Here is a 57,671-nt window from a genome sequence, read left to right on the forward strand (position 1 = left end):
AATACAGCTTAAAAGCTGGCGCTAAGCCTAGTACAGCAACGACTTCTGTAAAGGAAGCTGTGGCTCCCGCGAAAGCAACAGCAAAGCCAGCTGTTAAAACGACCAAACCGGCGGTTGTTAAACCAGCTAAAACAACAAAGCCAAAGGCATCCAAATAACTTCGAATTTTAGTTTTCGTTTAATATCAGAATGAAGCAGCAAGTCTCTTTAACCAAGAGATTTGCTGCTTTTTTTAATATCAAAAAACAGCCCCGAATTATTATGAGTGTAAAAAGGTTTTGTTTTTGTCGAATATGTACTTAAGTCCTAAGTTATCGTTAAAAAAAGCTGCTTTTTTGTAAAAAAACGTAATTATATAGTACTTTTGTTCTAGTTATTTGTGATATAATGGTGAAAAAACCGGAAAATTGTTCCGAGGAGGACCATTATGACATGCAGCAATTGCAGCATCATATTACCTATAAAGGATCAAGGATTGCTTAGAATTAGGTATTCCAGGGTGTCGCTTACTCCAGCATTAGATGGTTTGGGTATGCTATCGGAACAAATGAAGCAGCAACATGAGCGTGAGGGCGGCATAGAGTTTCGCTATGAGAGCCGTTCAGAGTTGGAACAGCTGGTTAACGGACTGGCTCGTCTGCCGCAGGAATACTTGAACCATATACAAGTTGTGGTGACTGGCTTGCATCATGTCGAAGGATATGAGGACTGGCTTTTATTTAGTCAATTGCAAGCCAGACTGCAACATCCGGATATCGTGAGTATTATTAAGGATCAAAGTTTTTCCAGCCATATGCAGCCTATTGTTGACCACAAGCTGGATATTATCGGGTTTGAGTTTTTGCTGCGTCCGTCACATGCAGAGAGACCCTTTCAGCCTTTCCGACTGTTTGAAGTCGCCCGTGAAGCTGGCTTGCATGCTCATCTGGATCGCTCGGCTCGTTTTTCCGCTATTGAAAAAAGTGCAACATGCCTTCCGGCGGGGATTAAACGTTTTATTAACTTTCTCCCTTCCACCATTTATAATCCGGCTTATTGCTTGAATCACACCTTTGAGACGATTGATCGGTTATCCATGAGTACGAAGGATTTTGTATTTGAGGTCGTAGAAACGGAAGAGATAGACGACCTTAATTTTTTGCATCATATCTTTGAGCAGTATCGTAATCGAGGAGTTTCAGTTGCCCTGGACGATGTGGGGGCAGGCTATTCTACGACAGAGCTTATGAATTGCCTTCAGCCGGATTATGTCAAAATTGACCGTAGTATAATTGACGGCTGTCATAGTAACAGTAATCAGAAGCGGCAAATCACAGGAATTGTAGAATCGGCTTTTCGTTTTGGAGGCCAAGTGTTGGCTGAAGGAGTAGAGCAGATAGAGGATTTTGAATTTTGTCGTGAAGCAGGTGTGTCACTGGCTCAGGGTTATTTGTTTGGCAAGCCGGAGCCTGGTCCGCCCACCAATTTTATGCTTAGCAGCGTAATATAGTCAGGAACAAATTTAAGTAGATGTAGTTTATAAAAATTGGAGCTTAAATAAGGCTGTCGTATAAGCATTAATGTAAAAAACGCGAGTGCAGAGGTTATTTCACCCCTGCAACTCGCGTTTTTTGGTCATGCTTGCCCACCTGAACAAGCTCTGGCAAGCAAAGCCATCCAGTCTCCAATTTTACTTGGTAAGGGACGTTAAAAGCCCGGAAGCAGTTTACGACCGTTTTTTTTAAAAGTAAAGATTGACGTTTTGAAGACAATTGGATACAGTGTACTATATAGGAAACATTGTTTCCTTGGTGATACGATGTATCTATATTAGGTAAAAGGTTTAACAATACAGGGAGGACAACCAAAATGAAAGCAGTGCAACTGAAAAACGGTTTTGGCTTTGAAGAGTTAACCTTGACGGAACTTGACACACCGGTGCCGGGACGGCTGGAAGTTCTGATCCGCATAAGGGCAGCGTCCCTCAATTACCGTGATTTGGTAATTATTAACGGAGTCATGCCGATCGGCATTCAATTTCCCTTCATTCCGTTATCCGATGGAGCGGGTGAAATTGTAGCTGTGGGCGAAGGGGTGACAAAATTTCAGGTAGGACAAAGAGTAGCGGCAAATTTACAACAGAAATTCATTGGCGGGAGCACGAGAGCGGAGGTCTTAAAGGACAGTCTGGGAGGCCCGCTCAGTGGAGTGGCGGCTGAATATATCGTTCTGCATGAAGAGGGGGTCGTCGCCATTCCGGATCATCTATCTTGGGAGGAGGCTTCCACTTTGCCGATTGCGGCATTAACCGCATGGAGCATGCTGATGGAATCCGGTGGGCTGCGAGCGGGAGATACGGTGCTCTTGCAAGGAGCAGGCGGTGTTTCCATCTTTGGGCTTCAATTCTCTCTGATGGCGGGAGCACGGGTAATTATCACATCGAGCAGCAATGACAAGCTGGAACGGGCAAAGGCTCTCGGCGCATGGCAGACAATCAACTATTCGGAGGTTCCAAAGTGGGATAAGGTGGCTCTGGAGCTGACAGACGGCGGAGTCGACCATGTCCTGGATGTAGGGGGAGCGGCAACAATGGCGCAATCCATCAATGCACTTCGTACCGGAGGGACTGTGAGCATGGTCGGATTCTTATCGGGCTTGACCATTCCTGAGTTCGATGTCACTAGCATTTTGCAGAAGGCTGCAACGATTCGCGGTAGCCAGGTTGGTAACCGGGAACATTTCGAAAACATGAATCGTGCCATTTCCCGCCATCGTTTACATCCTGTCATCGACCGGGTATTCCCGCTCAGCCGAATCGGCGAAGCCTTCGCACTTTTGGCTGAAGGAAAACAGTATTTCGGTAAAATCGTCGTTCAAATATAAATGAGCATTTTGCATAAATCCCAAGAGCGATTTCAAATCAGTAATATATAGATCGAAACGGTTTAGTTCGTCTATATAGTGTACTTTCGAGCGTTGGGAATTGAATTATGCAAAATGCTGAAATATTATTCACATCACATAGGAGGCACTCTAATGCCCAGTAAACCTGATTTATCTGTCAAAGATTCTCAAGAAAGAAAGAATAAAAAACCGCGTAAGTGGGTACGCAGAACCGGATTATCGCTGCTGTCGGTAATCCTTCTGGGAGTGGTTATTTTTATGCTCATCCCTTCCCCTGTACAGCCTGCAAAATGGCTTGCACCTTCGGCCCCCTCTTTTGAACAAGCGGGTCCATGGCAACAAAACAACAAACTCAGCTCCGCAGAGCTTGTTACAGATGCCCCTAAGTTTCCGGAATTTATCACCTTTGACAAGGAAGGAAATTTATATACGGGAGACTCCGATGGGAAAATTTATAAGGTTGTCTTTGATACAAAGGGCAATCCGCAAAAGGCCCAGCTATATGCAGATACCAAAGGAACGCCCAATGGACTTATGTTTGATGCAAGTGGAAATCTGATCGTTACGGATGTTAAGAAGGGGCTGCTGTCGGTAGATCCATCCAGAAACGTGACGGTGTTGGCCAATCAAGTCGACGACACACCGATCTATTTGGCCAACGAGCTGGATATTGCCAAAGATGGTACCATTTATTTTTCTGACACCTCCAATTATGGCAGTGTAGTCTTCAAAGAAATCGCCGAGAACAAGCCGCATGGACGTTTGCTGAAATATAATCCGGCGACCAAGCAGACGACAGTTCTGTTGGAAGGTCTTTATTTTGCGAACGGGGTTGCCTTGTCTGCGGATGAAGATTTTGTACTTGTGGCAGAGTCGTATCACTACCAATTGACCCGATACTGGCTCAAAGGGCCGAAGAAAGGGACTTCGGATATTTTTGCGGATAATCTCGCCGGTTTTCCGGATAACATTACGCGTGATGATCAAGGCCATTTCTGGGTCGGTCTCTTCACGACACGTATTCCCTTTGTAGATCAGATGCATGGAAGCCCGTGGCTGGCTGGAATGATGGCCAAATTGCCTCAATCGCTGCTCAGCGGTGCAAGCGCACCTGTGAAGCATGGACTTGCTGTGGAGCTTAATCCGCAGGGTAAACTCATCGGAAGCTGGCATGATCCTGAAGGCTCGCTTTATGGGGTAACCACGGCTGTAAACCATGATGGATATTTATATATAGGTACAGCTCCTGGAGGCAGCCAGGGTGTTCATCGCGTGCTTTTAACCAAATAAGCTTGGGGAGGGTTTAACATGATATTGGATGAGTTGAAATTATCCTGGACAGCGAAGGAAAGCCTGGCCGGGAAAGTAGCTTTGGTAACAGGCGCAAGCAGCGGCATTGGGGCATCGATTGCAAAAAAACTGGCAAAGCGTGGCGCGTATGTAGCTGTATTGGCGCGCCGTCAGGAGCGATTGGATGAATTGGTTCGCGACTTGCACCAAGAGGAATTGTATGAGGTCATGGCAATACCTGCCGATATCCAAAAGGCTGAAGACATACAGCAGGCGGTCCACGCCATTCTTGAACGCTGGGGGCGGCTTGACATTATCGTTGCCAATGCCGGCTTCGGGTATCGAAGTCCGCTGGCAGAGGTGGAACTGGAACGCTGGGAGGAGCTTTACAAGACGAATGTGCACGGTCTTGTCCTGACACTGAAGTACGGACTTCAGCCAATGAGGGAACAGGCCAAGGGGGATGTTGTCATTGTCTCCTCTATTGCAGCGAAGGAAGTGGTTGCCGGAGGAGGACTATACAGCGCTACCAAGTACGGCGTTAGCGCCATAGCCTCTGCATTGCGTTTGGAGACCAGTACGCAAGGAATTCGTGTAACTGCGATTCACCCCGGGGCGGTGGCGACGGAGTTTTCGCAGGTGGCCGGATATCCCGAGCAGGAAATTCGGGCGTTTGCTTCGAGCGTTTTGCCGCTGCATCCCGATGATGTTGCAGAAGCTGCCCTTTATGCACTAGAGCAGCCGGAGCATGTCAATATTCCAGAGTTGACCATAATGCCTTCGAGGCAGGTCCAGCGGTTCAAATAGAGCGATATTTATTCTGACATAAACCGGGTGAGCATGAACCAAAAGGCGCGAGCTACAGGGGAGGAATAACCCTTGCACTCGCGCTTTTTTATACTAATGAAGAGGCGTGACTGTCCAATAAAGTTTAAAACCACTTTGGGACAGCTCCATTTACTATAGAGCAGACCATTTCCTGTGAACATTTTGGCCCCACGTTCGCTCATCCAGTCATCGTGAGCACAGCTATAGTGTAATGACGTACAGACCTAGCGGCGTAGTTGCGCTACCTGCAACCATGAAGCTGAGAGAATAGCTGGATCTGCCGGGGGGAACGCTGATATCAGCTAATCGGCATACCTTGGTATTATCTCGTAGCAAAGGGATACCATATACACGATCATCCACGCGTACAGCCCCGGCGAACGCGCCCCCACGTGGATTCGCGTAGATTCTGACGATACGTACCTCGTCACTGTCGTTAACGATGGGAATGGTCGCGTTGTATATGGTTCCGAATTGTCCGCGATTATCTAGCGCAGGCCCCAGCTCGCTGCGTGCCCCGGTAAACAGCAGATCGGCAGGAGCCTCACCGTTCAGCTTTTTGGTGGCACACGCCCGATAGTTTGCGCTCTGTCCCACCACGTACTCTGGCATCCGCGCATTCGTTTCGGAAAAGGACCACACCCCTCGTGGATGCGCCTGTGGTGGAGGTACGGGAGGAAGCGCATCCATATGAATCTGGCGCAGATCGGTCTGCGTGTCCTTGCTGATCACGGTGCGAATCACATAATCCAGCGTACCGTGGCCTTCAGCAAATTCTACGGTAAGGTCATAGATGAATCCGGCCAGCGATCCCTCGGGCAGCTCAAATTCCTCCAGCAGAGCGGTGCCTTTGCCGAATTTATGACGGTCTGCTGGCCTCACACGTTCCATCGTACCCGCCAAACAGCTTTTGGCAATAGACTGCCCGACATCAATAATCCAGTTGCCGTCCTCAGGCACAATCTTAAGAGCGCGTTCAATATGGCGTACTTCCAGTTTAGCAGCGCTCCTGTTCTCTACAGTGATGCCCAGTTTAACAGGGCTGTCGATTTTGTTATAATGCCAGCCGAAAATGCGATGTTTGACTGTTCGGGTTGTCGAGCGAACCATGTCATGCCACAGGGTGGCTTGCTCGGTAGGTACCGTCACATGGGTAAGCGTCTCCGGGTTATCGCTAAGCATCAGGCGGCGTGTTCCGCCCTCAGTGGCTGACTCCACATCCACATGGATGTTGGGCGGGATCACGGCAGTTTCCACAATCAGATCCTTTGGCTCCTTGGATCGATGGTTCATGTAAATTCCTCCTTTTATTCAAAAGTGGCACCGCTTTGGGTACATGTATATGGGCAGTTCATAAATATAGGTAACGCCAGATCCATTTATACAACCTGTTTTACAAAATATTTTTTTAAAATAAACCTCCGCAGATTATAGCGGTTCTGCTAATGCGTCGAAGCAAGCTTACAAGACTCTTGTTCCCAATCACCAACGATTCGCAGCCAGGTATTGCGTGTATGTTAAGAGCATAAGCTATTGGATGTACAGAGAAGCTACAGGAGGGAAACATGCCTAAAAAAATATGGTGGAAGGAAGCCGTTGTATATCAGATTTACCCGATCAGTTTTCAGGATTCTGACGGAGACGGTAAAGGGGACTTGCGAGGCATTTTGTCCAGGTTGGATTATTTGTGTGAACTGGGTATTGATGTTATCTGGATTTGTCCGGTATATAAATCGCCCAATCACGATAATGGATATGATATTAGCGATTATTATGCCATTATGGATGAGTTTGGAACAATGGAGGATTTTGACGAACTGCTTCACCAGGCGCATGAACGAGGTATCAAAATCATGATGGATTTGGTATTAAACCATACATCGGATGAGCATCCGTGGTTTACGGAGTCACGCTCGTCCAAGGATAATCCGAAGCGGGACTACTACATATGGCGAACAGGCAAAAATGGCGGATATCCGAACAACTGGGAATCGTATTTTTCTGGCTCAGTGTGGAAATATGACAAGCTTACAGACGAATATTACATGCATCTATATTCCGAGCATCAGCCGGATCTGAACTGGGAAAATGAAGAGATGGTGGGCGAGCTCTACCGCATGGTGGAATGGTGGCTGAAAAAGGGAGTCGATGGCTTCCGTTTTGACGCTATTGCCCATATTGTCAAAGCCGAAGGGCTGCCGGATGCCGATAATCCCGACAAACGAACCTTGGTACGGGCTTATCAGCTCTTTTCCAATCTGGAACAGGTACATGTGCTTCTACGGATGCTGAATGAAAAGGTGCTGGAATGTTATCCCTTAATGACAGTTGGCGAAACGTCTGGCTTAGGACCGGAACAGGCGCTTGATTATGTGGGAGACCAGCGGCATGAATTGAATATGGTCTTCCAGTTTGAACACATGTTTATTGATGCACAAGGGCTAGGGACGGAAAAATGGAAATCCAAGCCATGGACGCTGGTGGAGCTGAAAAAAATAATGAGCAGTTGGCAGACAGTGCTTCATCAGGAAGGATGGAATGCCAATTATCTCAACAATCATGATCAACCTCGGGCTCTCTCCAGATTTGCGAATGATGGACAATATCGTGTGGAATCCGCCAAAATGCTGGCAACCTTCACACATATGCTTGAGGGTACGCCTTATATTTATCAGGGTGAGGAAATTGGGATGACGAATATTGCATTCCCGTCGATTGATGATTATCGGGATGTGGAAACGTTAAACTATTATGAGCAGCAACGAAAGATTGGTGAGCCGGAGGAGCAGATTATGGCGGCAATCTGGCGAAAAAGCCGGGATAATGCACGCACTCCTATGCAGTGGGATGCTGGTCCTGCGGCCGGATTTACCGATGGAGAGCCGTGGATGAAGATTAACGATAACTACACACACATTAATGCAGAGGCTGAAAGAAATAATCCAGGCTCGATTTTCCACTATTATCGTAAGTTGATTGCTCTGCGCAAACAACATGAGGTCATAGTCTATGGCGAATACAAGCTTCTGTTGCCACTGGATACAGAGCTGTATGTATTCACTCGTATGTTGGGAAAAGAGCGTTTGCTGGTCATTTTGAATTTCTTTGACCGTGATCCGGTGTTCCACTGGCCCGAAGGTGAGGAGCTTCCTGCCGCCAAGGCGGAACTACTTCTCTCCAACTACGAACCGGTACAAGGGGAACAACTGCATGCCTTGAAGCTGCGGCCTTATGAAGCCAGAGTGTATAAGCTAACCATGCATTAGGCTTTGCTATCTTTAGAATGGTAAAAGGAAGGGAAGGCCCATAGAGCCTTCCCTTCCTTGGAGTAAACTAAAAAGCCCAATCCACACTGGCTACCATGGGCAGGTGTGGATCGGGCTCATTATGATATGGTCTCATTAAATGTAGTTACTTTTTAGTGATAATGTTTCACCTTAAGGTCGTCTAGACTTTTAAACTCATACCCTTGCTTGCGAGCCTCGTCTATGATAGAACCAAGTGCCTCGGCATTGTCCTTGGATACGGAATGGAGCAGAATGACCGCACCAGGGTGAAGCTGACGAATGACTTGACGATAGGCATAGTCCGTTCCTTGCTGAATATTTGTGTCCCAGTCCTTGTAAGCCACAGACCAGAACACGCTCGTATATCCAGCTTCTCGACAGGAAGCCAATGCTTTTTCACTAAAAATGCCGCGAGGCGGCCGGACGTATTTCATTTCTTTTTGCCCGGTTAGCTCTGCCGATGCATTTCGTACCCGATCTAGCTCAGACCGGATCTCTGTCGAAGAAATGGTGCTCATATCAGGATGGCTCCATGAATGGTTTCCGATAATATGACCCTCACTGGCCATGCGTCGCATCAAATCAGGCTGGTCTTTTACAAAATGCCCTGTCACAAAAAAGGCGGCTGGAACCTTTTTGGCCTTCAATACATCCAGCACTTTGGGAGTATACCCATTCTCATAGCCGTTGTCGAAAGTGAGAAATAATTCTTTTTTAGTCGTATCCCCCAGAAAGATGCCACCTTGCCTTTCGATTAGTTGCATAAAACCTTCTTGTGCGATGGAAGGCAGCTCCCCTCCCTTACTTTTTTTAAACCCAAAATGATAAGGCTGTCCGTCAACAGTCTGAGTAGCCCATGCGGGTTCTGCCGTAACTGTCAACATCCCTATAACTCCAACGCATAGCCACAAGGTGAATATTCGCTTCATCTATCTTCCTCCGCTTCCGTCCCGTTCGGGCAAGGTGTGTATGCTTCGGCATATTTCATACCATTTGCAATATCATGCTGATTTATGCAAGGACTGAACTAACCAAGACTCAAAACACATATTGACATGAATATTAAATCGAAGTAGTATACTTTATAAAACTTACTAGAATACTCGGATTTAATTCGATCGTTCATGCCAAAGAAAAGCAATCAGCTTAGAACATCTTACATACTTGTGAGAACGGAAGGAGTTAGGACTCATGATTGAACTTAGGAATGTATCCAAAACCTATGTGAGAAAAGGTCTAAGTATTGAAGCGTTAAAAAATATAAATATCAAAGTGGATAAAGGAGATATTTTCGGATTTATCGGATTCAGTGGCGCTGGGAAAAGTACGCTGATCCGTTTGGTCAATCGTCTGGAGAAAGTAACCAGCGGAGAGGTTCTTGTTGAGGGGGAACAGTTAAATACCTACTCGACCTCTGGGCTGCGGAAGGTAAGAAAGAAGATCGGAATGATTTTTCAGCATTTTAATCTGCTGGAATCGAAAACAGTGTTCGACAACATTGCAATTCCGTTGGTGCTGCTTAAGCGCAACAAACGGGAAATAGAGGGGCGTGTAAAGGAGCTTTTGGCGTTCATAGGATTGTCGGACAAGGCGAATAGCTACCCCAGCGAGCTTTCCGGCGGACAAAAGCAGCGTGTGGGGATTGCACGGGCGCTTGCGAGCAACCCGTCCATTTTGCTCTGTGATGAGGCAACCTCGGCACTTGATCCGCAGACCACACAGTCAATTCTCGACTTGCTTCGTAAAATCAATAAGGAATACAAGATCACCATTTTGATCATCACCCATGAAATGTCGGTGATTCAGCGGATTTGCAACAAGGTAGCCGTAATGGAAAAGGGGGAAATCATCGAGCAGGGCAATGTCCTGGAGGTATTCGGGCAGCCGCAGCACCCGACGACACAGAGCTTTGTACGCACGGTCATTCACGATACGGTACCCGAGAGTGTGCTGCAAACGTTCGAACAGCAAGAATCGCAGCGAATATACAAGCTGGAATTTATAGGGCAGGTTGCTTCTGATCCGGTGGTTCATGAATTGATTCGGCAGCATGATATCCACGTGAACATTTTGTTTGCCAACATGACGGAGATTCAAGAAACGACGATTGGCTATATGACGATTCAACTGCGCGGTGGACAGCATGCCGTTCAGCAGGCTGTTGATTTTCTCAAGAGCAAAGGAGTTCATATTCAGGAGGTAGAGAGTCTATGATGATTACAGGAACTACGATCACCTGGGATCAACTGTGGGAAGCTTTGTATGAATCCGTGCTCATGGTCAGCATATCATTATTCATTGGCGCCCTGATCGGTATCCCTATCGGTATTTTACTCGTCATCACCCGTCCAGGCGGAATTCTGGAGAACAAATGGCTGCACAATATTTTGAATCCAATCATTAACATTGTTCGTTCCTTACCGTTTATTATCTTGCTGATTGCGATCATTCCGTTAACCCGTCTGATTGTGAATACATCCATTGGGACCAGTGCGGCAATTGTCCCCTTGATTATATACATTGCGCCATATATCGGAAGGCTGGTCGAAAACTCGCTGTTGGAGGTAAATCCGGGGATACTGGAGGCAGCAGATGCGATGGGGGCGACCCCGTTTCAGGTCATTCGATACTTTTTGCTTCCTGAGGCATTCAGTTCTCTGATTTTGTCGTTAACGACAGCAGCCATTGGTCTGATTGGTGCTACTGCTATGGCTGGTGCGGTCGGCGGAGGTGGAATTGGCGATCTGGCGATCGCATATGGCTATCAACGTTTTGATACGCTGGTTATGCTGATTACCGTCATCATTCTAGTCTTGTTTGTACAAGGTGTTCAGTCCTTGGGGAACCTATTGTCCCGTAAAGCACGCAGGGGTTAAATTAGATGTTTTTCTTTTTCACCTATTGTCTGTTCATAGCTTGTAATTTTATAATCCATGCGTTCCAACACATTTTCCATATCTTTCATTTTTGCAATGAGCTGCTTGCGCTGCTCTATTAGGAGTTCTTTTCTAGCATTCATCGTTTCATCACCTTGCTGGAATAACCTAACATACTTAATCAAAATTTCAATGGGAAGTCCTACGCCTCGCATACATTTAATATATTCAACCCATCTGCAATCTTCTACCGTGTAATCCCTGATGCCACTTTTATTACGGTTCACACGCGGAATAAGTCCGATGCGTTCATAATAGCGGAGTGTATCCTGAGATAGTTCAAATTTTTTGCTTACTTCTGCGATCAACATGCAGACTTCACCTCCTGATTTCTGATCAAGAAACGCCCTATGTAAATGGATAGGGCGTTCTTGTCGTTGCTTATTTTGAAACTGTCATTTCATCCATATTTACTGAGCGCCAACTACCGGATGAGGAACATACGGCTCTTCCAGCAATGCGATTTCTTCAGGTGTTAACGTAATCGAAAGAGCAGCTACTGCATCTTCAAGATGAGACGTTTTCGTAGCACCGATAATCGGAGCTGTTACCGGTTCTTTCTGTAGCAACCAAGCAAGTGCGATTTGAACGCGAGGAACTCCACGTTTTTCTGCGATGGCCGCAACCTGCTCCACGATCAATTGATCGGTATCGGCAGTCGCATCGTATTTAGATTTCGCAACCTGATCGGTTTCGGAACGATGTGTTGTTTCCTGTACATCACGCGTCAATCTTCCACCTGCAAGCGGGCTGTATGGAATCACACCGATTTTTTCTTCCTTACAAAGCGGCAGCATCTCTCTCTCCTCTTCACGATATAAGAGATTTAAATGATTCTGCATTGATACAAATCGGGTCCACCCATTCTTTTCAGCGACATGTAACGCCTTTAGAAACTGCCATGCGTACATAGCAGAAGCACCAATATATCTTGCCTTCCCGGCCTTCACAACATCATGTAATGCTTCCATCGTCTCTTCAATAGGGGTATTGTAATCCCAGCGATGGATTTGGTACAGATCCACATAATCTGTCCCCAGTCGCTTAAGGCTCTTATCTATTTCACTCATGATAGCCTTTCGGGAAAGTCCCGCACCATTCGGGCCTTGATGCATACGGAAATGAACCTTTGTCGCGAGGACAATTTCATCTCGATTCGCATAATCCTTTAAAGCCCGTCCAACAATTTCTTCGCTAGTTCCATCTGAATATACATTCGCGGTATCAAAAAAATTAATACCTAGCTCCAGGGCATTTTTTATAATGGGACGACTGCGCTCTTCATCTAGTATCCATGGGTGAATCCACCGTTCTGCAACCCCAAAGCCCATACACCCAAGACAAAGCCGGGATACATCCAAGCCGGTATTTCCAAGTTTCACATAGTCCATTTGATTATACCTCGCTTTCCTAGATATTGTTTTCTTCAAATGTAGTCTACTCCAGCTACTTACACCGGATATTATTACATTTGGAGTTCACTCCAAGTCAAGCAATTTTGCTCCGGAATGATTCGTATAGGTCTAATTGTTCAGAATCGGTTCAGTGGGGTTTCGTATACTTCTCTTAGCATAGTTCCTTGGTTGCATAAATCGTAGAACTAAACATGACTAAAGCCTTTGATATAACAGGATATATGCCAATAAATAGTGTCTAGGAGTTGAAATGTTGAAACTTGTAAATCGAAATAAATGGATTGCATCTGCGATGGTATTGGGTATTGCTTCAGGTTCAATCGTATCTCTGCCTTGGGTGGGCGGCGTCCAGACTGCTTATGCAGCGACAGCAGATACGCAAAGCGAAACTGGATTTGTATCACAAGCTCGCACCTTGGGTTTGATGACAGGCGGTAATCAGGGCGATTTTATGGCACAAAAAAATTTGACCCGTGCAGAAGCGGCTAAAATTTTGTGCAGTCTGTTCCAGTTGGAAGTTAACAACCAGTCGCAAACTTCTTTTATGGATGTATCGTCCGATGCATGGGGCGCTCCCTATATTGAGGCTGTACGTGCAGCCGGGTATATGACAGGCAACGGGGAACTGTTCCGTCCGGGGGATGCCATTACCAAGGAAGAACTGATCGTATCGCTAGTACGTGCAATGGACTTACAGGATGCCGGCACAGCGAATGCACAGCAAAATGCAGTTCAAGTTGCCCGCTCTTATGGTCTGTTATCAGAGGATGCTTCTACAACGGATTTGAAAAATCCATTGAACCGGGAGAGTGGTGCGGAAGTATTCGTCAGCCTGCTGGATCATCCGGTAGGAGAAGTGAAATCAGAGGGCAATACTGTTCGCATCGGAAATATCCCGTACCAGTTGGAAGGATCTTTGCAAGGTTTGTTTGGTGAAAATAACAAAGCTGTATTAAAAGGGGCAAAATTCGACCTTAACCGTAATTTGCGTACACTCACAGGTGTGAATAAGCTGGAAATTAACGCAGACGGCGGCGTTTTTGACGGTAAAGGTGTATCTTTTGAAGGACGCCTGATCGTCAATGGCTCGGTAACCTTGAAGAACATGTCCTCCACAGGCGTATTGGAAATCAAAGGCTCAGGGACTCAGCCTGTATCGGCCCTTTTGGAAAATACGGCATGGTCTAGTGTGGAGCTGGGCTCCAAGGATGCCAAGCTGACAGCAACCGGGACGACGAAGATCGACAACCTGACGCTGAAAAATGATGCATCGATCGTGACCGAGGGAAATGCCGCGATTAGCCGCGTTTCGTTGCAACAGGGACTGGGCAAGCTGTTGGTTAGCGGCAGTATTGGTTTGCTGGATGCATCACAATATGTGGGCGTTCCTTTTATTACGCTGGCTAAGGGAGCTACAATCAACCGGCTTAACCTACCGGAACAAAAACAGCCGCAGGATGTTATCATTAACTATGATGCGATGAAAGTAGCTGTTAGTCTCGTGAATGGCACGACGAACTCGTCCTCTACTGGATCGGTTGTCACGGAAACAGAGAGCAAAGATAAGAAAAAACACAACAGTGACATTGTCAACGTAGACCGCAGTCAGCTGGAGGCAGAAGTCCATGCAGCCAAAGATCTGCTGGATCGTGCAGGTGAGGGTGGACCGGATCAGGCACTCTACCCGGCTACGGCCAAGGAAAGCCTGTCGGCAGCAATCCACCAGGCTACGCTGGTACTGAACAATACTACAGCTACACAGGCAGAGGTAGATCAAGCGCTCAGCACATTGAAACAGGAAGTTTCTGTGTACACAGATTCAGCCACAGAACCGATGATTGGAACACAGGAATTAGTTAGGCTGATTCAGGTAGCTTCGACTACCCTTGAGCAAAATCGAATGGTTAGCGACGAATTCCCAACTCTTTGGGATGATTCATTAAGTCAAGCAATTCAATTTGGCAATAATGTGTTAGAAGGGAATGCACCCCAAAATATAGTGGAGCGGGAAGTAGTAAGCCTGCGTCGAGTAATTAAAGTATACGAAGCATCGGTAAGACTCAGAGATGCCTATCTGCATTTTCTCGATGTAACGGATCATGTGGAGAATTTGAAAACAGACAAAGCGCGTTACAAGTCCTTAGTGAGAGAAGGATTAAATGTATATGTGAACCCATTAACTACAACGGAGCAGTTGGACGAATGGACACAAAAAATAGAAGGTGCCACAGAATCATTCTTGGCACTGCAAGCAGCGGACTTCTCAGTGCTTAAAAATACTTTACAAGAAGCACAGGTTATCTACGATCAGAGTGGCTCTCAAAATGCCGAACTGGGCAACCTCATTCAGGAATATACAGAGAAGATGCATACGGCTATGACGCAGCAGGACGTATTGACCTTGAACATGGAGCTGAGTCAAAGACTTGCGGAATTCACTGCGCCAGTACCTGCTACAACTCGGGAAAAACTGCAACAGCTGGTTCAAGACATTCATCTAAAACTGCTGTCCAACCCTATTGCTCGTAATTACTTAAATACGGAAATGCTTCCTTTAGAGCAACTAACAGAACAAGCCAACTTTGCACTCATGATGCCGTTTACTCCTGAGGAGCAATTGGTGATCTCTTATAATCAATTAAGTCAGGCTAAAGGGACCTATATTGAAAAATATAACGAGAAAAGGCTACAATTGAGAGCCGAAATCATTGAAATGCAGGCATCGATCAATGGAATTTTGGTGCAAAATTCAGGCTCATTAAGCGCTGAAGCCCAGCAAGCCTTGTCTTCTGCTTCAGAGCATGCCTCCATCTTCTTAGGTTTGCCTAGCTTTGAATTGCAAGACGTGGTTCCTGTATACGAGGAGTTGCAACGGGTACAGAGCCAGTATGCTGCACCAATAGCAGTGGATACCATGTTGTTAAATTTCAACATAAGTATAGCTAATAATGAAGTTCAGACGTTCGGCCGTCATTATACCCAACAAGATAACGAAGAACTTCAAGGGCGAATTAATCAGGCAAACCTTGTGCTTAATACTCCGGATATTACACAGCTTCAGGTAGACCAGGCTAACACAGATTTGATTACAGCACTTTCGAACTACCAATCCAAATGGATCGTAACTGATCTTGATATCAATGAGCTCAAGAACATTGCGAACAATCTGCTTACAGTAAATGGTACAGATCCTACGACGGTCTACTTTCACAGAGTAGTGGATGCATACAATCGTCTGGACCAGTATTACCCTATGCCGGAAATCAAGAAAAATTATATGAATCTGGAAGATGCGATTCAGGAGTATAAAGATTTTGTAGCCAGCCAGCAACAAAGCAGCGGAACAGGAAGTGGCGACAGCAGTGGAGGAACAACACCACCAAGCGACAACAGCGGAACAGGAAGCGGCGACAGCAGTGGAGGAGCAACGCCACCAAGCGATAGCAGCGGAACAGGAAGTGGCGACAGCAGCGGTGGAGCAACGCCGCCAAGCGATAGCAGCGGAACAGGAAGCGGTGACAGCAGTGGAGGAGCAACACCACCGAGCGATAGCAGCGGAACAGGAAGCGGCGACAGCAGCGGTGGAGCAACACCACCAAGCGACAACAGCGGAACAGGAAGCGGCGACAGCAGCGGTGGAGCAACGCCGCCAAGCGATAGCAGCGGAGGCGATTCAGGCTCGATTCCTGGCGGTGGTAATGATGAAGGCATGATTCCTTAATAAGGGAAATGCAGGAAGTACAAGGGTGTATAAAAGGGGACGATTCCACACAGATTTTTGTCTGCGGCGGGCGTCCCTTTTTGCATGGGGAGCGCTTCTAATACAGCTGGTTAGAATAACCGATACTAAAAGATAGACGATATTGAAAAGAGCGGGGGATTTATGAAAAAACAGGGGGTTTTATTTTTTATTATACTTCTGCTTGCGGTTGCGTTGCCGGTGTATCCGTTAGTGTCAGGTGTTTTATCCGGAAACAGTCATTGGAAAGCACACAACGGTGTTATTGATTTGCGTAATTGGGACCCTGAAAAGGAAGGCCCTGTACAGCTGGGAGGGGAGTGGGAATTTTACCCCAATCAGCTTGTGCAACCTTCATCCTTTCATGAGATGCAACAAGATAAGGATTGGGAAAATCATCAGAGTTCTTCAGAGTTGAGGCTGGAAACGAGTTCTTCTGCCAAGATTGTGGATGTGCCTGGTAGATGGAATCAGTGGATGCCTAAGGGACAGGCGACCGGATATGGAACCTATCATATCCGTGTGCTGTTGCCTGAAAAAGCGGAAAATCTGTACGGCATCTATATGCAAAACATTCGCAGCGCCAGTCAAGTATGGATTGACGGAGAAAACGTGGGAGCAAGTGGTATTCCCTCTGTTTCTGCCGACAAGGGCAAGCAGGGCAATGTTCCCTATGTTGGATTTGCAGCGATAGATGGACATTCGGCTGATATTACCGTGCATGTGGCTAATTATAGCTATTCCTCCGGTGGAATCATTTATCCACTGTTATTTGGGGATTACGAGAGTATTACGCATAGCCGGGAAATTGCAATGGCAGAGGACACCGTACTGATAGCAGGATTTTTTATTCCTACCGTATTTTTTATCATGCTATACCTTTTACGTAAAAAGGAGAAGGCATTGCTTTACTTAGGATGTTTTTGTATCGCGGCTTTATTTTATATTCTGACACATGGAGAAAAGCTGCTGGTTTGGGGAATACCGGACTTACCTTATGAATGGATACTGAAAATACAGTCGTTCTCGTCAACGCTGTTCTACTATTTTCTGATCCGCTATGTTCATCTTTCGACGCAGATTGTTATGAATCGGATCGTGCTGCGCCTCTATAATATTACAACCGCACTGATGCTGGGTATGGGACTATTTTTGCCTACATTGGTACTCTCATCCTTTGAAGCGTTTATTCTTCTTTTTGGTGTAGTCAGTGTGGGATATGTATTACTGATCTTGATTCGTGGGCTTCTTCAACGGACGGATGACGCTGCACTGCTAGTCATTAGTATTATGAGCATTCTTATGATTGTAGTGACTAGTTTTGTGTATATTCTGGGCTGGGGAGATGTGCGTGGGGTGACAGCCTATGAAATGCTCATATTCGTATTGGCTCAAACGCTCCTGCTGGCCAAACGTTTTGTGCATTCGTTTATGGAGGTTGAGAACCTGTCACGACGGTTGCTAACACTGGATGGGTTAAAAGATGAATTTCTGGCAAATACGTCACATGAACTGCGCACTCCTCTGCATGGAGTAATTAATATCGCTCAATCCATGCTAGACCGATACGGGACACAATTCAATGAGCCGCAAAAGCACAACTTGGCCTTGATTGCGAATATAGGACGCAGACTTTCGTATTTAATTAACGATATTCTGGATTTTTCTAATTTGAAAAATGGCAGATTAGCCTTAAATCGTCGGCCTGTCAATGTACAGGCAGCTGTGAATTCCGTGCTGGAGGTATTGGGTCATACGGTGGGTAAGAAAGAGATTCAATTCGTCAAAGAATGGCCCAATTCGTTGCCCAAGGTGGATGCGGATGAGGATCGGCTGATTCAGATTCTGTACAATTTGTTGGGCAATGCGGTGAAATTTACGGAGGAAGGCGAAATCGTAATCTCTGCCAAAGCGGGGAACCGTGAAATGGAAATCAGTGTGAAGGATACCGGGTCCGGTATTGCCCAGGAGCATCTTTCGCATATATTTGAACCTTTTAACCGAGGGGCGAATGCTGAGGATGATGGATACAGTGGAACAGGGCTTGGATTAGGCATAGTCCGTCGTCTGGTGGAGCTGCATGGGGGTCATATCCGGGTAGAATCTAGATTGGGCAAGGGTTCGACCTTTTATTTTACACTGCCCTTAGCGCAGACCGGAACGTTGGCACATGAAGCTCAAAAAGATGTTTCGTCTGCGGTTATATTGCAGCCTGGTGTGACGTCGGGTCGGAATGTGATTCCGCATGAAGAGGATGCACTGGAGCAAGTTCAGACTGTTCCTTACAAAGTGCTGGCTGTAGATGATGATGAGGTTAATCTTCGGGTGCTGGAGGAGCTATTATATACGACAGGTTGTAGCGTGGTGGCGGTGGATCATGCCGAGGAGGCACTTCACATACTGAATGGCCGTTCCCGATTTGACCTAGTCATTACGGATTGGATGATGCCGGAAATGTCCGGTATTGAGCTGTGCCGACGGATACGGGAACGGTATTCCCTGTCCGAGCTACCGGTGTTGCTGCTGACGGCACGCGACCTGCCCGGGGATATCCGCGCAGGTTTTATGGCGGGAGCTAATGATTTTCTACGTAAGCCTGTTGATGCTGAGGAATTAAAAGCACGTGTGCGCACGCTGTTGAACATGCGTCATTCGGCGGAGGAAGCGGTGCGTTCGGAAATGGCCTTTTTACAGGCACAAATCAAGCCGCATTTTCTGTACAATGCCTTGAATGTCATTGTTTCGACTGTAGCCGTAGACTCGGACAAAGCAGCGGAGCTACTCATGGAGCTGAGTCAGTATTTGCGGGGCAGTTTTGATTTTCAGAACAGGGAAAATACGGTGCCATTATCCAAGGAGTTGGAATTGGTAGAATCGTATGTGGCACTGGAAAAAGCACGATTTGAAGAACGTTTGCAGGTGACTGTAGAGGTAGGAAGGAACATCCGGTCGCTCATCCCGCCATTAAGTATTCAGCCCATCGTGGAAAATGCGATACGGCATGGTGTGATGCAACGGGCAACAGGTGGAACCGTGCGAGTGGTTGTGCAGGAGGATGGAACCGATTTTGTGGTCAGCGTGACCGATGACGGCGTAGGGATTCCGTCCGAGCGACTGGAACAGCTGCTGTCGGAGGATCATGTATCTTCCAGCGTGGGACTGCGTAATATCCATCGCCGTCTTATCCATATGTATGGAGAAGGATTGCGAATTGAAAGTAGTCCTATGCAAGGGACGACGGTAAGCTTCCGTGTGCCGGAAACGTTCTCGCCCCGGCATACCGATGAATAAAAAAAGTACAGTACATTTGTCGGAAAAGCTAAAGTCACGTCCGCAATGATACGATATATAAAATATAAGAAATTAAAAATCGTAAGGATAAAGCAGATAGCATGTAAATAGAGCAGCATGATAAATGGTTGCAGCAGGAAGGGAGTACGGACACAAATGAAGGCGATTTTGATTGATGATGAGAGGTCGGCATTAACCTACTTGGAACGGTTGCTGGAGGCGGACGGACGGTTAACGGTAATGGGCAAATATACGTCTGCACAAGCGGGGCTGGATCATCTGGCGGCAGAACGTGCGGATATTGTTTTTATAGATATCGGAATGCCAGAGATGAATGGTCTGGAGGCCGCCGAGTGGATTCAACAGCTGGATTCCCATATTCATATCGTCTTTGTGACCGCGTACTCGGAATATGCTATTGAAGCGTTCGAGCTGCAAGCACTGGATTACTTGTTAAAGCCTGTTCATGCCCGGCGGCTATCCAAAACGTTAGATCGGATTACAGCCACGCTGGCTGATCCCCGTTCTTCTAGTTTGGGAGCTTCAGCAGAGCAATCCCCCAAGGTACGTTGTTTTCAAAAACTTGAAATTTTGGAGGATGGACAGGAAGCCGTAGGTGCGAAACCATTCAAATGGCGCACATTAAAGTCACAGGAGCTATTTTCCTTTTTATTACACCATGAAGGGGAATGGGTGAGCAAAGAACAACTGCTGGATGCGCTGTGGCCTGAATATCATTTGGACAAGGCTGTTGTTCACCTGCACACATCCATTTACCAAATCCGCAAGGCGTTGAAAGAACGGATGCAAGATACGAAGCTGGAATATAATCTGGATCGCTACCGCTTGAACCGTAATGGCTGGATTACAGATGTGGAGCTATTCGAGCGGGGAATATCCGAATGGGCTGCATCCGGTAGCGGCGGTAAGCCGCGTATTGAGAGCCTGTTGGCACTATACCGTGGCAACTATCTGGAGGAGCACGATTACCCGTGGGCATATGCAAAAAGGGAGAAGCTGCGCAATATGTATCTGGCATGTGCTTCTGAGCTGGCGAGAGAAGAGCTTCGCGCAGGTCGTACCCGGCATTCTGTTCAGCGTTTGCTCAGCCTACAGCAACGGGAGCCGTACTCAGACGATATCTGCAGTCTGCTGCTGACAGCCTATGCCCAACTGGGCGATTATACCGCTGCGCAAAAGCATTATGAAAGCTTCGTCAGAATATTGGAAGATGAGTTGGGTATTGAACCGCAGCAGGTGACGCACCAGTTGTACGTGCAATTGAAAACACAGACGCTACCTGCGTAAACGGCTGTACTGGCTCAGGTCGTATGAATAGGCCAACCGGAGATTACTGGTTGGCCTATTCTATTGGAGATTCTACGAGGGAGGCAGCCGGGAGAATGTGATAGCGCTGCTTTTTAGTTTTCACAACCGTTTGCTGAAGCTTTAATACACTTTTCTCCTGGCGGAGGATAAATACCCCAATTCTTCACGGTATTTGGCTACCGTTCTGCGTGACAGCTCTAGTCCTTCCTTTGCCATCCGCTCTGTGATTGCCTGATCTGAAAATGGTTTTTGCTTCTCTTCACTGTCGATGATCTGCTTTATCCGCATTTTTGCGCTCTCTGATGAAGTAGCATCCCCGTCTTTCGATCCTAGGGCGGAGGTGAAGAAATATTTGAGTTCAAACAATCCACGGGGCGTCTGCATGTATTTATTACTGACCGCCCGGCTGATCGTGGATTCATGCAGGCCGGTTATTCCAGCAATCTCCTTTTGGGTCATCGATTTCAGATGATAAACGCCATGCTCAAAAAATTCCCGTTGCCTATCAACAATAGCCTGGGCCACACGCATCAGGGTCAGGCGGCGCTGCTCAAGGCTATGAATAAGCCATAATGCTGTATTCATCTTCTCACGAAGAAATCGTTTCTCTTCCTCCATCGCCGGCTTTCGAAGCATACTTTGGTAAAAAGGATTAATCCCGACGCGTGGGACTGTGATATCATTAACTGTCACAACGTAGTCGTTTTTGGATTTCTCCACTGAGATATCTGCTATATGATACTGGCGTTCATATGGAGCAAATGCCGCTCCCGGACAAGGATTCAGCTTGCGTATCTGATCGGTCATTTGTTGTACCATGTGAATGTCGATCCCTAGAGCATCCGCGATTTTTTGTATGCGGTTACATGAAAGATTGACCATGTGATGTCGCACGATTTCTTCCAGGTAAACATCATCATTCCCGGCATATCGCAGCTGCAGAAGAAGACATTCCTCCAGACTGCGGGCAGCGATTCCTGCCGGTTCAAAGCCTTGGATCAGGGCAAGTATATTTTCAACCTCATCGGTGGGGACGTCAAGTATTCCGGCAGCTGTATTTACATCCAGCTCAAGGTAGCCTTTTTCATTTAAATTCCCAATTAGAAACATGCCAATCATCTGTTGTAGTTTGGATAGCCCGCGGACCATCCCAAGCTGCGCTTTGAGATGTCTATATAAATTATCTGCGGGATTAGAGACAAAGTCCAGAAGGTCTACCGGATTATCATTTTTTCGTAGCGAATATTCTTCTTCTGTGTTGATTCTTTCGATGGACATATCGATCTCTGCCAAGTCAATGATCGGATTTTCATTTGCTTGCTCATTAAGATATGACATCAGATCGACCGAAGAATATTGAAGAATCGTGATGGCTTGTCGTAATTCTGGAGTCATAGCCAGCCTGAATGTTTGCTCTTGCTGTAATCCGTAGCGCATTATTTTATCTCAGCTCCTTACTGGGAAACAAAAATAACTTTTTATGCAGCTTATTCGTGAAGCTTATGCAATTATACTGCCAACCTTTGATCTTGGAAAAGAAGTAAATGGAATGGGCTGAATTTGAGTTTTGGATAGATTCAATAAAAAGGGTATCAGATTAATGATTAACTTGTCAGTTTATTTTCTTGTAGAGGATTATTTCTTTTTTTATATACTAATTAAATAAGAACTAGTCAGCATGGGGGAATACCGTGAAACGAATTGATGAGATCTTAGAGTATATTGCCAATGGGACAAAGAAACTGTCGGTAGAGGCCTTGCAGGACGGCGGTGGAATTACGGCTGCGGAAATAGCCGATCAACAGAATATGTTAAGAAATAATGTAAGCAAGGAGCTTAATAGCCTACTTCGCGCCGACTTGATTATTAAAATCAAGGGGAGACCCGTCAAGTTTTTGCACAAGCAGGTGATCGAGGAGACCTTTCGGGTTCAGCTTAAAGAGAAACAAATCCAAGTCAACAGTATTCATGAAATATTGCTGCCTGGAGAGCAAGTGGATCCGTTTCACGCCTTAATTGGTTTCATGGGGAGTATGAGGAACCAGGTTGAGCAGGGAAAAGCGGCAATATTATACCCGCCGAAGGGCCTACATACGCTGATTGTGGGACAGACTGGCGTTGGAAAAACAATGTTCGCTAGGTTGATGTATAATTATGGGAAATATATGAAGCGCTTTTCAGAGCAAGCACCGTTTATCGTATTTAACTGCGCTGATTATTACAATAACCCTCAGCTGCTACTTTCCCACATTTTTGGTCATGTAAAAGGAGCATTTACCGGGGCTGATCGGGAGAAAGAGGGACTGGTCGAGAAAGCGGATGGGGGCATTCTGTTTTTGGATGAGATTCATCGGCTGCCCCCAGAAGGCCAAGAAATGATATTTTATTTCATGGACACGAACAGTTACAACAAATTGGGCGAGTCGGAGCGCAAGCGGGAAGCGAATGTGCTGCTCATCGGCGCTACGACCGAAGATCCCGGTTCTTCCATGCTGAAAACCTTTATCAGACGGATACCGATTACGATCAACATTCCTTCCTTGCAAGAGCGAACTGTTGAAGAGAGGTTTTTGATCCTGAAGCATCTCTTTGCAAACGAAGCCCATCGTGTGAACAAGCCTATTAGGGTTGAATTGGAAACTGTAAAAGCACTGATTGGCAGCGTAACCTATGGAAATATCGGTCAGTTGAAATCGAACATTCAGCTTGTGTGTGCCAAAGGATTTTTGAACAGCATACATGAAAATAAGGAAGAGATTGAACTTGATTTTAAAATTTTGCCCGGAAATATCAAGGAAGGTCTATTTAATATGGGGAAGAACCGCAAGGAGATTGCCGAAATGGAGATGGTCAACTCCTCGCTGTATATTACTCCTGAAGGCAGCAAAGGAATGGATGAAGTAGACGCTTTTGAACTGCCGTTCAACTTGTACAAATTGATTGAAGACAAGATAGGGATGCTCAAAGAAGAAGGACTCGACGACAGTTTTATCAATAAGTTTATTACTACAGATGTCAATATTCACATCAAAAGCTTCTATAACCGATTTTATAACATCAAAGGGGGAAGGGAACGGATCCTTAAGATCGTAGGCAGAAATATCCTAGAGTTCGCTGAACAGGTGCAAGAGATGGCTCAAAAAGAATTGAACAGAAATTACAGCGACAGGTTTGTTTATGCCTTCAGTCTTCATTTAAGTGCTTTTTTAAAGCGAATCCGGGAGAAAAAATATGTCAGTAAACAAATCTATGAACCGATGAATGATCAGGATGAAGAATACAGACTGGCACTCATTATCAAGGATTTGATCGAGTCCAAGTTTGAAGTCAGCGTACCCGATGCCGAGACCACCTATGTGGCGATTCTTCTGAAATCGGTAGAAGAGGAGCACCAGGGAAATGTGGGAATCATCGTAGCTGCACATGGCAACAGTACGGCAAGCAGTGTCGTTAGCGTTGTCGACAGCCTGCTGGGGAGCTCAAATATTTGCGCAGTAGACATGCCTTTGGATGTTAGCCCCAGAGAAATCCTGGAAGTTATTGTGGAAAAAGTGAAGGACATTGACAATGGCAGAGGCGTATTGCTGCTGGTTGATATGGGCTCCTTGCTCAATCTTGAAGCAACCATTATGGAACGTGTCGGGATTAAGGTGAAGACTATCGATATGGTTTCAACCCCGCTTGTGTTGGAGGCTGTGCGAAAGGCCAGTATTTTTGATATGAATATAGAGGAAATTTATCAATCTTTGAAGGATTTTCGTGGATATAACACTGGAAATGCTGGAGTGAAAGCGGAAAAGACCAGTAATAAGGTAATCGTGACGGTCTGTTCTTCCGGCAAAGGTGCCGCCGCCAAGCTAAAGGAGTTTGTAGAGAAGGTTGTTTATGACTTAACCGAAGAGAAAATAGTTGTTGTACCGGCAAAGGTCAGGGAATTGGATAAAGTGGTGAAGGATTTACGGGCCAAGCATACGCTTCTTGCGGTGATTGGGGTTAAGCGGCCAAGCGAGCTCAATGTACCGTTTATCCCTTTGGAAAAACTGATCGAGGCAAGCGGTGAACAGGCATTAAGAGAATTGTTGCTCAACAATCAGTTGCCTGTTATGCATGAACACGGAAGCGTGATCGTAAGAGATCTATGTGAGGATACGCTAAAGGAGTTTATGACTTATTTGAATCCTCACAAAATTTTGGGGATTTTGATGAAATTTATCGAGCAGCTGGAACAGGAACTGGAGGCTGATTTCCATTATGCAAAGAAGGTTCAGCTTGCTGTTCATACGGCTCATGCGCTGGAACGAATGGTCATTGGAGAAGGGCTAGTGTATCAGGAGGATGTATCCTTGCTTGACCAACGATTAATCGATGTGGTGAACCGTTCCTGCAATATATTTGCCTCCAGTATTAACATTAAGCTGACTAATGATGAAAAATATTATATTTGCGAAATCCTAAGCGAAGTATATAACTGTATCCCCAAGTAGTGGCGCAAGTGTATAAAACGATGCTGGATGTGTATTAATCATGCGGATAAGGATAATAAGTAGTTGGTGAGAAAAGGCCAAATTCCCGGAGCAGCCGAGGGTTTGGTCTTTTTTTTGATAGTTAATCGCATCATACAGAATCTTGGCATGAGACTTGCATATAAGTATAGGCGAAGGATGCAAGGAGGGGGTGAAACAAATGATAGGTGTTATTGTTGGCACTCATGGAAAATTTTCTGAAGAGATCCTAAGATCCACGGAAATGATTTTTGGCCATCTGGAAAATGTGGTGGGTGTAACGTTTGAACCAGGTGAAAGTGTTAACGGACTTGTTGAGAAGTACAAAGCGGCCTTGGAAACAATTGATTGGACGGACGGATTGATTTTTCTCGTCGATTTGTTTGGTGGCAGTCCCTATAATGCGGCCAGTAGGATTGTGGCCAGGTATGAAAAAATGGACATTGTAACAGGGGTGAACCTGCCAATGATCGTAGACCTGCTGACTAATAGAGGGCTGGAGAACGTGGAGAATCTAAGTGATCTGGCCATCCGTGCGGGTCAGGATTCAATGAAGTCTTTTCGTGTCATCCGGGACATACAAACAGAGGAGGAATTATAGGTATGGAAATATCATTTGTTCGTATTGATGACCGTCTAATTCATGGTCAGGTGGCTACTGTGTGGGTGAAGGAAACGAAGTGTAACAAAATTATCGCCGTCAGCAATGAGGTCGCTGCGGATACGCTGCGCAAAACCTTATTGTTACAAGTGGCACCGCCGGGGATTAAAGCTTATGTTGTCACGATTGCGAAAGCGATTGAAGCTTATAACAATCCTAAATATAACGATTTCAAGACCTTGTTCCTATTTACCAATCCCACGGATGTACTGCGGGTTGTAGAAGGTGGGGTACCGTTTACATCGGTAAATGTAGGTGGAATGTGCTTCAAAGAAGGCAAAACACAAATTACCGGAGCAGTGTCCGTAGACAAGCAGGATGTAGAGGCATTTTATAAATTGCACGAAAAGGGGATAGAACTGGAGATTAGAAAAGTGGCCAGTGATCCTAAAATTAATTTGATTAACAAGCTCCAAAATGTCCAGTTTTAACAACACGTACGCATAAGAGAGGGGGTCAAACATGAGTGTTTTTGAAATCGTAATGGTCACGCTGGTTGCAGCCATTTGCGGAATGGGCAGTGTTTTGGATGAAGGACAGACTCATCGTCCTATAGTTGCGTGTACACTGATCGGTCTGGTCCTGGGAGATCTCAAAACCGGTATTATTCTAGGCGGTACGCTGGAATTGTTGGCTTTGGGCTGGATGAATGTCGGAGCGTCCATGGCTCCGGATGCGGCTTTGGCCAGTGTAGTCTCAACCATATTGGTTATTGTCGGGCACCAATCGATCGGTGCGGGAATTGCCGTTGCGATTCCGATTGCGGCTGGCGGACAAGTGTTAACTATCTTTGTTAGAACGATTACCGTGTTCTTTCAGCATCTGGCAGATAAATATGCCGAATCTTCAAATTTCAAAGGAATTGAATTATGTCACTTCATAGCCCTCCTTCTTCAGGGATTACGTGTCGCTTTGCCTGCCGTATTGGTGGCTATTGCAGCAGAAACCGGTCTAGTTACGACTTTGCTGGATGCCATCCCGGAGGTCATTACAAAAGGGCTGCAAATTGCAGGGGGATTCATCGTCGTTGTAGGATATGCCATGGTTATTAACATGATGGCAGCCAAATATCTGATGCCTTTCTTTTTCTTGGGCTTTGTCATCGCGGCATTTACAAGCATCAATCTGGTTGGCTTTGGAATCATGGGAGCGGTTCTGGCTCTGCTGTATATCCAGCTCAATCCTAAATATAGCCAGCTCAAAGATCAAGTGGGTGAAATTGAAGAGCTCTAAAGAAATTCTTAATGAAAGAGTGGGGTACTATGGAAGAAAAAAAGTTGACCAAAAGCGATTTAAACAAAATGTTTTTCCGTTCATGGTTCCTGCTGGGCTCGTTTAACTTTGAGCGTATGCAGTCGATTGGTTTTTGTGTCACCTTGATTCCGGCAATCAAGCGGTTATACAGCAAGAAGGAAGACCAAAAAGAAGCACTAAAGCGGCATTTGGAGTTTTTTAATACTCAACCGTTTATCTCTGCACCGATTATGGGGGTAACGGCCGCTATGGAGGAGCAGAAAGCCAATGGCCAGCCGATTGATAATGCTACCATAAGTGGTGTGAAAGTTGGCTTAATGGGACCTTTGGCTGGAGTAGGAGACCCTATTTTCTGGGGAACATTACGCCCCGTTCTGGCTGCATTAGGAGCTTCCATTGCGTTGTCCGGAAGCGTTATCGGGCCTGTCCTATTTTTCTTGCTTTTTAATGTTATTCGCCTGGCCACTAAGTGGTACGGACTGAAATACGGCTACAAAAAAGGGACGGAGATTGTGTCCGACATGTCCGGAAACCGACTGCAAAAGCTTACGGAATCGGCCTCCATCCTGGGACTATTTGTTATGGGCGCCCTCGTATCCAAATGGACTACTCTGAATATACCACTCGAAGTATCCCGATATACCCGTTCGGATGGAGTAGAGGTTGTTACGACGATACAGATGATTCTGGATCAATTGATACCTGGTCTGTTACCTCTCTTGCTGACTTTTTTATGCATGAGACTGCTCAAAAAGAAAGTAAATGCTATAGCTCTGATTTTTGCTTTATTCGCAATAGGAATTATTGGATACGCTCTTGGTGTATTGGCTTAAGCCAATTTGTAAAGTGATCCGGTCAAGCAGCCGTCTCTGACCGGCAACCTGCCGCTTAACTTGTAAACGCTTTAAATTTTACGGATTAAAATATTCAATTATCTACAAGCGAATCTGCTAGCGTTCAACGATAGTCATGAAAGGCTGCTGGCTTGTTGATAGCTGATATAAGCAATGATTCTATATCATTAATCATTACAGGCTCAATGATGGTTTTAAAGCCACATTGAGCCTGTAAAAGCAGGTTCCGCTCTTTTGCTGTTAGTATGTTCGTTGCAATTTCTTGGAGGAGCTTGCCAGCTCGGGTACTAACAGCCTCTTTTCTCTATGATCTGATATTCGCCGAGACCTGTTTTCTTCAGCGGCATATGCATATAGCATATCTCTCCACAGTTAGGTCATATTGAGAGGTTCATGAAGCCATGAAGACTTAAGGAGGCCACTGCATTGGGAAAAAGGAGACGAACTGGCTTTAAGGGCAAAAGAATTAGGGTGGACGTTAGACAATCTTCTTCAGCTCAAACAGGGCAAGGCGGCAACCCCATTTCTATCAATGCTTCAGACGTTGGGGTAGTAAGAACAGATGTTAAAAACAAATAATCGACTTGGATAGAAGCTCATATTTAACGTAAAAAGACCACCAGGAACAAGTTAACTATCTTGTTACTGGTGGTTTTGCTTTTTTTTGCCGTATTCGGCAGGTACTTTCATCAGCATCCGCGTCTACATAGCCTATGCCTTGCTTTGCGTCTTGTTGTCGACTTCTTTTGCAGAGTTGATTGATCGCACAGGCGTTGCCTTCAGCACAGCATATCCGTAAGGAGGAAGCTCGGCATGCAGTCCCTTCGGTCCTACGGACCACTGGCTTTCGCCAGAGGCTAATTGCCATTCCTGCTCAGGAATGTCCAATTCAAAAACGTGATCCTCATCGGAACGATTGAGCAGTACGAGCAGCACTTCTTCCCCGCTGCGGCGCTCGTAGGCAAGTGAGGCACCCTCCGGCTGTGCCTCCAGGAAAGTGATGCTTCCTTGGTCACGGAGGACCGGGTGCCCCTTACGAAGCGCAATCAGCTCGCGGTAAAAGTCGAACAGCTCGTGGTCCTGCTTATCGGCATCCCACTCCATGCACTGGCGGCAGCCTGGATCGGCATCTCCATCCAGGCCGATCTCATCGCCGTAAAAAATGCAGGGTGCGCCCATATACGTGAACTGGAACAAAGCAGCCAGCCGCATCAGTCGCTTGTCGCCCCCGCACAGCGTCAGTATGCGCGGTGTATCATGGCTATCCAGCAGATTGAAAGCAACCTCGGATGCTTGCTGTGGATAGCGGGCCAGCTGTCGTCCGATGGCGTAGGCAAAGCTTTGGGCATCGGTCACTTTTTTGACGAAAAAATCATTCACCGCGTAGGTGAACGGATAATTCATCGTTGCATCGAATTGGTCCCCCTGAAGCCATTCAGACGATTCATTCCACATTTCACCCAAAATGTACGCATCCGGATTGGCCTGCTTGACCGTAGTGCGGAATTCCCGCCAAAAGGCGTGGTCCACCTCGTCTGCCACATCCAACCGCCAACCATCGATGCCGATTTCTTCGATCCAGTGCTTTGCCACATCCAGCAGGTACTTTTTTACCTCAGGATGTTCGGTGTTCAGCTTGGGCATCATCGGTTCCAGCCCGAATGTATCGTACGTCGGTATGCCATCCACCACTTTCAGGGGAAAGCTATGTACATGGAACCAGTCCTTGTAAGGCGAGGCATCGCCTTTTTCCTGGACGTCGACGAACGGTTTAAAAGTACGCCCTGAATGGTTGAACACCGCATCAAGCAGTACCCGAATTCCTCGATCGTGGCAGGCATCGACCAGTTTTTTCAATGTCTTTTTGTCCCCGAAATGTGGGTCCACCTCCATATAATCCTCTGTATCATATTTATGATTGGTCGTCGCCTTGAAGACAGGAGTCATATATATGGCGTTAATTCCCAGCTCGTTCAGGTGGTCCAGGTGATCCAGAATCCCCTGTAGATCGCCACCGAAAAAATTGTCTCTTTGTGGGGTTCCACCCCATGTCTCTGCACCTTCTGGGCTGATGGAGGGGTCACCGTTCGCAAAGCGTTCCGGGAAAATCTGATAAAATACCGCATCCTTCACCCATGCGGGTGGCTTCAGAATATCAATCGGGTTCAAAAACGGATATTGGAACAGTTTATCTGCATTTTCGGGTTCTTGGGTAGTAAAGTCGTCCTCGTTCATCCAAATACGTTCCTCACCGTCTTCTAGCAAAAATCCATATTTCAGCCGACGGTGAGTAGGTTTTATACTGCACTCATAGTAATCAAACCTGCCATCAGTAGCGAATTTGGACATCGGGACAAGCTGTCGGGTGCGGTCCCAATCGTATTTATCTCCGGTGAGAGCATGAACGGTGTTCAGGTCATTTTTCTTCGCACGTAGCCGTAGAAATATCGTTTCATCATTATAACCAAAAGCCCAATTGCGTTTCGGGTGATGGTATATAGCTTCCAGCAGCATCGGGTAGGCCTCCTTTTTTCATAAGCATTCAAATTTGAAAATGTGAAGCGTATGTCGTATAAGATAGTTATTAACCTTTTTAAGTGGGTTATGTACCATAAATGCTATAATGCCCATTACATAAAAGAAAAACGATAAGTAGGTGCTCATGATGAAAACAAATGTGTTATACATCGAAGATGACCAGGATATCGGTGCTTGGACGCATCAGTATTTGGAAGAGCGGAATTACGCTGTAGTATGGCTTCGCAGCGGGGATGGGGCTGTGGAGGCAGCCCGTACGTGCCAACTCGTGATTTTGGATGTGATGTTACCTGGTCTGGATGGATTCACCATAGGGAAACGGCTCAAGAAAGAGTACCCGGAGCTTCCCATTCTCATGTTGTCTGCTCGTACCTCCATAGACGATAAACTGCAAGGACTGGATTTCGCCGACGATTATGTAACCAAGCCCTTTCACCCGGACGAGCTCATAGCACGTATGGAGATTTTGCTGCGCCGATCAGGAACCGTGCCTGAAGAATCCTTACAACTGGGGCATCTCTCTGTGTTCTCTCCTGATAACCGTATTGTGAACCGTGATACCGGGGAGGAAATTACACTGACAGGCAAGCAATATCACATTTTTGCTTATTTACTGCGGCATTTGGGCCAGATTATGACGAAAGAGCAAATGTATGAAGCGGTCTGGGGAGATCCATATATCGACGGAGACAAAACTTTAATGGTTCACATCCGACACCTGCGCGAAAAGCTGGAGATTGATCCTGCGACACCTCGCATCATTGAGACGATCCGTGGTGTAGGATATCGGGTGAAAGCATAATGAACAGGACGCGCAAGGGTTGGAGGAGGTTGCATCCCAGCTCTAAGCCGGATCAGGGAGGTCGGTTTCGCAGTTCACTGTTGTTCCGTTATCTGGTCATCATTGTGGTTGCTATGATGCTGTTGCCCATTGTGTTGCCTGCTACAGCCTTGATATATAGCGTGTTATTCAATTGGGGGGCGGGGTCCAAGCCTAAAAACGCTTACTATCCCTCTGCTACCCATACCGAAAATAGCTGGCATCGCGAAGCTGTAGCCTTGAAGGGAGCCACACCAGAGCAAATCTCAGTCCATCTGCGCAAAATACAACAAGATATGTTCCCTAAATCCCAAATATTTTGGGTGGATACCGCAGGGTTAACTAGGTTGGAGTTACCGACCCAACCTAACCTGCCAAAACAATGGAACGCTGCGCAGGCTATAGCTTTTATGAAGCAAGCAAGCTATGAGGGGCCGTTTACGGTAGTAGCCTTTATTGGCGGGGGCAAGAATGATGTAAATCAGGGCTATATGGTATTAAAAGTGCCTCGTTCGTTCTTTGAACAGCCACCTACTGATAGTAGTATGTTGATGTACTATTTCTTTTTTATTGTATTGATTTTGGGCGCTTTTATATCCGTATCTCTTCTGTTTTTTGGAGACATTCGGCGTAGACTGTTGCAGCTTCAGGCCGCCATGTCGCAGCGAGGAGAGGACGGCTTGCCTATTCTTGTTGCCACTGGACGCCCGGATGAAATCGGCAAGCTGGAAGAAGCATTTAATCAGATGGTCGAGCAGTTGGCAGAGAGTCGGGGACGTGAGCGTCAGGAGGAAGAGCTACGGAAGAGACTGGTCGCGGATCTGTCACACGATATTCGGACGCCGCTTACGGTCGTGCGTAGCCATCTGTATACACTAGATGGTGAAAATCTCAGCAGCAGAGGGAAACAGTCGATTACACTAATGGAAAACAAGCTAAAGGACCTTGGGAGTCTGATCGACAACTTGCTGACCTATAATCTCCTATCCAGTGGCAAATACACCATGAATAACACACCGCGTGATATCCTGCGACTGGTGCGTGAGTGTGCGGCCAGCTGGTACCCGGTGTGGGAAAAAGAAGGCTTTGAAGTGGATATCGACCTGCCTGAGCATAGTATGGTGTGGAATGTCGATGAGCAAGGCTTCCGCCGTTTGCTGGACAATCTCTTTCAAAATGTAGTTCGCCATGCTGCCTCAGGCCGATATATTGGTGTTCAAGTCCAGAAGGATAATGGGACAGAGGCATTGGTTATCACAGATAAAGGGCCTGGTATGGAGCAACAGTCCAGTGAAAAAGGAGCCGGGATTGGTTTAGCGATTACAGAACTGCTGGCTCGTGAAATGAATTTGGAGAGGGAGATTTTCAGTTCATCAGCCGGGACCCGAATCCGTTTTTTAAACAAAACTTAAACTCAGAGTTCCCTTGGCTTTAAACTTGGCACGTTACGATAGGTGTCGAGGTGAGGAACTTGAACGAATACATTATTGAAACGAACAGTCTCAGCAAAATATACAAAGGCCGCGCGGCGGTTAATCAGCTGGACCTGAAAATAGCTCGGGGAGATATTTACGGATTTCTGGGTCCAAATGGAGCAGGGAAAACGACAACGATCCGCATGCTGCTTGGACTTATTCGCCAAACTCGAGGAACGATCCGTATATTCGGCAAAGATATTCGCAGACATAAGCTTGATATTTTGCGTAAAGTCGGCTCGTTGGTGGAGTATCCTTCGTATTATGGTCATTTGAACGCCATTGAAAATCTGGAGGCCATTCGCCGTATTTTGAATGTACCCAAGCAAAACATTGCGGAAGTGTTAGAGGTCGTCCGACTGACCAAGCATGCCAAACGTCCAGTCAAAGGCTACTCGCTGGGCATGAAGCAGAGACTTGGTATTGCAGCAGCCCTGCTTGGGAATCCAGAAGTGCTCATTTTGGATGAGCCTACGAATGGTTTGGACCCGGAGGGTATTCAGGAAATGCGCACATTGATTCAGGCGATGCCCAAGCAACGGGGGATCACCGTACTGGTATCCAGCCATCTGTTGAGCGAGGTAGAGCATATGGCGAATACCGTAGGTATTATTCGTGAAGGAGAGCTGGTCTTTCAAAACACGATTCATAATCTCCGTCAGGAATCCGCGGGCGGAATTCGGATCGTCGTGTCGGAACCGGAAGCAGCCCAATTGATTGCGCGTGAGCAGGGCTACCATTCGGTGAAGGACGGATCGGCGCTGGAGTTCGAGAACATGAATGATGCGGCTGTTGCGCTGCTGGTCAGAAGATTGGTCGAAAATACGCATGCCGTATACCGTGTGGAGGAACGCCGCAAATCGCTGGAGGATATGTTCATGCAGGTGGTGGGCAAAGGAGGGGCTTCCTTATGATGCTGCGAGCACTCACGGCGGATCTGCTCAAAGCACGCAGAAAGGGAATCTGGTTCTTGGTGTTCCTCGGTCCCCTTGGGCTGGTGGCCATGCAGGCGCTCAACTTTGGACTTCGATATGACTATCTGATTCCGCGTAACAAGGGTCATCTGTGGGAAGTTTTGATGGATAACATCGCTCTTTTTGTACCCCTTGCGCTGGTGCTAGGAGCTACTATGGTGGCTTCCATGTTGGCGAATGTGGAGCATACATCTAACTCATGGAAGCAGTTGCTGGCCTTGCCGATTTCCAAATTCAGCGTCTATATGGCCAAGCTGACGTTGGCGATTGGGATGCTGTGTGTGTCCTGTCTACTCCTGACGGTAGGGACTTGGGTGTTGGGAATGATCCTTGGCTTCGGGGGAGAACCTGCACCCGTAGGAGAACTGCTACGACTCGGATTTTGGCCCTTAGGCGGCACGTTGCCTATGCTCGTATTATTGTTGTGGTTAACAGTCACATTCCATAATCAAGCGCTACCTGTAACACTGGGCATTACGTTAGGCATCGGCAGCTTGTTTGCTTCACAGCTGTCCGAATGGTTTCCATTGGCCTGGCCTCAATTCGCCTGGGTTGCACCTCAAGCGTGGATGTTTGCGTCCGTCGGGTGCGGAACGGGTATGCTTCTCAGCCTGCTGACAGCGGCCCATTTTAGCCGAAAGGATGTGGCGTAATGTTCGGAGGATATGCACGGTTACTTTCTGTTGAACGGTTGAAAATGGCGAAATCGCCCGTCTGGCTGCTCGCGCTCGTCAGCCCGGCGATTGCCGTCCTGATTGGTTTGCTGGCGAATCCGGGAGGGAACTGGCTGTTGCTGTTGTCAGCCATGCTTACAGTTCATGCGCTGCTGTTCCTGCCGATGCTGACGGCCGTGTTTGGGTCTCTGGTCTGCCGTTTCGAGCATGGGGGCGGCGGCTGGAAGCAGCTGATGTCATTGCCATTGTCCCGCACCAGTCTGTACGCAGCTAAGCTGACTATCATTATGGCCTTGGTCGGATTGACCCAGCTACTGTTCGGGGGAGCGTTGCTGAGTGTTGGAGCTGTGCAGGGGATGAACGGACCGATTCCTTGGGCTGTGATCGCTCAAAGTCTGCTCGCAGGCTGGGTAGCCTGCCTGCCGCTGGCTGCGTTGCAGTTGATGGTATCCTTCTTGTGGTCCAGCTTTGCCGCACCGCTTGCGTTGAATTTTGTGTTCACCGTGCCGAATATTCTGGTCGCCAATTCTCAAACCTACGGTCCGTACTATCCATGGACACAGCCTTTATTGGCGATGATGCCGAGTGGAAGAGACAACTTTGGGGCGTTCATGGTGCCAACTGATACACTATTGACGGTTATAATGGGCAGCTTTGTCGTATTTACGTTGGCGGGACTGACGGTATTTCGTTATAAAGAGATATAGGGCGAAATACGGGGATTGCAAAAACTCCTTATCCTCAATGAGGGTAAGGAGTTTTTTTCTGTGCTATTGGTTTACACTAAGTCTGAAATGGCACGGATATTATTGCTGATAAAGTGGCAAGAGGCGTCGAACTTCGCTTGTTCCTCTGGACTTAGTTCCAACTCGATGACCTCTTGAATTCCTCCGCTGCCGATAATCGCTGGAACGCCTGTGCAGACATGGGTGTGCCCGTACTCGCCGTCCAATACAGCAGAGACCGCTATAATTTTACCATCATCATTTAAAATGGAACGGGTAATGTATGCCAGAGCATTGGCAATACCAAAATAAGTGGCGCCTTTGCGGGTGAAGATTTCCCAGCCTGCATCCCTGGTTTTACGGGCAATGTCGTCCAGATCGACGTGGCTGAATCGTTCCTTATGCTGCCGTAAAATGTGTAAAAGCGGCTTACCGCCAATCGTTACGTGTGACCAGGCAACGAATTGGGATTCGCCATGCTCGCCAAGAGCATATCCTTGTACGCTGCGTGGATCTATGGAAAACACCTCAGAAAGCAACGTCTTGAGCCGGGACGAGTCGATAGAGGTGCCCGTGCCGATCACCTTGTTGCGCGGCAGACCGGATATACTTTGTACCATATACGTTACAATGTCGACAGGATTAGCGGCAATGACGAATATACCGTCGAAGCCACCCTCCATAATCGCTGTTACAATCTCTCTGGTGATAAGCACTGCGTCGTCCAGTACAGACAGGCGGTCTTGACCTGGTCTAGGGTTGGCTCCAGCCGTTATAATCACCACGTCCATATCCGTGCAGTCTGCATACGTGCCTGCACGTACCTTAGTGCGTGTGGACGTAAACTCCATACAATGGGACAGATCCAGTGCATGGGCCAAAGCCCGATCATACGTGCGGTCAATCATCATGATTTCATCACAAATGGACTGATTAACCATTGAGTAGGCACAGCTCGAACCGACCATTCCCGCGCCGACAATAGCTACTTTCCTTGCCTTCCCCTTCATCTATGTTGCCTCCTCGTTCCAGCGAACGTTAATATGCTACAAATTATGCCTGAAATCCATTTTACGTTACATAACATAACATATTGCTGATCTTTTGAAAATATCCATTTTTTTGTCTCCATTCCGGAAAATTAAAAATGAACTGTGAAAGAGGTGTCTTTCTGCGATTAATTGTAGAATGAACGTAAATTATCAATACTTTTACTGGAAGGTAGGAGAGTGCATTTCAATTTATATTTAAGGTGACCGCTGTATAAATTATAACATGAACTATGTTGATGGAAGGAATAGTGCCATAGGAATTATAAAAGTATGACATTTATGTGACGCTCTTTAAAGAGTCTTTAGTGTACATAGAACGAAGTATTCTCTGCAATGTCGTTTCTTGTATTTCTACAAAGATTCCGTTATGACAAAGGTTCTTAGCAGTCTGCAATATTAGAACATTTTTGCCAAAGGGTTTCCAATGGATTTCGCGAATTCTACATATACAAGCTTATTTCTTTCCATACCATCCGGGGAGGTAATGATTAAATGGAAGAAATCAAATCGACGACGGAAGCAGCAAAACAGTTGGGAATCGGGGCGAGTACCCTTCGTAAATATGCAGCGGCGCTGGAGGAGCAGGGGTATGTGTTTCAGCGTTCCGCGAATCAATCAAGAATGTTCAGTGCTGAGGATGTTGAGTGCTTGAAGGTGATGCGGAGGGCGTTGCGTGAGCAGCATATGACGATGGAGCAGGCGGTTCAGGTGGTGCTTGAGAGAGTGACCGCTCCCTTTCCAATGGAGGATGAGGAATTCCGCTTGCCACCCATCTCGGATGCTGAGTCACTGACCGCAACCTGGGAAGAAATAATGGCGGCGGCTGAAGGCAGGGAAGAGACGGTCATGCAGGCTCAAGTCGCTGCTACGGTTGAACTGACAGAGTTACAGGATGAAATGAATGCTCAGACACTGTCAGAAGAACCCATGCAGCTACAGTTGCAGGAAGAGTTCCAGACTTTGGCATCAACTATTGAGTATAGATTGAAGCAAGCGCCTGTATCTGTACAAACACAGGAGTCCGTAGAGCCACAAGAACTGGCGCAGATGCAGGACATGGTGCAAAACGCTTTGTTGGAAATGCGGAGCCGTTTGGAGGAACTGGAAGCAGAGCACAGCCGTTTGGTGGAAAAGAATATCAACTTGTCTAACCAACTGGAGGATCAAAAACGCTGGATGAAAGAAAAGATCGACGAGGAACGGGATCGGCAGTTAATTACGAATTTGCGTACCTACCAGGGCAGACAACGAAAATCGCGCAGTTCGTTGTTGTCCTGGCTTGGTCTGACACCACGCAGACGCAGAGAGGCATAACTAGCATCTTTTCTGATAAAGACCATCAGACCTTCCCGGTTCTGATGGTCTTTTAGCGTATAAAGAAGAAATAAGAGGAATCCTTAATTTTATGTAGAAATATCTTTTGATCTACTATATTAAAGGAAGGAGAAATTCAATGAAGAAACAAAAGGAAGATATGAAGCTAAGTAAAATAATGAGCAAAATGCTGCGACACAAACCCGAGGAATCCGGGCTAAAGTTAGACATTACAGACGGCTCTTGTACTGTGGAACACTTACTTCAAATCATTCAAAGCTTGCCAGGCTGGTCAGGTGTAAAGCAGACTGATATTGAGCGGATCGTGCGCAATTCAGATAAGCAGCGTTTTGAAATCCATAACGGTAGAATCAGAGCTAGATATGGACATAGCTATCAAAAGATAGAGTATACTCCCGGGAATCCACCAGATGTACTATACCATGGTACGAATAAGCAAGCATTGCCATTTATTATGGCGGATGGTTTAGATCCTGTTGGCAGAAAGTATGTACATTTATCTGAAAGCACTAACTTTGCAGCATTAGCAGGGAGCCGAAGAGGTGAATTGGTCATGCTCAAGGTAAACACGATTAAAGCAAGAGAAGAGGGAATCGCATTTTATTATGCAGGGCATGAGGTGTGGCTTGCTGAGTGGATTCCTTGGGACTTGTGCAGTATTGATGATGAAGAGAGCAACACTTGAGGGGTTCTATAATTTTGAGGTTAATACATAATGCTAGTCTCCAAAATAAACAGGCATTCGCCGTAAAAATGGGGGAATGCCCCCCTTACGCATTTGACCAGGTCTACATACAATGATCCTGTAAATGAGCGAAGGGAGTGTTGTAAATGAGTCATATGTGCGGAGTAGGCGGTATGGGTTGCGGCGTAGGCGCATGGACCTCTGTAGGAGCGATTCTGGTTCTGTTTATTTTGTTGGTGATCATCTCTAAAACCCTGTTTCTGTAATTTCGGTCTTGGCCGATTTCCTGTAAAATGCACGAATGCTGCTCTACGTGACGAAGGGCGCACAACAATAAAGCGAAGACCCTTGATGAGAAGGGTCTTCGCTTTACAAGTTTAAGGGCCTATGGCTTCGCTGCTGTAACTCCATTCGGTTTACCTTGTAACTCAAGACTGTAGGGACTTGGCTTGAAATTCCGCAATATCCTTGAATTCTTCTTCGAATTTACGTGAAATGCGAATATAAATCGGCAGTAAATCGCGATAAATATCCACGTGTTCTGCTACCGGTTTGTGCTGGTGAGTGGTACCAATCATACCAGACACAGCATCCAGCGAATCAATCCGTCCCAGTGCGTACAAGCCTAGAATAGCTGCACCCAGACATGAGCTTTCCAGACTTTCGGGAATAATGACTTCCTGATCAAATATATCTGCCATGAGCTGTCTCCATAGCTCCGAGCGTGCAAATCCACCCGTGGCGTGAATGACTGACGGTCTGTCGATGACTTCTTCCATGGCGAGCATGACGGTATACAAATTGAACAGCACACCCTCCAGAGCGGCGCGAATCATATGCTCTTTTTTGTGACGCAGGGACAGACCGAAGAAGGAGCCGCGAGCATTCGGGTCCCATAGGGGCGCACGTTCACCGGATAAGTACGGAAGAAAGAGCAGACCGTCGGAGCCAGGACGTACCTGTTCCGCAATTTGGGTCAGCACATGATATGGATCAAGTCCCAGTCGTTTGGCCGTTTCCACTTCGGAGGCTGCAAATTCATCCCGGATCCAGCGGAAGACTATACCTCCGTTGTTCACCGGGCCGCCGATGACCCACAGCTTTTCGGTCAAGGCATAACAGAAAAAGCGCCCTTTGGCATCCGTGAGCGGCTTATCAACTACGGTGCGGATGGCTCCGCTGGTGCCGATGGTAACAGCGACAACTCCAGGCTTGATCGCATTCACACCGAGGTTGGACAAGACACCGTCGCTGGCCCCGATCACAAAAGGAGTCGTCTTCAGTAGGCCCATGTCATGTGCATAGGTCTCATCCAGCCCTTTGAGCACATGAGTTGTCGGCACCAGCTCGGATAGCTGCTCCTTCGTCACACCTGCAATATGCAGCGCTTCCTCGTCCCAGTTCAACTGCTGCAAATTCATGAGTCCGGTTGCAGAGGCAATCGAGTGGTCCACGACATATTGGTGGAATAACCGGGCAAAAACGTACTCCTTAATGGAAATGAATTTGTACGTCTGGGTCGCAACATCTGGTAAATCCCGTGTAATCCACATTAGTTTTGTGAGCGGTGACATAGGATGAATAGGCGTTCCGGTACGTAAGTAAATATCGTGTCCGTTGTATTCATGTTTGAGCGCTTCGGCCCATTTGGCGCTACGGTTATCTGCCCAAGTGATAGAGGCGGTCAGAGGTTTTCCATTCTTATCCACCGCCAGTACACTGTGCATGGCCGAACTGAAGGAGACGAACAGCACATGCTCGGCTGACACTCCGCTTTGTTTCATGACCTCTTGCACCGTCGTCACAACAGCTTTGAAAATATCTTCCGGATCTTGTTCTGCCGCATCCGGCTCAGGTGTATGGAGCGGATAACCCACATGGTGCTGGGCGGCAATATTGCCGTTTTCTTCGAAAAGAACTGCTTTGGTACTGGTAGTACCGATATCGACGCCGATCATATATCGGGTGTCTGTCATATTCAATCTCCCCTTCACTTACCGTTATTAGCTCATTAACGTTAAGTTAACACACTCAGCAGCATAATCAAACCGAAAGCGACCAGGGAGAGGATGGTTTCCATAACGGTCCATGATTTTAGAGTCTGCGGAACCGTCATATTGAAAAATTCTTTAATCATCCAAAAACCGGCGTCATTCACATGAGACAAGATCAGCGACCCTGCTCCTGTAGCAAGGACGACCAGTTCGACATTCGCGCCGGGTGTAAGTGCCAGCACAGGTGCGACAATACCGGAGCCTGTCGTCATCGCGACTGTCGCTGACCCAGTGGCTACACGAATGAGCGCAGCGACCAGAAAAGCAAATACAATCACATTCATATGGGCTCCTGTAGCGACCGCTGCAATGGCCTGACCTACACCGCTGTTGATCAATACCGTTTTAAATGCACCACCGCTCCCGATAATTAAGATAATAGAGGCTGTTGGTGCCAGACATTCACTGGTAAAACGGGACAAGTCCTCTTTCTTTAGACCACGTGCATAGCCTAGCGAGAAAAAAGAAAACACGGCCGCAATCAGTAATGCCATAACCTCATCACCAATGAATTTGAAAAATACAGTGAGCGGATGTGTATTGGCCGGGTCTACAATTTCAGCGACTGATCCGCTAAGCATTAGAATAACAGGTAACAAAATGGTGAACAAAGTAATCCAAAAGGGAGGCAACGACCGCCCCGTCGTATTTCTGAACTGCTCGTCCAGCCTCTCGGAAGGTCTGACCATGATTCTTTTGCCAATCCAAGCGCCGAAGACCGGGCCTGCAATAATGGCGGATGGGATGCCCACGATGAGTGCATATCCTATCGTGCGTCCAATATTGGCGTTAAAGGCTTCAATCGCGATCATCGGAGCCGGGTGGGGTGGTAAAAGGCCGTGTACCGTCGATAGTCCTGCCAGCATTGGAATACCGATTTTCAGCAGAGACATGTTCATTTTACGGGCAACCGTGAACAGGATGGGAATTAATAAAATAATACCAACCTCAAAAAACACCGGAATTCCCACGATAAAGCCTACGATCATCATCGCCCAATGAACGCGTTTTTCACCAAAACGATCCATCAGTGTAGTCGCGATGCGTTCGGCACCGCCAGATTCTGCCATCATTTTACCGAGCATTGTGCCTAAACCGATCACGATGGCGATGGAGCCAAGTGTACTGCCGAGCCCTTTGGTGATGGAGGCAGTAACTTCATGACCAGGCATCCCGTTAACCAGTCCGAGAAATACCGACGAAAGCAGCAGTGAAACGAAGGGATTCCATTTGAATTTAGCAATCAGCAAAATCAAAAGAATGACGGTAACTAGCGCCCATATGAGCAGGGACGCGTTATGGCTTAAGCCGAATAATGTGTTCATGAAGGTATGCCTCCTTATTCTTATATGTATAGCTAAATGTATACTTGTCGACAACTTCAATTAAAAGAGAGCCGCGCCAGCGAGAAACGCATAAAGCGCGGTACATCTGCTCTTTGTCACGCATATTGTGGCTAGGACGATGTCTTTCTTCTGTAGGGAGACAGGACGCTATCGTTAACCGCGTTGCGGGTATCTCGATAATGATCCTCAATAAATCCTGACAACTCCTGAGCATCCCCCTGATTTAAAGCGTTTGCAAAGGTTCGATGTTTGTGAATCGTGACTTGTGATTCTTCGATGTTGGACGCAAATCGTTGTTCTGTTGCAGCTAACATGACCGTCAGGATTAGCTGTCTCATGCCATTCCAGGTATGAAGAATACGGGTATGGCCAGCTTCCAGAACCAGAGCTTCATGAAAATTAAAATCCTGAAGAGAAAATTCAACGACATCCCTGTACTTGAGAGCGACTTCCATTTTGTCAATCATCTGATTCAAAACAGTCACCAATGTGGCATTATCACTATGTACATACCTTTGTACAACAAAATGTTCAATCAGCATTCGCACATCGAGTAGCTCCTCCATATCACCGGGTGTCATGCCGACGACAATCGCCCCCATGCGCTCCAAACGGATCAGTCCTTCACCCGAGAGTGCCTTCAAGGCTTCACGCACCGGAGAACGACTGGTACCAAAATCGGCAGCAATCTGATTCTCAGATAGCACAGTGCCTGGTGTCTGAACGCCGCGTATAATCTGAAGCCGAAGTTCACAAGCAATCCTTTCCCCAAGCGATGCGCCCTGTAACCAGGTTGTTGGATATTTCATAGGATACTCCTATCTAGGAAATGATTTTGCATACTGGTATACAAGTTATGGAATATTATATACCCCGTTTAAGATCCTTGTAAACGGTATCAGTTGACATCGGTTCCATTTCGCTGCTTTTAGCGTTACAATAGAAGTAGAAAAAAGAAGCAGTGAAAAGTGGAACGAACACGGAAAAGAAGGAGACCGTTTAATGATTATCATTAAAACCAAAGAACAAATTGAAAATATGAAAAAAGCTGGAGACATTTTGGCTGCTTGCCACCGGGAAATTGCCAAAATGATCAAGCCGGGCATTACGACACTGGAAATTGACGCCTTTGCGGAATCCTTTATGAAGAAGCATGGCGCAACACCGGAGCAAAAGGGCTATAACGGCTACCAGTTTGCAACTTGTGGCTCACCTAACGATGTGATTTGCCACGGCTTTCCGAATAAGACACCGTTGAAGGACGGGGACATCGTGACGATCGACATGGTTGTGAACCTGAATGGCTGGCTGGCAGATTCCGCTTGGTCGTATGCGGTGGGTAATGTGTCTGAGCAGGCGCAAAAGCTGCTGGATGTTACCAAGGAATCGCTGTATAAAGGGATTGAGCAAGCCGTTATCGGTAACCGGATCGGTGATATTTCCCATGCGATACAAACCTACGCGGAAGCGGAAGGCTTCTCGGTCGTACGCGAATTTATTGGGCACGGTATCGGAGAAGAGATGCATGAGCAACCGCAGGTTCCACATTACGGACCTCCACACCGTGGACCACGCTTAAAAGAGGGTATGGTCATTACAATTGAGCCGATGCTCAACACAGGCACATACCGCAGTAAAATTGATGCGGACGGCTGGACCGCACGCACGTTGGACGGCGGCTTGTCTGCGCAATACGAGCATACGCTGGCCATTACAGCAGAGGGTCCGATCATTTTGACCCAGCAATAAAAGCAGGCATCCACCGCAAACATACAGACTACCGTGGTGAATGGGCTGGACATATTACAGAAAAGGGGCTGTCCAGGGGACAGTCCCTTTTGCTACGTGCATTCTATAAAGGTCCAGTACATGCGGGGAATAATGGTTTCACCTCCAAAAACCGATTTTGGCCAAAAGGCGAATATCGGTTTTTTTCATTTCATGAGTGCCAGGCCACCATTTTAACGAAATATACACTATGCCATCAGAGTGATCAGCTTAGTTCTGGACGCTAGGATACGCTAAGTGTGTGATTATGAATCTTCTATATAGTACAAAAATAACAATAATTTGAAAACAAATTCATAAGAATGAAATGAAAAAATTTCCTTTATTACACATTTAGTCCCTACCACATTTTGCAGAAATTGTTTGTTCATTGTTATATGAATTATTTTTTTGCTCTAATAGAACTATTTCAACTTTTCTCCCTGATGTCGATGTAATTGAGGATCACAAAAACGTATTCCTTTAGGAAGATGGAGATCCACTCGCTAAAACGAAAAACATGTAGGTTGCGAGTCAGCATTGTCCTAGGGGAATATCGGTCACATCTTAAGTCTTGCAATTACAAGTAGCAAGATATAAACATCAGGAGGATAACCATTATGAATTCATTCAAGAAAATGAAGAGCTTGATCAGCGCTCTGACCGGGGCTGCATTATTATTCTCGCTACCAATGACGGCAGGCGCGGAGAGCAATATCAACTATACTGGCATGTTCCTGGGCTATGACGGAAGTGTAAACACCAGTCCTGTCTGGAACTACAATCCTGACATCGTCTCCTATGATCTGCTGAACTGGAACCAGGGGGGAACCGATGCAGCCTCCATTACCTCCAATAGCGCCTCCGCCATCCAAGCCTTGGGGAAAATCGTCACCGTTTCCACCCACATGCCCAATCCCCAGGGTGGAAATGTAAACGCCCCGATGTCTGATTCCGATTTCGAGATCTTGGCTAATACAGACATTTCATCCATCAATTCGTCCAGCCCCGCATGGCTGCAAAATTATAAGGCCCAGGTTGACAACGTCGTGAACGGCCTGCAAAAGTTTAACTCATCCCCCGTTTACTACAGACCCTTCCATGAAATGAACGGAGGCTGGTTCTGGTGGGGAGACAAGAACACGACGGACTATAAGAACCTGTACATCAATCTGTACAATTACATTGTGACGACCAATGGCATGTCCAACGTCAATTTTGTCTATGCTCCAAATAAAGGAGCCAACGCGGCTGCTTATTACCCCGGCTCCAGCTACGTCACCTGGATTGGCATCGACGCTTACAGCGACGATCCGTCCAATGACAATGAAATTAAGATGGCTTACAATGACATCAAAGGACTTGGCAAAACTTATGGCTTCTGCGAAATTGGACCAGCCGTGGGTGGCGACCATGTGGATCGCAACAATAATCAGCTCAAGGAATTCGATTATTCGCTTTGGAACAAGGCCCTGAATGAAATCTACACTGGAGCAAGCTTCTTTATCACCTGGGACGGCGCTTATGCTCCGCAGAACAACATAAACGGCAGCACGCTGTTTACAAAAGAAAGCTCCCAGTAAGTGCCTAGCGCCCGGCGTTCGGGCAAGACGGAAATGTAGCCTCCGATAGACTAAAAAGACGAAAAGACCAAAAAGGCACGGCCTCCTGGCTGGGAGAACGTGTCCTTTTTTGGTCTATACAGCAATATGCTAGCAAGCATGTTAAAAAACCGTTGGTCAGATGCGGACTTCTGTCTCGTCCGGAACGAATTGACGATATTGAAAATACATACGGAGCCGCCAGTGTAACAAGGTGCCGAAGGCTAGGATGAAAAATAGCCCTGCTGTCTGCGGAATAGTAATGTAATGCTGAATAAATTCATGCAGCAGCAATCGGACGATCAGCAGGCTGAATAGGATAAAGAAGAAGGTACGTGAGCGTTGCACGAAAACCAGCCCTTCTTGCAACTCAAATTTGGTGCTGCGGATCAACGGGTAAGAAAAAATAAACCAGCCGACCAGAAAAGCGCCCAGCGCCCAAAGCCAGGGAACCCGTACTTCCGGCACTACGAACATCATAAAACCGGTGCTCATGCCGAGCGGAGGGATGATGATTTTTTTGGCATTAATCGGGCGATGACCTGTCTTCATACGGATGAAAATAGCCGATATAGCGATTAAGATCATACCGAAGGTTGCGCCATATTGCAGCAATGGGGTGCTAATATGAAACATGGACTGGCCCCCTCTATAAGGAATATAAGCGTTATTGGACAGACTGCAAACCTTTCACATTATACCACATATGCAATGGATATATTTAGTTACAGTCTCTCCCCCGGCAAGCGGATTATACGCCTCTTGGTGATAACACTGGCCCTATAATTGGGTCTCTTTCATACTTATGCGAGTTCTGTTGCTTGTACCTCTCCCTGAGCTGATTTTTTCTCCTTTCGCATGATATAACCCATGGCTACAATAATAAGGATAAAGGCGATCAGTGCGAGAAAAGGAATGGTGATGAAATCGAACCAGTTTAGGTAATCCTGTTCACAGGATACTCTGCCGCAGGAAGTTGAAGTTTGCGTAGCTGCTTTGGCGGCTGCATGGATGCGCTGAATGGTAAAATGATAGGCCGAAATCGCACCTCCAATGATAGCCAACGGCATGACATAACGGCGTATCCCCGAATCCCCTCGAAAATAGGCGATCCCGAGTAGAAGGGTCAGGGGATACATCAGAATGCGCTGAAACCAGCATAGCTTACAAGGCTCATACCCCAAAATCTCGCTGAGATACAGACTGCCCAAAGTTGCCACACAAGCTACAACCCAGGCGGCAAACAAAGCAATATCTGTTTTTTTAAACGATCCAATCATAGTAACGCTCCTTTTTTAATTCAAATGAGAACAAAATGAACTCATTATGTCTTGTCCCATCGGCAGGCATCTGCCGATATGTATGTCTTTATCCGTATTGTACTGTATTTTGAGTGCAGGGTCATACTTAAACATATTGACATGACTAACTATCATTTTTATAATTGCAGTAGTTTGGGAAGTTAATGAGGATTCAAGTTAGATATATATCATAAGAAATTAGGAGTGTGCCCAGAATGTCGAGTAGTCCAAAAAATGAAACCCTATCTACGATTAGTGAAAGACACGCGGTAAAGAGCTATGTTAAGGATTTTAAATTGCCAGAGGAAGATTTGGAGGCTATTTTGACTGCGGCGATAGAAGCTCCTTCCGCTTGGAACCTTCAACATTGGAAATTCCTTGTTATCGAAAGCGAAGCGGACAAGCAGAAATTGCTGCCTATCGCCTATAATCAGGGCCAAGTAGCGGAAAGTTCCGTTACGATTGCCGTATTGGGTGATTTGGAAGCGAACCGCAACACCGTCATTTATGATCAGGCGGTAGAAGCAGGCGCACTGCCAGCGGAAATCCGTGACGCATTGGTAGGTCAAATCAACGGCGCGTACCAAAACCCGCAAGTAGCTCGCGATGCAGCCATCCTGAACTCTGCTCTTGCAGCACAAAATATTATGTTGGCTGCTAAATCTCTGGGCTACGACACTTGCGCAATGGGCGGTTTCATTCCAGCACAATTGATCGAGCAATTCAATATTCCAGCGCGTTACCTGCCAACCCTGCTTATTAGCGTAGGTAAGGCACAAGTGCCAGCACGTCCATCAGGACGTTTTCCACTCTCTGAAGTTGTTGTAAAAGGCAGCTTCTAAGAAGATTTGTGAATATAAAAGGGTGTTCCAGCAACCGTTCGTGGTTGGGGAACACCCTTTTTCACATCGTGTTAGGCTACTAAAGTCCTGTTGTCAGCCCTTGTTTAGTCCGAGCGTTTGGATACGAGATATACCAGCTCCAGCGTCAGGATCGGTAGAAAGACAGAAGCTGGATAGGCCAGATAGCGCGGCTCCCATTGCGGCTTGAACTTATCCTTAAAGCGCCGAAGCCCCTGAAAGCCGTAAAAATGTCCCCCGTATTGGAAAACAAGTCGAGCCAGTTTTTCCTCGCGCAATGCCTTTTCACTTTGTCCTACCTGGGACAGCGGTGCCATTCCCAGATTAAATGTCGTATACCCACTCTCCTTGGCCCACTCAATGACCCGTGTGAATAAATAATCCATCGTGCCATTTGGCGTGTCAGACAAGTGGCGCATCAGGTCAATGGAGACCGTCCGTCCATGATCATAGGCAGGGGCCATCGTAGCGAAAGCGATGACCTTCCCTTCAGAGTCCTTTAGCAATGCAATCGGAGCCAACTGAAGATAGGGTTCTTTGAACCAGCCGAGTGAATATCCCTTCTCCTTGCGCCCATCCAGCCAAATATTCGAAACCTGACGAATCTCCTCAATCAGTGACGCCTCTAGAGGCGGTTGGATGATTTCGAACGAGTAGCCCTCGCGGTCAAAACGGTTTTTGGCGCTGCGTAGCGCTTGATTGCTTTTGCCCGTCAGTGTAAATGATTCCAGCGGCACCAGTGCTTCCTCGCCCAGTTTGAAAAAGCGATAGCCGTTCTCGTGATAGATGGACAAATACTCCGGCGAGGCCTGATAAAATACAGCCGTTAACGCATACCGATCTGCGAACCGCTGAAATTCCTGAATGGCTTCACTCACACGTTCTTTTGGACCGAGTGGGTCACCTAATACAATCAGTTTGTCCCGGCTACGAGCGTAGGGAATGACAACCTGTTCATTTTTGGTCCAATACAGATATTTATCGCCCAGAAAAAGCATATGAGAGACGAGATTACCACCCTGCCGTTCCAAAAATTCTTTTAGCTTATCCAGCTCCTGCTCGTCGGGTAGATTAGCGATGCTACGCTGAGGTCGAAGAAAGAAATATACCGTCAGGAATACCCATGCCAAAATCAGACTAAACACGGCGGTAACTCCGTAATCGCTGCGGTTCATAAAAAAGTCTAGATGGACCTTGGCATGCAAATGGCGCATAAAGGGAGTGTTGGAGCCTGCCCCAATGATAAAATAAGCCCCGGTTACGAGTAGAGATAATCCACCCCATATTAAAATGTTGTGCCGATTCAGCGGCGCACTGACCCGATAAAACCGCGAACGCGAAATCCATAGCATTAAAGCCACAAACAGTAGGAATAAAGCTTCTTCAAAATCCAGACCTTTAGTGAAGGTGAAAATAGCTCCTGTCAGAAGCAGTATCAATGTCAGTCGTAATGCTCTGCGAATACGCAGGGAGATTCCATGGGACAGGACGACAAGCATAATTCCGATGATGACCGAGATTTCATGCGACAAGCGCATGACGGGCAGGCTGAGCAAATGCTCAGCAAAACGAAGCCGATATAACAGACCGGGCGTAGCTGCCGACAAAAGAAGCACCACGCCGGATATGAGTACCAGCTTACCAAGCGCCCATACCCCTAGATCGGCCAAAAACCGGAATTGACCAGGCCAGCCCCATACCTTCTGCCAGGCATTAAGGGAGTAATCCCAACCTGTCTCAGCTAGCTGATTCAGGCGCTCGTTACGCGGAATCATTTCCAGCGCGGCTAACACCAAGCCGATGAGCCACGGGATGATGTAATAAAAGACGCGAAAGACCAGTAGGACAGCCAGTGCCCGATCTGAGTTGGCTCCCGCCATTTGCAGCCCGAGCAGGGCAATGATGTCGAATGCCCCGACCCCTCCGGGTGCAAGACTGATTAACCCGGCAATCGCGGCTATTACATAAATGCCGAACACAGCATGCATCGGCAGTTCATGGAGCAAGTGCGAGCCGATCCATGCAAAGGTAAGGCCAGCCAGCAGCCATTCCAGTAGGGAAGCACTGATGGAAGCGGAGATGGTGGACCAGGAAAGCTGTCCTTCTCCCTTGTTGAACCATGTGGAGTACCGTTTGGAGCGCTGCATGATCAGGAATAGCGGTAGGTACAATGCCATTCCCCACAGCGCCCAATGAAGCCACGGGTGAGCATCCAGTACAGGCTGTACCGGATACAGATGAACAATGGCTCCCCAAGCCAGCAAAGATAGTCCGGTAATGACGACTGGCGAAAGAAACACGACCGCAGAGGTGATGACACCCAACGGCACACCGCTTTTCTTATACAGCACTGTGCGAAGTCCCGCTCCTGTAAAGCCTGCAAAACCAAAGACATTATTAAAGGTATTGGAGATCCAGGCGTAGCGAAATGTTGTTCCAGGCTTGACCTGAAGCTTGAAATGATGTCTGATTACGTAATCATATGCACTCATAGCCGCCACAGCAACCAGTGAGAACAAGCCAATCTCGATGAGAAAGGTGGCATCCATTCGCCGCAGCTCATGAAGCATACGCGCCAGATTAAAGTCTTTTAGTTCTCGTCCCGCCTCCCATATAATAAAAGCCAGTACAGCCAACGGTAGCAAAATACGTGTCAATCGCTGCCTGTAGATGGTCATTATGAACTGTACGATTTTAAAAGACTGAATCGGTTTGTGATTAGATTTCATAGATTCACCTGCTTGGAAAAGAATGAGATATACACGGAATGAGGTGCTTAGATTTCATACCCGCTGAACATTACTATATATTATACCTGTAATAATCGCTTCAATAACAACAGAAGGGTTACGAAATGGGATTTCAGATTGATTGCTGTAAATAATTCCAATATAATGATGAAAAACCTAGTGAATTGCTTGGCAATGGAGCTGATTTGGATATGAGTATATGGGACCGTAATCTTTTTATACGTCGCCTGGAGCTGCTATGGCCTCCAGATGCGGACAAGAGCCAATATCCGTTTAACTTAAAGGCCTTACACCAGTGGAACGAACTCAAATTTCATCCTTCCGTCACCTATATTATTGGAGAAAATGGCGTAGGTAAATCGACGCTTATGGAGGCAATCGCGGTCGCGTGGGGATTTAATCCAGAGGGAGGTACTAAAAATTTCAATTTTTCTACACAAGCCACGCATTCCTCACTGTATGAGCATATCCGGCTGGTGAGAGGGGTAGAAAAGCCAAGGGATGGCTTCTTTTTCCGGGCGGAGAGCTACTATAATGTGGCGACTCACATCGACGAGCTGGATCGAGAAGGAGGAGGGCGACCGATTCGAGATTCCTACGGGGGTAAATCGCTGCATGAGCAGTCGCATGGCGAGTCTTTTTTTGCTGCCTTTGTGCATCGGTTTGGAGGGCAAGGATTGTATATTTTGGATGAACCGGAAGCTGCATTATCGCCTTTGCGCCAGATGGCCATGCTTGCACGGATTCACGAGCTGGTGCAGCAGGGCTCACAGTTTATCATTTCTACTCATTCCCCTATTTTGATGGCTTATCCAGATTCCATCTTGTATCATCTGACACATGAAGGGATCGACACCCGGACGCTAGAGGAAACCGATCATTTTATCATTACGAAACAATTTCTGAATAACAGGGAAAAGATGATACAGGAGCTATTCGAAGATCCACAATAAAGTTCGTAGGGACCGCCAGACCGTTCCAGAAATTCATCCTGGTCGTTCGTTATGAGAGGGACAACATCGCCATTTCAAGTTGTTCCTTTTTGCTGTTCTGCCCAAAGGAAAGATTCAGGGTTATCGGAAGTATTTTATGATTGTTATTTGTCCTTCTCTCTATTAATATAATGAAGAGTTTTGCTGGAATGGTTGCAAAATAAGATTTTCGTATACGAAATAAAGAACCTGAGGAGGACAAAACGCTACATGTCAGATTCACAACAGTTGAAAATGGGGCCGCTGGTCATTTTGATGATTAATATGTTTATTGCCATGCTGGGGATTGGCCTCATTATTCCGATCCTTCCCAAGTTTATGAGCTCCTTGGGAGGCAGTGGTGAAACGGGTGGTTATTTGGTTGCCGTGTTTGGCTTAACCCAATTCCTGTTTTCGCCGTTAGCGGGAGAATGGTCCGATAAATACGGACGTAAAAAAATGATTATTATCGGTTTGGTAATCATGACGGCGTCTTCTGTATTGTTTGCGATTGGGGAATCGTTAACCATACTATATATCTCCCGTTTGCTGGGAGGTGCAGGAGCAGCTTTTATGATTCCTCCGATGATGGCCTATATTGCTGATATTACAACGGTCCACAATCGCGGTAGAGGAATGGGGTTGATGGGTGCTGCCATGTCTCTTGGCTTTGTGATCGGTCCTGGTGTGGGCGGCTTGCTGGCAGATATCTCGATTCGTACGCCCTTATATGTTTCGGCGGCCGTATCGGGCGTAGCTGCACTGATTTCCTTGATTATGCTGCCCGAAACCTTGTCGCTGGAGAAACAGTTGAAGTTTCGGAATGTCAAGGCCAAACGGGATAATGTGATTAAACAGTTTGCCCTTTCTTTCCGCAAGCCTTACTTTATGCTGCTGATTATGATATTCACGCTAACCTTTGGATTGACGCATTTTGAAACGATGTTTCCTTTCTTCGTGACGGGCAAGTTTCATTACAATGAGCGTGATATTGCTATCATTATTACCGTAGGAGCACTGGTCGGAACCGTGATTCAAGCTGTGGTCATTAGCCCGATGTTGAATCGTTTTGGCGAAAAAGGTGTCATTATCGGCTCCTTTCTGTTTTCAGCGATTTCCCTTGTGCTTATGCTGCTCTCCGGCAACTTTTATTATGTACTCGGGGTATCGCTTATCTTCTTTACCGCTACGTCGTTGCTGCGGCCAGCCATTAATACTGCTTTATCCAAAATGGCGGGGGATGAGCAGGGAGTTGCAGCCGGCATGAACAATGCTTATATGAGTATTGGTAATATTCTGGGGCCTGCACTTGCGGGTAAATTGTTCGATGTGCATATCAATTTGCCATATATTTTTGGGGCAGTCATTCTCATCCTTAGTTTGGGGCTGGCTGTAAAATGGAATAGCAGAGATACGCAAACCACAGCGGTTTAATGTTGTTCTTGTCGTAAATTTAGTCTCTTTTGGTGTGAACTGTGACGTTCTTATGAACCACAGATGGCGCCGAAGGAGGCTATTTTTTTGCATACATTGCGAAACGTTAATGAAACGACAGAATCTTGGGTAATAATGCATGATGGTTTTACAACAAGACAAATAGTAGAGCTAAAAGCCAGATAAAAAAAGCTAGAAGGAGCTGAGAGCCGATGGAAGAGCGGAATGAGCAGTTATTTTATACAGGGACTTATGCGTCTCGTCAGGAAAGAGGAATATATGTATGTGCTTTGAATGTGACCCATGGTGATCTGCGCATGGTTGGAGGTGTGGAAGGGATGGAGAGGCCTTCTTTTCTCGCGCTACACCCGGATGGGACAAAGCTGTATGCTGCCAGTGAAACAGAAGGAGGCGAGCTGTATGCGTATCAGGTGAATACCCAGACGGGGGAATTACATCCTTTGGATCGCAAAGGGACAGAGGGAGCACATACTTGCTATGTTTCCGTAACAACCGATGGACGATATGTGCTGGCTTCCAACTATTCAGGCGGCAATGCCGTTGTGTTCCCTGTGACGGAAGCTGGAGGATTAGGAGACATGTCGGGGCAAGTTCAGCATACCGGCTCAGGTATTCGCCAGGACCGTCAGGATGCGGCACATCCGCATTCGATTATTCCAGATCCTTCAGGACAGTATGCCCTGATATGTGATCTGGGGCTGGATCAGATTGTGGTATACCGTTTGACAGAGGATGGCAAACTGGTGACCCATCGTGAGACAGATTTGCCACCTGGTTCTGGACCGCGTCATCTGGTTTTTCATCCTTCGCGTCCATATGCTTTTGTCGCCAATGAGTTGAACAATACCGTCGCTGTGTTTAGTTATAACGAACGTAATGGTGAGCTTACATTGCTGCAAAGCCTGTCCACACTGCCAGAAGGCTTTATAAATGTAGATAATACAGCAGCCGATATTCGGATTACGCCCTGTGGACGCTTTTTGTATGTGTCAAACCGCGGCCATGACAGCATCGTGCTATACCATGTCGATCTGGACAGCGGCAAGCTGAAGACGGTTGAATGGGTGGAAACCTTCGGCAGCACACCGCGTAACTTCAACATCCTGTCCGGTTATCTGGTAGTGGCGAATCAGGATGGAAACAACCTCGTATCCTTTGCCATCCATAGTGAGGATGGAAGGCTGACCCGAACGGGATATGTGCTGGAGGTTCCTTCACCTGTGTGTATTGAACCTGTACGCTAATCGGATAGCACGTGGCAAAAGAGTACGATATAAGTGAATGAAAAATAAAACACGGCGCTTTGTTTCCCATGAAAGGCATGGGCAAAACGCCGTGTTCAGGTCTTGAAGTGGACTAAAACTATTTGCTGCTATCGCCAGCTTCTACCGTTACTGTTTTGGTATGATTTTCTGCATGTTTGTAGTACAAACGGAACAAGATGTCCTGATTGTAGTTACCGAATCCGGTGCCGAACAGAGTAACCCCTCCCACATGCTGGGCATCATCCAATATGGCAATACGGAATTTCCATTGTTTCTGATCAATCAGCACTTGGCTTAAAGTCACGTCAGAAATTTGCTTCCCATCCATAAAGGTACCCTCGGAGGTAACGCGAAGTCTTTTGAGGAGACCATATTGATTGATAAAATCAGGCCACCATGCAGGTGTGTATTTACCACGGTTATCCCCGAAATCCCCTGGGCTGGTCCATGTACCCAAATTCACATCATTTAGGAAAAAAGTGATATCTGAAGGCCAATTATCATTGGTAAAAGGGGCCTCGGATGATAGTTCCATCGAAATTTCCAGTTCCTCAGCTTTTTGGCTGGACAGTAGGAAATTCGGCACCTTATAATCCATATATCCTTGGCTGAACCAAAGAATTTTGGAATTGAAGCGCTCAGGGTCCAAGAACGAACGAGGCTCATCGAATTCACCAATGATCTTTTCGACGGTAGCCAGTCCGCAGGTCGCCTGTATTTCAAAATCTGTAAAGTGTCCGACGGAAATCTCTGTCTGATGGAATTGCCGTACATCCTGCTGATAGCGTGGCATGGCGATTTCAATTTTGTCTGTTGCCAGCGAGCACACTTTCTGTACCCCGCCTCGTCCGGGCAGCATTTTGGTCGAAATAATGGACGCTCTCTCCAGTTTCTTGACATGCATCGTCATAATCGCACTGCTGAGCCCCAAAGCTTCCGCCAGCTCACGTATATTCATAGGCTTCTCCGCAAGCAGAACAATCATGTTTAGCCGAACCTCACTGGCCAGCGCCTCATAAACGGGAAGTGATTTTTCAGAAATGTCCAGTTGCATAGTTCCTCCAATTCTAACGCACATCATAAATTGATGGTAGTTTAACATATATGGATTTTTTTCAATAATAATACATAAAAAACGATATGATTTACATTTATATAAACAATATACCCTTTCCTTGATCATTGGCACAAGCCTAACCCCACAAAAATCCAAAAATTGTTCAGAAAACAGGACACCCCATAAACTCTTTCTTTGTTGTTGGGATGTCCTGTGATGGTATGTGATTTGCAGGCAGGATACGGGTAGAGGCATGTGCCATTGGTGTTTAGGATCGGATATGTTCTTCTGCCAAAGAAGAGTCAGCCGTTTTATCTGTATCTGCTGCGCGTAAATCCTGATGTTGAGAAGCATCTGCCTTGATCAAGCCGGGATGACCAACATAAGGACGATCACTGCGCGAGCGACCTCGGGTAAGTCGGAAGCCGATCAAGAACAGCACAAGCTGAACAGCCAGTATGTAGGGAGATGCTTCCGGTCCGATCCATTGAAACAGGGCGACAGCGGCGATTACCAAGCACAACAGGCTTGTTGGAAAATGGGATGCCGTCACGTCCAGATCATTTTGTCTGCGCAGGGTCATCAGCCGATATACATACAGTAGGGCGATCAGGCCTGAAACGAATTTCATCCATGCATACCCTTTGAGCCATGAGGCAGATTGTGCAGTGTCGGGCAGACTAACATCAACATGGCTGGAGGCTGTCAGTTCCACAACCAGCCTTGTGACCAACCAGACGATTCCTGCCAGTGCCAGCGGACCAGCTGCTGGACGCACTAGCTTCCACAATGCTGTTCCCCAGCCCGGAGCATGAGATTCCAGCAGAACAAGACGCCGTTCCTCAATGAGTTTGTTCATTTCACGCTCCAGTGATTTGAGAAGCAATTCTCTGCGGAACGCATCACACTCCCGAAGGGATGCTTGAACCTGCTCTTGAAGGTGAGGGGTCAAATAGGGAGCAGCTTTGGCTTCCTGAAGAGCGTGGATGAGTCCGTTCTGGTACTGCTTTTCGCTGTTATTGAACCCGTTCTGGGTAGTGGTTTGGAGACAACCAGCTAATCGTCCATAGATACGCAGCGATTCCTGTAATTCTTCCAGCCGCTGCTGACGCGAATTTCGAAGCTGGGCTGCACTGTGAACATACAGCCATACCAGCAAAGACAACGCCAGCAGGAAGGCGATCAGACCGGGTGAGATATATGCGACTAACGCCGCGAAGTCCGTCGGGGACACCCGCAATCCCTCCTTCCATTGTTCTTTCTACACTATTGCACAGACTACACAGGCATTTCAAGGGCTTGTATACCTTTGACCAGGATATATGAAGTATTTTTTGGTAAAATAGACAAGATACAAGCAGGAGGGTAGATTCGGTATGGATAAAAATATAAAAATTGCAACAGAAGATCATGAGACATCGAATCGATATCTTGCACGGGTTTAAGCTGGAGATAAAACGGATAAATAACAGTAAGTAAATTATAGACAGGAAGAAGGCAGTGAATATGAAGGTTATTATTTTCGGGGCAACAGGAACAATCGGCAAAGCGTTAGTAAAGGAAGCTATCAAGCGTAAGTATGAGGTGACAGCAGCGGTGCGCGACCCCCAACGTGTGACGGAGCAAAGTGAATACTTGACGGTGGTTCAAGCAGATATTCTAAATCCGAATTCCGTTACGGAAGTGGCTAAGGGGCACGATGCTATCATTAGCGCATACGGTCCCAAGTTTGGAGAAGAGGAAGAACTGCTCGAAGCGACTCGTTCTTTGCTGGAAGGAACTCGGCGTTCTGGCGCGGAGCGCATACTTGTCGTTGGTGGAGCGGGAAGTCTGAAAACAGAAAACGGTGAACGCCTCATGGATACCGCCGAGTTTCCGGAGGAAGTGAAGCCGCTGGCGGCTGCCCATGCAGATGCACTGGAGCTGTACCGCGCTGCGGATGTAGACTGGACCTATTGTAGTCCTGCCGGAATGATTGAAGCAGGAAAACGTACAGGACAGTTCCGTATTGGTTTGGATCATTTGGTGGTTGACGAATTAGGCCATAGCCGTATCTCGGTCGAAGATTATGCGGTAGCCCTGATTGATGAGTTAGTAGAAGGGGAATTTGTCAATTCCCGTTTTACAGTTGGATATTAATAAGCAGGGATAGCCATACGGGAGGCGAAAGGCATGTATATGGTGACCGCCGAAGAAATGCGAGAATTGGATCGCTATACAATTGACAAGCTGGGTATTCCGGCCCTTACCTTGATGGAAAATGCCGGGCGCGCGGTAGCTGACGAAGTATTGAAGCTTTCACACACAGGGCCGGGGGATATACCGGGACATGGCGGTATTATACGGACAGAGACGTGGAGTCAAGGACGACATGACTTACGGGAACGAGAACACTGGTATATCCTCGTAGGCAAAGGCAACAACGGTGGTGACGGACTGGTGGCGGCCCGCCATTTAACCGATGCAGGTCTACGCGTCACCGTTGTGTACGTCGAGCCGCCAGACACGCTGCGGGGTGAAGCGGCTGCGCAGCGCGATATCATCGCGGCTCTGGGTATCCCGGTGATCCTCTATGGCCGGGATACCCTCGACCTGCGCGGCGCCTCCGGCATCGTCGATGCCCTGCTGGGCACGGGCACGCAAGGCCCGCCGCGCGAACCCTACGCCTCGCTGATCCGCGAGGCCAATGCCAGCGGC

Annotated in this window: 48 protein-coding genes (2 of these 48 only partly in view); 33 read left to right on the plus strand and 15 right to left on the minus strand. The window is 46.9% G+C overall.

The window, feature by feature from the left end:
- From MHH57_RS02105 to MHH57_RS02125, 5 genes are all read left to right on the plus strand, one after another.
- On the plus strand, positions 1-158 hold the 3' portion of the coding sequence (locus MHH57_RS02105) for a bifunctional 2',3'-cyclic-nucleotide 2'-phosphodiesterase/3'-nucleotidase (RefSeq protein WP_340931228.1). Its footprint begins 1,945 nt before the window's first position; only the last 158 of its 2,103 coding nucleotides appear in the window; its start codon lies beyond the left edge, outside the window; its stop codon occupies positions 156-158.
- Between the two features lie 269 nt (positions 159-427).
- Entirely contained in the window at positions 428-1,489 is a 1,062-nt protein-coding gene (locus MHH57_RS02110; protein WP_342434771.1) for an EAL domain-containing protein, read from the plus strand.
- 359 nt (positions 1,490-1,848) lie between these two features.
- Complete coding sequence (locus tag MHH57_RS02115; protein ID WP_342434772.1) at positions 1,849-2,862, plus strand: NAD(P)-dependent alcohol dehydrogenase; 1,014 nt, start codon at positions 1,849-1,851, stop codon at positions 2,860-2,862.
- A gap of 153 nt (positions 2,863-3,015) precedes the next feature.
- A complete protein-coding gene (locus MHH57_RS02120) occupies positions 3,016-4,173 on the plus strand; it encodes an SMP-30/gluconolactonase/LRE family protein (RefSeq protein ID WP_342434773.1) in 1,158 nt (385 codons plus the stop codon).
- 18 nt (positions 4,174-4,191) lie between these two features.
- Positions 4,192-4,980 (plus strand): SDR family oxidoreductase, encoded by a 789-nt coding sequence (locus tag MHH57_RS02125; protein ID WP_069010762.1) that lies wholly within the window; start codon positions 4,192-4,194, stop codon positions 4,978-4,980.
- 222 nt (positions 4,981-5,202) lie between these two features.
- Here the strand turns inward: MHH57_RS02125 and MHH57_RS02130 are convergent, their stop codons facing one another.
- On the minus strand, positions 5,203-6,294 hold the full coding sequence (locus MHH57_RS02130) for a hypothetical protein (RefSeq protein ID WP_029514701.1): 1,092 nt from the start codon (positions 6,292-6,294) through the stop codon (positions 5,203-5,205).
- A 272-nt stretch (positions 6,295-6,566) separates the two neighbouring features.
- On the opposite strand from MHH57_RS02130, the gene MHH57_RS02135 reads away from it, so the two are divergent.
- The gene (locus MHH57_RS02135) at positions 6,567-8,267 is read left to right on the plus strand and encodes an alpha-glucosidase (protein WP_029514702.1); all 1,701 of its coding nucleotides are present in this window, start codon (positions 6,567-6,569) and stop codon (positions 8,265-8,267) included.
- A 152-nt stretch (positions 8,268-8,419) separates the two neighbouring features.
- Here the strand turns inward: MHH57_RS02135 and pdaA are convergent, their stop codons facing one another.
- A complete protein-coding gene (gene pdaA, locus MHH57_RS02140; RefSeq protein WP_342419362.1) occupies positions 8,420-9,217 on the minus strand; it encodes a delta-lactam-biosynthetic de-N-acetylase in 798 nt (265 codons plus the stop codon).
- 262 nt (positions 9,218-9,479) lie between these two features.
- Here pdaA and MHH57_RS02145 point away from each other — a divergent pair, with 262 nt between their 5' ends.
- Both MHH57_RS02145 and MHH57_RS02150 read left to right on the plus strand, forming a co-directional pair.
- Positions 9,480-10,502, plus strand: coding sequence for a methionine ABC transporter ATP-binding protein (locus tag MHH57_RS02145; protein WP_165178804.1), 1,023 nt, complete (start codon positions 9,480-9,482; stop codon positions 10,500-10,502).
- Complete coding sequence (locus tag MHH57_RS02150) at positions 10,499-11,164, plus strand: methionine ABC transporter permease (protein WP_061831143.1); 666 nt, start codon at positions 10,499-10,501, stop codon at positions 11,162-11,164. Before MHH57_RS02145 ends, MHH57_RS02150 begins: the two co-directional genes overlap by 4 nt.
- Here the strand turns inward: MHH57_RS02150 and MHH57_RS02155 are convergent.
- Positions 11,161-11,535 (minus strand): MerR family transcriptional regulator, encoded by a 375-nt coding sequence (locus tag MHH57_RS02155; protein ID WP_165178805.1) that lies wholly within the window; start codon positions 11,533-11,535, stop codon positions 11,161-11,163. The two genes, MHH57_RS02150 and MHH57_RS02155, sit on opposite strands and share 4 nt — an antisense overlap.
- A gap of 99 nt (positions 11,536-11,634) precedes the next feature.
- Positions 11,635-12,615, minus strand: a complete 981-nt coding sequence (locus MHH57_RS02160) for an aldo/keto reductase (RefSeq protein ID WP_342434774.1) — start codon at positions 12,613-12,615, stop codon at positions 11,635-11,637.
- 274 nt (positions 12,616-12,889) lie between these two features.
- Between MHH57_RS02160 and MHH57_RS02165 the strand changes: the two genes are divergently transcribed.
- The 3 genes from MHH57_RS02165 to MHH57_RS02175 all read left to right on the plus strand — a co-directional run bounded on the left by MHH57_RS02165 (position 12,890) and on the right by MHH57_RS02175 (position 20,977).
- The gene (locus MHH57_RS02165; RefSeq protein ID WP_342434775.1) at positions 12,890-16,360 is read left to right on the plus strand and encodes an S-layer homology domain-containing protein; all 3,471 of its coding nucleotides are present in this window, start codon (positions 12,890-12,892) and stop codon (positions 16,358-16,360) included.
- A 162-nt stretch (positions 16,361-16,522) separates the two neighbouring features.
- The gene (locus tag MHH57_RS02170; protein ID WP_342434776.1) at positions 16,523-19,669 is read left to right on the plus strand and encodes an ATP-binding protein; all 3,147 of its coding nucleotides are present in this window, start codon (positions 16,523-16,525) and stop codon (positions 19,667-19,669) included.
- Positions 19,670-19,825: 156 nt separating this feature from the next.
- A complete protein-coding gene (locus tag MHH57_RS02175; protein WP_342434777.1) occupies positions 19,826-20,977 on the plus strand; it encodes a response regulator in 1,152 nt (383 codons plus the stop codon).
- 141 nt (positions 20,978-21,118) lie between these two features.
- Here the strand turns inward: MHH57_RS02175 and rpoN are convergent, their stop codons facing one another.
- The gene (gene rpoN, locus MHH57_RS02180) at positions 21,119-22,435 is read right to left on the minus strand and encodes an RNA polymerase factor sigma-54 (RefSeq protein WP_340931235.1); all 1,317 of its coding nucleotides are present in this window, start codon (positions 22,433-22,435) and stop codon (positions 21,119-21,121) included.
- Between the two features lie 254 nt (positions 22,436-22,689).
- Between rpoN and MHH57_RS02185 the strand changes: the two genes are divergently transcribed.
- The 6 genes from MHH57_RS02185 to MHH57_RS02210 all read left to right on the plus strand — a co-directional run bounded on the left by MHH57_RS02185 (position 22,690) and on the right by MHH57_RS02210 (position 28,848).
- The gene (locus tag MHH57_RS02185) at positions 22,690-25,482 is read left to right on the plus strand and encodes a sigma-54-dependent transcriptional regulator (RefSeq protein ID WP_069010772.1); all 2,793 of its coding nucleotides are present in this window, start codon (positions 22,690-22,692) and stop codon (positions 25,480-25,482) included.
- A gap of 199 nt (positions 25,483-25,681) precedes the next feature.
- Entirely contained in the window at positions 25,682-26,101 is a 420-nt protein-coding gene (locus tag MHH57_RS02190; RefSeq protein ID WP_013369099.1) for a PTS sugar transporter subunit IIA, read from the plus strand.
- Positions 26,102-26,103: 2 nt separating this feature from the next.
- Positions 26,104-26,592 carry a mannose/fructose/sorbose PTS transporter subunit IIB gene (locus tag MHH57_RS02195; RefSeq protein ID WP_013369100.1) on the plus strand — a complete coding sequence of 163 codons (489 nt, stop codon included), beginning with the start codon at positions 26,104-26,106 and terminating at the stop codon, positions 26,590-26,592.
- A gap of 31 nt (positions 26,593-26,623) precedes the next feature.
- On the plus strand, positions 26,624-27,394 hold the full coding sequence (locus MHH57_RS02200) for a PTS mannose/fructose/sorbose transporter subunit IIC (RefSeq protein ID WP_318627655.1): 771 nt from the start codon (positions 26,624-26,626) through the stop codon (positions 27,392-27,394).
- Positions 27,395-27,405: 11 nt separating this feature from the next.
- Entirely contained in the window at positions 27,406-28,248 is an 843-nt protein-coding gene (manZ, locus tag MHH57_RS02205) for a PTS mannose transporter subunit IID (protein ID WP_275041127.1), read from the plus strand.
- A gap of 447 nt (positions 28,249-28,695) precedes the next feature.
- Positions 28,696-28,848, plus strand: a complete 153-nt coding sequence (locus MHH57_RS02210) for a hypothetical protein (RefSeq protein ID WP_176715694.1) — start codon at positions 28,696-28,698, stop codon at positions 28,846-28,848.
- A 132-nt stretch (positions 28,849-28,980) separates the two neighbouring features.
- Here MHH57_RS02210 and MHH57_RS02215 read toward each other — a convergent pair whose 3' ends face one another.
- On the minus strand, positions 28,981-30,783 hold the full coding sequence (locus MHH57_RS02215; RefSeq protein ID WP_342434778.1) for an alpha-glycosidase: 1,803 nt from the start codon (positions 30,781-30,783) through the stop codon (positions 28,981-28,983).
- 151 nt (positions 30,784-30,934) lie between these two features.
- On the opposite strand from MHH57_RS02215, the gene MHH57_RS02220 reads away from it, so the two are divergent.
- Genes MHH57_RS02220 through MHH57_RS02240 form a run of 5 tightly spaced genes read left to right on the plus strand, consistent with a single transcriptional unit; the run spans position 30,935 to position 35,457 of the window.
- The gene (locus MHH57_RS02220; RefSeq protein WP_029514713.1) at positions 30,935-31,609 is read left to right on the plus strand and encodes a response regulator transcription factor; all 675 of its coding nucleotides are present in this window, start codon (positions 30,935-30,937) and stop codon (positions 31,607-31,609) included.
- On the plus strand, positions 31,609-33,039 hold the full coding sequence (locus MHH57_RS02225) for a HAMP domain-containing sensor histidine kinase (RefSeq protein ID WP_342434779.1): 1,431 nt from the start codon (positions 31,609-31,611) through the stop codon (positions 33,037-33,039). Before MHH57_RS02220 ends, MHH57_RS02225 begins: the two co-directional genes overlap by 1 nt.
- A 59-nt stretch (positions 33,040-33,098) precedes the next feature.
- Positions 33,099-34,016 carry an ATP-binding cassette domain-containing protein gene (locus MHH57_RS02230; protein WP_342434780.1) on the plus strand — a complete coding sequence of 306 codons (918 nt, stop codon included), beginning with the start codon at positions 33,099-33,101 and terminating at the stop codon, positions 34,014-34,016.
- Positions 34,013-34,729, plus strand: coding sequence for an ABC transporter permease (locus MHH57_RS02235; protein ID WP_029514716.1), 717 nt, complete (start codon positions 34,013-34,015; stop codon positions 34,727-34,729). Before MHH57_RS02230 ends, MHH57_RS02235 begins: the two co-directional genes overlap by 4 nt.
- On the plus strand, positions 34,729-35,457 hold the full coding sequence (locus tag MHH57_RS02240; RefSeq protein WP_069010775.1) for an ABC transporter permease: 729 nt from the start codon (positions 34,729-34,731) through the stop codon (positions 35,455-35,457). The genes MHH57_RS02235 and MHH57_RS02240 overlap by 1 nt, the downstream gene beginning before the upstream one ends.
- Before the next feature lie 71 nt (positions 35,458-35,528).
- Here MHH57_RS02240 and MHH57_RS02245 read toward each other — a convergent pair whose 3' ends face one another.
- Complete coding sequence (locus MHH57_RS02245) at positions 35,529-36,485, minus strand: L-lactate dehydrogenase (RefSeq protein ID WP_165147978.1); 957 nt, start codon at positions 36,483-36,485, stop codon at positions 35,529-35,531.
- A 534-nt stretch (positions 36,486-37,019) separates the two neighbouring features.
- Between MHH57_RS02245 and MHH57_RS02250 the strand changes: the two genes are divergently transcribed.
- From MHH57_RS02250 to MHH57_RS02260, 3 genes are all read left to right on the plus strand, one after another.
- Complete coding sequence (locus tag MHH57_RS02250) at positions 37,020-37,841, plus strand: MerR family transcriptional regulator (RefSeq protein WP_029514719.1); 822 nt, start codon at positions 37,020-37,022, stop codon at positions 37,839-37,841.
- Between the two features lie 139 nt (positions 37,842-37,980).
- On the plus strand, positions 37,981-38,547 hold the full coding sequence (locus MHH57_RS02255; protein ID WP_029514720.1) for an RNA 2'-phosphotransferase: 567 nt from the start codon (positions 37,981-37,983) through the stop codon (positions 38,545-38,547).
- Positions 38,548-38,693: 146 nt separating this feature from the next.
- Positions 38,694-38,813 (plus strand): hypothetical protein, encoded by a 120-nt coding sequence (locus tag MHH57_RS02260; RefSeq protein ID WP_013369112.1) that lies wholly within the window; start codon positions 38,694-38,696, stop codon positions 38,811-38,813.
- A 162-nt stretch (positions 38,814-38,975) separates the two neighbouring features.
- Here MHH57_RS02260 and gntK read toward each other — a convergent pair whose 3' ends face one another.
- From gntK to MHH57_RS02275, 3 genes are all read right to left on the minus strand, one after another.
- The gene (gntK, locus tag MHH57_RS02265) at positions 38,976-40,523 is read right to left on the minus strand and encodes a gluconokinase (protein WP_318627651.1); all 1,548 of its coding nucleotides are present in this window, start codon (positions 40,521-40,523) and stop codon (positions 38,976-38,978) included.
- A gap of 41 nt (positions 40,524-40,564) precedes the next feature.
- Complete coding sequence (locus tag MHH57_RS02270) at positions 40,565-41,926, minus strand: GntP family permease (RefSeq protein WP_318627650.1); 1,362 nt, start codon at positions 41,924-41,926, stop codon at positions 40,565-40,567.
- Between the two features lie 131 nt (positions 41,927-42,057).
- Positions 42,058-42,756 carry a GntR family transcriptional regulator gene (locus tag MHH57_RS02275; RefSeq protein WP_342434781.1) on the minus strand — a complete coding sequence of 233 codons (699 nt, stop codon included), beginning with the start codon at positions 42,754-42,756 and terminating at the stop codon, positions 42,058-42,060.
- Between the two features lie 193 nt (positions 42,757-42,949).
- Here MHH57_RS02275 and map point away from each other — a divergent pair, with 193 nt between their 5' ends.
- Both map and MHH57_RS02285 read left to right on the plus strand, forming a co-directional pair.
- Complete coding sequence (gene map, locus MHH57_RS02280; protein WP_013308498.1) at positions 42,950-43,696, plus strand: type I methionyl aminopeptidase; 747 nt, start codon at positions 42,950-42,952, stop codon at positions 43,694-43,696.
- A 638-nt stretch (positions 43,697-44,334) separates the two neighbouring features.
- Positions 44,335-45,297: a glycosyl hydrolase gene (locus MHH57_RS02285; RefSeq protein WP_342434782.1), complete on the plus strand. Its 963-nt coding sequence runs from the start codon at positions 44,335-44,337 to the stop codon at positions 45,295-45,297.
- 156 nt (positions 45,298-45,453) lie between these two features.
- Here MHH57_RS02285 and MHH57_RS02290 read toward each other — a convergent pair whose 3' ends face one another.
- Together MHH57_RS02290 and MHH57_RS02295 are read right to left on the minus strand one after the other, a co-directional pair.
- Positions 45,454-45,951, minus strand: a complete 498-nt coding sequence (locus MHH57_RS02290; protein ID WP_029514725.1) for a cytochrome c biogenesis protein CcdC — start codon at positions 45,949-45,951, stop codon at positions 45,454-45,456.
- Positions 45,952-46,118: 167 nt separating this feature from the next.
- A complete protein-coding gene (locus tag MHH57_RS02295; RefSeq protein ID WP_039270297.1) occupies positions 46,119-46,595 on the minus strand; it encodes a disulfide oxidoreductase in 477 nt (158 codons plus the stop codon).
- 236 nt (positions 46,596-46,831) lie between these two features.
- Here MHH57_RS02295 and MHH57_RS02300 point away from each other — a divergent pair, with 236 nt between their 5' ends.
- The gene (locus tag MHH57_RS02300; protein ID WP_069010781.1) at positions 46,832-47,458 is read left to right on the plus strand and encodes a nitroreductase family protein; all 627 of its coding nucleotides are present in this window, start codon (positions 46,832-46,834) and stop codon (positions 47,456-47,458) included.
- A gap of 104 nt (positions 47,459-47,562) precedes the next feature.
- On the opposite strand, the gene mprF is transcribed toward MHH57_RS02300, so the two are convergent.
- Positions 47,563-50,205 (minus strand): bifunctional lysylphosphatidylglycerol flippase/synthetase MprF, encoded by a 2,643-nt coding sequence (gene mprF / locus MHH57_RS02305; RefSeq protein WP_029514728.1) that lies wholly within the window; start codon positions 50,203-50,205, stop codon positions 47,563-47,565.
- Positions 50,206-50,417: 212 nt separating this feature from the next.
- Here mprF and MHH57_RS02310 point away from each other — a divergent pair, with 212 nt between their 5' ends.
- From MHH57_RS02310 to MHH57_RS02320, 3 genes are all read left to right on the plus strand, one after another.
- A complete protein-coding gene (locus tag MHH57_RS02310) occupies positions 50,418-51,179 on the plus strand; it encodes an AAA family ATPase (protein ID WP_069010783.1) in 762 nt (253 codons plus the stop codon).
- Between the two features lie 249 nt (positions 51,180-51,428).
- Positions 51,429-52,631, plus strand: coding sequence for an MFS transporter (locus MHH57_RS02315; RefSeq protein ID WP_342434783.1), 1,203 nt, complete (start codon positions 51,429-51,431; stop codon positions 52,629-52,631).
- A 212-nt stretch (positions 52,632-52,843) separates the two neighbouring features.
- A complete protein-coding gene (locus tag MHH57_RS02320; RefSeq protein WP_069010784.1) occupies positions 52,844-53,896 on the plus strand; it encodes a lactonase family protein in 1,053 nt (350 codons plus the stop codon).
- A gap of 118 nt (positions 53,897-54,014) precedes the next feature.
- On the opposite strand, the gene MHH57_RS02325 is transcribed toward MHH57_RS02320, so the two are convergent.
- Positions 54,015-54,971 (minus strand): ArsR family transcriptional regulator, encoded by a 957-nt coding sequence (locus MHH57_RS02325; RefSeq protein ID WP_039270301.1) that lies wholly within the window; start codon positions 54,969-54,971, stop codon positions 54,015-54,017.
- A gap of 271 nt (positions 54,972-55,242) precedes the next feature.
- Entirely contained in the window at positions 55,243-56,208 is a 966-nt protein-coding gene (locus MHH57_RS02330; RefSeq protein ID WP_342434784.1) for a hypothetical protein, read from the minus strand.
- Positions 56,209-56,480: 272 nt separating this feature from the next.
- Between MHH57_RS02330 and MHH57_RS02335 the strand changes: the two genes are divergently transcribed.
- Both MHH57_RS02335 and MHH57_RS02340 read left to right on the plus strand, forming a co-directional pair.
- Positions 56,481-57,113, plus strand: a complete 633-nt coding sequence (locus MHH57_RS02335) for an NAD(P)-dependent oxidoreductase (protein WP_039270303.1) — start codon at positions 56,481-56,483, stop codon at positions 57,111-57,113.
- A 33-nt stretch (positions 57,114-57,146) separates the two neighbouring features.
- Positions 57,147-57,671, plus strand: the beginning of a protein-coding gene (locus MHH57_RS02340; RefSeq protein WP_342434785.1) for an NAD(P)H-hydrate dehydratase. 1,080 nt of this gene lie beyond the right edge of the window; the window shows 525 of its 1,605 coding nt (coding positions 1-525); its start codon is at positions 57,147-57,149; its stop codon lies beyond the right edge, outside the window.

Source organism: Paenibacillus sp. FSL H7-0442 (assembly GCF_038593105.1).
In the GTDB taxonomy this organism is placed as follows: domain Bacteria; phylum Bacillota; class Bacilli; order Paenibacillales; family Paenibacillaceae; genus Paenibacillus; species Paenibacillus polymyxa_D.

Coding starts and splice junctions, on each gene's coding strand:
- MHH57_RS02110 (WP_342434771.1), top strand. CDS start 428: ATGACATGCAGCAATTGCAGCATCATATTACCTATAAAGGATCAAGGA.
- MHH57_RS02115 (WP_342434772.1), top strand. CDS start 1,849: ATGAAAGCAGTGCAACTGAAAAACGGTTTTGGCTTTGAAGAGTTAACC.
- MHH57_RS02120 (WP_342434773.1), top strand. CDS start 3,016: ATGCCCAGTAAACCTGATTTATCTGTCAAAGATTCTCAAGAAAGAAAG.
- MHH57_RS02125 (WP_069010762.1), top strand. CDS start 4,192: ATGATATTGGATGAGTTGAAATTATCCTGGACAGCGAAGGAAAGCCTG.
- MHH57_RS02130 (WP_029514701.1), bottom strand. CDS start 6,294: ATGAACCATCGATCCAAGGAGCCAAAGGATCTGATTGTGGAAACTGCC.
- MHH57_RS02135 (WP_029514702.1), top strand. CDS start 6,567: ATGCCTAAAAAAATATGGTGGAAGGAAGCCGTTGTATATCAGATTTAC.
- pdaA (WP_342419362.1), bottom strand. CDS start 9,217: ATGAAGCGAATATTCACCTTGTGGCTATGCGTTGGAGTTATAGGGATG.
- MHH57_RS02145 (WP_165178804.1), top strand. CDS start 9,480: ATGATTGAACTTAGGAATGTATCCAAAACCTATGTGAGAAAAGGTCTA.
- MHH57_RS02150 (WP_061831143.1), top strand. CDS start 10,499: ATGATGATTACAGGAACTACGATCACCTGGGATCAACTGTGGGAAGCT.
- MHH57_RS02155 (WP_165178805.1), bottom strand. CDS start 11,535: ATGTTGATCGCAGAAGTAAGCAAAAAATTTGAACTATCTCAGGATACA.
- MHH57_RS02160 (WP_342434774.1), bottom strand. CDS start 12,615: ATGGACTATGTGAAACTTGGAAATACCGGCTTGGATGTATCCCGGCTT.
- MHH57_RS02165 (WP_342434775.1), top strand. CDS start 12,890: ATGTTGAAACTTGTAAATCGAAATAAATGGATTGCATCTGCGATGGTA.
- MHH57_RS02170 (WP_342434776.1), top strand. CDS start 16,523: ATGAAAAAACAGGGGGTTTTATTTTTTATTATACTTCTGCTTGCGGTT.
- MHH57_RS02175 (WP_342434777.1), top strand. CDS start 19,826: ATGAAGGCGATTTTGATTGATGATGAGAGGTCGGCATTAACCTACTTG.
- rpoN (WP_340931235.1), bottom strand. CDS start 22,435: ATGCGCTACGGATTACAGCAAGAGCAAACATTCAGGCTGGCTATGACT.
- MHH57_RS02190 (WP_013369099.1), top strand. CDS start 25,682: ATGATAGGTGTTATTGTTGGCACTCATGGAAAATTTTCTGAAGAGATC.
- MHH57_RS02195 (WP_013369100.1), top strand. CDS start 26,104: ATGGAAATATCATTTGTTCGTATTGATGACCGTCTAATTCATGGTCAG.
- MHH57_RS02200 (WP_318627655.1), top strand. CDS start 26,624: ATGAGTGTTTTTGAAATCGTAATGGTCACGCTGGTTGCAGCCATTTGC.
- manZ (WP_275041127.1), top strand. CDS start 27,406: ATGAAAGAGTGGGGTACTATGGAAGAAAAAAAGTTGACCAAAAGCGAT.
- MHH57_RS02215 (WP_342434778.1), bottom strand. CDS start 30,783: ATGCTGCTGGAAGCTATATACCATCACCCGAAACGCAATTGGGCTTTT.
- MHH57_RS02220 (WP_029514713.1), top strand. CDS start 30,935: ATGAAAACAAATGTGTTATACATCGAAGATGACCAGGATATCGGTGCT.
- MHH57_RS02225 (WP_342434779.1), top strand. CDS start 31,609: ATGAACAGGACGCGCAAGGGTTGGAGGAGGTTGCATCCCAGCTCTAAG.
- MHH57_RS02235 (WP_029514716.1), top strand. CDS start 34,013: ATGATGCTGCGAGCACTCACGGCGGATCTGCTCAAAGCACGCAGAAAG.
- MHH57_RS02240 (WP_069010775.1), top strand. CDS start 34,729: ATGTTCGGAGGATATGCACGGTTACTTTCTGTTGAACGGTTGAAAATG.
- MHH57_RS02245 (WP_165147978.1), bottom strand. CDS start 36,485: ATGAAGGGGAAGGCAAGGAAAGTAGCTATTGTCGGCGCGGGAATGGTC.
- MHH57_RS02250 (WP_029514719.1), top strand. CDS start 37,020: ATGGAAGAAATCAAATCGACGACGGAAGCAGCAAAACAGTTGGGAATC.
- MHH57_RS02255 (WP_029514720.1), top strand. CDS start 37,981: ATGAAGAAACAAAAGGAAGATATGAAGCTAAGTAAAATAATGAGCAAA.
- MHH57_RS02260 (WP_013369112.1), top strand. CDS start 38,694: ATGAGTCATATGTGCGGAGTAGGCGGTATGGGTTGCGGCGTAGGCGCA.
- gntK (WP_318627651.1), bottom strand. CDS start 40,523: ATGACAGACACCCGATATATGATCGGCGTCGATATCGGTACTACCAGT.
- MHH57_RS02270 (WP_318627650.1), bottom strand. CDS start 41,926: ATGAACACATTATTCGGCTTAAGCCATAACGCGTCCCTGCTCATATGG.
- MHH57_RS02275 (WP_342434781.1), bottom strand. CDS start 42,756: ATGAAATATCCAACAACCTGGTTACAGGGCGCATCGCTTGGGGAAAGG.
- map (WP_013308498.1), top strand. CDS start 42,950: ATGATTATCATTAAAACCAAAGAACAAATTGAAAATATGAAAAAAGCT.
- MHH57_RS02285 (WP_342434782.1), top strand. CDS start 44,335: ATGAATTCATTCAAGAAAATGAAGAGCTTGATCAGCGCTCTGACCGGG.
- MHH57_RS02290 (WP_029514725.1), bottom strand. CDS start 45,951: ATGTTTCATATTAGCACCCCATTGCTGCAATATGGCGCAACCTTCGGT.
- MHH57_RS02295 (WP_039270297.1), bottom strand. CDS start 46,595: ATGATTGGATCGTTTAAAAAAACAGATATTGCTTTGTTTGCCGCCTGG.
- MHH57_RS02300 (WP_069010781.1), top strand. CDS start 46,832: ATGTCGAGTAGTCCAAAAAATGAAACCCTATCTACGATTAGTGAAAGA.
- mprF (WP_029514728.1), bottom strand. CDS start 50,205: ATGAAATCTAATCACAAACCGATTCAGTCTTTTAAAATCGTACAGTTC.
- MHH57_RS02310 (WP_069010783.1), top strand. CDS start 50,418: ATGAGTATATGGGACCGTAATCTTTTTATACGTCGCCTGGAGCTGCTA.
- MHH57_RS02315 (WP_342434783.1), top strand. CDS start 51,429: ATGTCAGATTCACAACAGTTGAAAATGGGGCCGCTGGTCATTTTGATG.
- MHH57_RS02320 (WP_069010784.1), top strand. CDS start 52,844: ATGGAAGAGCGGAATGAGCAGTTATTTTATACAGGGACTTATGCGTCT.
- MHH57_RS02325 (WP_039270301.1), bottom strand. CDS start 54,971: ATGCAACTGGACATTTCTGAAAAATCACTTCCCGTTTATGAGGCGCTG.
- MHH57_RS02335 (WP_039270303.1), top strand. CDS start 56,481: ATGAAGGTTATTATTTTCGGGGCAACAGGAACAATCGGCAAAGCGTTA.